The 54,351-nt window shown below is 64.7% G+C and carries 61 protein-coding genes and 1 pseudogene (2 of these 62 only partly in view); 23 read left to right on the top strand and 39 right to left on the bottom strand.

The features are described from left to right. From BI327_RS26385 to BI327_RS26360, 6 genes are all read right to left on the bottom strand, one after another. Positions 1–120, bottom strand: partial view of a feruloyl-CoA synthase gene (locus BI327_RS26385; RefSeq protein WP_076864169.1) — the 5' portion only. 1,764 nt of this gene lie to the left of the window's left edge; only the first 120 of its 1,884 coding nucleotides appear in the window; its start codon is at positions 118–120; the stop codon falls past the left edge of the window. Next, on the bottom strand, positions 117–911 hold the full coding sequence (locus BI327_RS26380; RefSeq protein WP_076864168.1) for a crotonase/enoyl-CoA hydratase family protein: 795 nt from the start codon (positions 909–911) through the stop codon (positions 117–119). Before BI327_RS26380 ends, BI327_RS26385 begins: the two co-directional genes overlap by 4 nt. A gap of 290 nt (positions 912–1,201) precedes the next feature. Beyond that, on the bottom strand, positions 1,202–1,663 hold the full coding sequence (locus BI327_RS26375; protein WP_076864167.1) for a DUF3237 domain-containing protein: 462 nt from the start codon (positions 1,661–1,663) through the stop codon (positions 1,202–1,204). Between the two features lie 3 nt (positions 1,664–1,666). Then, positions 1,667–2,971, bottom strand: coding sequence for a TRAP transporter large permease (locus tag BI327_RS26370; RefSeq protein WP_076864298.1), 1,305 nt, complete (start codon positions 2,969–2,971; stop codon positions 1,667–1,669). Between the two features lie 32 nt (positions 2,972–3,003). Next, entirely contained in the window at positions 3,004–3,513 is a 510-nt protein-coding gene (locus BI327_RS26365; RefSeq protein ID WP_035652977.1) for a TRAP transporter small permease, read from the bottom strand. 189 nt (positions 3,514–3,702) lie between these two features. Beyond that, positions 3,703–4,725: a TRAP transporter substrate-binding protein gene (locus BI327_RS26360; RefSeq protein ID WP_076864166.1), complete on the bottom strand. Its 1,023-nt coding sequence runs from the start codon at positions 4,723–4,725 to the stop codon at positions 3,703–3,705. A gap of 270 nt (positions 4,726–4,995) precedes the next feature. On the opposite strand from BI327_RS26360, the gene pobA reads away from it, so the two are divergent. The 3 genes from pobA (at position 4,996) to BI327_RS26345 (ending at position 7,527) form a co-directional block, all read left to right on the top strand. After that, a complete protein-coding gene (gene pobA / locus BI327_RS26355) occupies positions 4,996–6,165 on the top strand; it encodes a 4-hydroxybenzoate 3-monooxygenase (protein ID WP_076864165.1) in 1,170 nt (389 codons plus the stop codon). Between the two features lie 203 nt (positions 6,166–6,368). Beyond that, positions 6,369–6,947, top strand: a complete 579-nt coding sequence (locus tag BI327_RS26350; protein ID WP_076864164.1) for a glutathione S-transferase family protein — start codon at positions 6,369–6,371, stop codon at positions 6,945–6,947. A gap of 124 nt (positions 6,948–7,071) precedes the next feature. Beyond that, positions 7,072–7,527: a PaaI family thioesterase gene (locus tag BI327_RS26345; RefSeq protein WP_076864163.1), complete on the top strand. Its 456-nt coding sequence runs from the start codon at positions 7,072–7,074 to the stop codon at positions 7,525–7,527. A gap of 9 nt (positions 7,528–7,536) precedes the next feature. Here the strand turns inward: BI327_RS26345 and BI327_RS26340 are convergent, their stop codons facing one another. Beyond that, positions 7,537–8,430, bottom strand: a complete 894-nt coding sequence (locus tag BI327_RS26340) for a LysR family transcriptional regulator (RefSeq protein ID WP_076864162.1) — start codon at positions 8,428–8,430, stop codon at positions 7,537–7,539. A gap of 106 nt (positions 8,431–8,536) precedes the next feature. Between BI327_RS26340 and BI327_RS26335 the strand changes: the two genes are divergently transcribed. Further along, a complete protein-coding gene (locus BI327_RS26335) occupies positions 8,537–9,166 on the top strand; it encodes a pyridoxamine 5'-phosphate oxidase family protein (RefSeq protein WP_076864161.1) in 630 nt (209 codons plus the stop codon). On the opposite strand, the gene BI327_RS26330 is transcribed toward BI327_RS26335, so the two are convergent. Both BI327_RS26330 and BI327_RS26325 read right to left on the bottom strand, forming a co-directional pair. After that, positions 9,163–9,894: a glutathione S-transferase family protein gene (locus BI327_RS26330; protein WP_076864160.1), complete on the bottom strand. Its 732-nt coding sequence runs from the start codon at positions 9,892–9,894 to the stop codon at positions 9,163–9,165. The two genes, BI327_RS26335 and BI327_RS26330, sit on opposite strands and share 4 nt — an antisense overlap. Positions 9,895–9,958: 64 nt before the next feature. Then, positions 9,959–10,192 (bottom strand): hypothetical protein, encoded by a 234-nt coding sequence (locus BI327_RS26325; protein WP_076864159.1) that lies wholly within the window; start codon positions 10,190–10,192, stop codon positions 9,959–9,961. 170 nt (positions 10,193–10,362) lie between these two features. Here BI327_RS26325 and BI327_RS26320 point away from each other — a divergent pair, with 170 nt between their 5' ends. Both BI327_RS26320 and BI327_RS26315 read left to right on the top strand, forming a co-directional pair. Then, on the top strand, positions 10,363–11,061 hold the full coding sequence (locus BI327_RS26320) for a helix-turn-helix transcriptional regulator (protein WP_028336549.1): 699 nt from the start codon (positions 10,363–10,365) through the stop codon (positions 11,059–11,061). Beyond that, a complete protein-coding gene (locus tag BI327_RS26315) occupies positions 11,061–11,396 on the top strand; it encodes a YkgJ family cysteine cluster protein (protein WP_076864158.1) in 336 nt (111 codons plus the stop codon). Before BI327_RS26320 ends, BI327_RS26315 begins: the two co-directional genes overlap by 1 nt. Positions 11,397–11,403: 7 nt before the next feature. Here the strand turns inward: BI327_RS26315 and BI327_RS26310 are convergent, their stop codons facing one another. Both BI327_RS26310 and BI327_RS26305 read right to left on the bottom strand, forming a co-directional pair. Then, entirely contained in the window at positions 11,404–11,805 is a 402-nt protein-coding gene (locus BI327_RS26310) for a hypothetical protein (protein WP_076864157.1), read from the bottom strand. 168 nt (positions 11,806–11,973) lie between these two features. Continuing rightward, positions 11,974–12,327 carry a DUF3307 domain-containing protein gene (locus BI327_RS26305; RefSeq protein WP_083742225.1) on the bottom strand — a complete coding sequence of 118 codons (354 nt, stop codon included), beginning with the start codon at positions 12,325–12,327 and terminating at the stop codon, positions 11,974–11,976. Positions 12,328–12,751: 424 nt separating this feature from the next. Here BI327_RS26305 and BI327_RS26300 point away from each other — a divergent pair, with 424 nt between their 5' ends. Beyond that, complete coding sequence (locus BI327_RS26300; protein ID WP_245334938.1) at positions 12,752–14,149, top strand: TAXI family TRAP transporter solute-binding subunit; 1,398 nt, start codon at positions 12,752–12,754, stop codon at positions 14,147–14,149. A gap of 223 nt (positions 14,150–14,372) precedes the next feature. On the opposite strand, the gene BI327_RS26295 is transcribed toward BI327_RS26300, so the two are convergent. Then, entirely contained in the window at positions 14,373–15,131 is a 759-nt protein-coding gene (locus tag BI327_RS26295; protein ID WP_076864297.1) for a Crp/Fnr family transcriptional regulator, read from the bottom strand. 195 nt (positions 15,132–15,326) lie between these two features. Next, complete coding sequence (locus tag BI327_RS26290) at positions 15,327–15,689, bottom strand: PRC-barrel domain-containing protein (RefSeq protein ID WP_076864154.1); 363 nt, start codon at positions 15,687–15,689, stop codon at positions 15,327–15,329. A gap of 328 nt (positions 15,690–16,017) precedes the next feature. Between BI327_RS26290 and BI327_RS26285 the strand changes: the two genes are divergently transcribed. The 3 genes from BI327_RS26285 to BI327_RS26275 are packed head-to-tail and all read left to right on the top strand — an operon-like array spanning position 16,018 to position 16,719. Further along, complete coding sequence (locus BI327_RS26285; protein ID WP_076864153.1) at positions 16,018–16,209, top strand: hypothetical protein; 192 nt, start codon at positions 16,018–16,020, stop codon at positions 16,207–16,209. A 25-nt stretch (positions 16,210–16,234) separates the two neighbouring features. Continuing rightward, positions 16,235–16,447 (top strand): hypothetical protein, encoded by a 213-nt coding sequence (locus BI327_RS26280; protein ID WP_076864152.1) that lies wholly within the window; start codon positions 16,235–16,237, stop codon positions 16,445–16,447. A 53-nt stretch (positions 16,448–16,500) separates the two neighbouring features. Then, positions 16,501–16,719, top strand: a complete 219-nt coding sequence (locus BI327_RS26275) for a hypothetical protein (RefSeq protein ID WP_076864151.1) — start codon at positions 16,501–16,503, stop codon at positions 16,717–16,719. Positions 16,720–16,991: 272 nt separating this feature from the next. Here the strand turns inward: BI327_RS26275 and BI327_RS26270 are convergent, their stop codons facing one another. Continuing rightward, on the bottom strand, positions 16,992–17,867 hold the full coding sequence (locus BI327_RS26270; protein WP_083742224.1) for a DUF6537 domain-containing protein: 876 nt from the start codon (positions 17,865–17,867) through the stop codon (positions 16,992–16,994). Positions 17,868–17,896: 29 nt separating this feature from the next. Then, on the bottom strand, positions 17,897–18,565 hold the full coding sequence (locus BI327_RS26265; RefSeq protein ID WP_076864149.1) for a Crp/Fnr family transcriptional regulator: 669 nt from the start codon (positions 18,563–18,565) through the stop codon (positions 17,897–17,899). 350 nt (positions 18,566–18,915) lie between these two features. On the opposite strand from BI327_RS26265, the gene BI327_RS26260 reads away from it, so the two are divergent. From BI327_RS26260 to BI327_RS41885, 3 genes are read left to right on the top strand one after another with little or no spacing between them, the layout of a single operon-like run. Continuing rightward, on the top strand, positions 18,916–20,028 hold the full coding sequence (locus BI327_RS26260; protein WP_076864148.1) for a cyclic nucleotide-gated ion channel: 1,113 nt from the start codon (positions 18,916–18,918) through the stop codon (positions 20,026–20,028). An 11-nt stretch (positions 20,029–20,039) separates the two neighbouring features. Next, a complete protein-coding gene (locus BI327_RS26255) occupies positions 20,040–20,825 on the top strand; it encodes an enoyl-CoA hydratase/isomerase family protein (RefSeq protein ID WP_076864296.1) in 786 nt (261 codons plus the stop codon). Positions 20,826–20,835: 10 nt separating this feature from the next. Continuing rightward, the gene (locus BI327_RS41885; protein WP_143271694.1) at positions 20,836–21,108 is read left to right on the top strand and encodes a hypothetical protein; all 273 of its coding nucleotides are present in this window, start codon (positions 20,836–20,838) and stop codon (positions 21,106–21,108) included. Between the two features lie 363 nt (positions 21,109–21,471). Here BI327_RS41885 and BI327_RS26250 read toward each other — a convergent pair whose 3' ends face one another. Then, positions 21,472–21,906 (bottom strand): DUF6157 family protein, encoded by a 435-nt coding sequence (locus BI327_RS26250; RefSeq protein ID WP_076864147.1) that lies wholly within the window; start codon positions 21,904–21,906, stop codon positions 21,472–21,474. A gap of 14 nt (positions 21,907–21,920) precedes the next feature. Continuing rightward, complete coding sequence (locus tag BI327_RS26245; protein ID WP_076864146.1) at positions 21,921–22,568, bottom strand: glutathione S-transferase family protein; 648 nt, start codon at positions 22,566–22,568, stop codon at positions 21,921–21,923. Between the two features lie 83 nt (positions 22,569–22,651). Between BI327_RS26245 and BI327_RS26240 the strand changes: the two genes are divergently transcribed. Beyond that, on the top strand, positions 22,652–23,671 hold the full coding sequence (locus tag BI327_RS26240) for a helix-turn-helix transcriptional regulator (RefSeq protein ID WP_076864145.1): 1,020 nt from the start codon (positions 22,652–22,654) through the stop codon (positions 23,669–23,671). On the opposite strand, the gene BI327_RS26235 is transcribed toward BI327_RS26240, so the two are convergent. The 5 genes and pseudogenes from BI327_RS26235 to BI327_RS26215 all read right to left on the bottom strand — a co-directional run. Next, entirely contained in the window at positions 23,665–24,075 is a 411-nt protein-coding gene (locus tag BI327_RS26235; protein ID WP_076864144.1) for a hypothetical protein, read from the bottom strand. The two genes, BI327_RS26240 and BI327_RS26235, sit on opposite strands and share 7 nt — an antisense overlap. 99 nt (positions 24,076–24,174) lie before the next feature. Beyond that, on the bottom strand, positions 24,175–24,873 hold the full coding sequence (locus tag BI327_RS26230; RefSeq protein WP_076864143.1) for a nitroreductase: 699 nt from the start codon (positions 24,871–24,873) through the stop codon (positions 24,175–24,177). Positions 24,874–25,006: 133 nt separating this feature from the next. Next, positions 25,007–26,251, bottom strand: a complete 1,245-nt coding sequence (locus BI327_RS26225; protein WP_076864142.1) for an acyl-CoA dehydrogenase — start codon at positions 26,249–26,251, stop codon at positions 25,007–25,009. A gap of 28 nt (positions 26,252–26,279) precedes the next feature. Continuing rightward, on the bottom strand, positions 26,280–27,527 hold the full coding sequence (locus BI327_RS26220) for an acyl-CoA dehydrogenase (protein ID WP_076864141.1): 1,248 nt from the start codon (positions 27,525–27,527) through the stop codon (positions 26,280–26,282). Between the two features lie 13 nt (positions 27,528–27,540). Further along, a pseudogene (locus BI327_RS26215) lies at positions 27,541–28,347 on the bottom strand (acyl-CoA dehydrogenase family protein); the annotation flags it as partial. A gap of 227 nt (positions 28,348–28,574) precedes the next feature. Here BI327_RS26215 and BI327_RS26210 point away from each other — a divergent pair. Further along, positions 28,575–29,192: a Crp/Fnr family transcriptional regulator gene (locus BI327_RS26210; protein ID WP_076864140.1), complete on the top strand. Its 618-nt coding sequence runs from the start codon at positions 28,575–28,577 to the stop codon at positions 29,190–29,192. A 383-nt stretch (positions 29,193–29,575) separates the two neighbouring features. Then, entirely contained in the window at positions 29,576–29,848 is a 273-nt protein-coding gene (locus tag BI327_RS26205) for a hypothetical protein (RefSeq protein ID WP_076864139.1), read from the top strand. A 5-nt stretch (positions 29,849–29,853) separates the two neighbouring features. On the opposite strand, the gene BI327_RS26200 is transcribed toward BI327_RS26205, so the two are convergent. From BI327_RS26200 to BI327_RS26150, 11 genes are all read right to left on the bottom strand, one after another. Beyond that, positions 29,854–30,888, bottom strand: a complete 1,035-nt coding sequence (locus BI327_RS26200) for a D-alanine--D-alanine ligase family protein (protein ID WP_076864138.1) — start codon at positions 30,886–30,888, stop codon at positions 29,854–29,856. Beyond that, positions 30,885–31,868 (bottom strand): putative zinc-binding metallopeptidase, encoded by a 984-nt coding sequence (locus BI327_RS26195; protein WP_245334937.1) that lies wholly within the window; start codon positions 31,866–31,868, stop codon positions 30,885–30,887. Before BI327_RS26195 ends, BI327_RS26200 begins: the two co-directional genes overlap by 4 nt. A 339-nt stretch (positions 31,869–32,207) precedes the next feature. Continuing rightward, on the bottom strand, positions 32,208–32,585 hold the full coding sequence (locus BI327_RS26190) for a hypothetical protein (protein ID WP_076864136.1): 378 nt from the start codon (positions 32,583–32,585) through the stop codon (positions 32,208–32,210). A 69-nt stretch (positions 32,586–32,654) separates the two neighbouring features. Then, positions 32,655–33,938: an RNA polymerase sigma factor gene (locus BI327_RS26185; protein WP_076864295.1), complete on the bottom strand. Its 1,284-nt coding sequence runs from the start codon at positions 33,936–33,938 to the stop codon at positions 32,655–32,657. A 31-nt stretch (positions 33,939–33,969) separates the two neighbouring features. Further along, positions 33,970–34,320, bottom strand: a complete 351-nt coding sequence (locus tag BI327_RS26180; RefSeq protein ID WP_076864135.1) for a YciI family protein — start codon at positions 34,318–34,320, stop codon at positions 33,970–33,972. Positions 34,321–34,338: 18 nt separating this feature from the next. Beyond that, positions 34,339–34,710 carry a YciI family protein gene (locus BI327_RS26175; protein WP_076864134.1) on the bottom strand — a complete coding sequence of 124 codons (372 nt, stop codon included), beginning with the start codon at positions 34,708–34,710 and terminating at the stop codon, positions 34,339–34,341. A 286-nt stretch (positions 34,711–34,996) separates the two neighbouring features. Next, positions 34,997–35,692 carry an AprI/Inh family metalloprotease inhibitor gene (locus BI327_RS26170; RefSeq protein ID WP_076864133.1) on the bottom strand — a complete coding sequence of 232 codons (696 nt, stop codon included), beginning with the start codon at positions 35,690–35,692 and terminating at the stop codon, positions 34,997–34,999. Further along, positions 35,692–36,675, bottom strand: a complete 984-nt coding sequence (locus tag BI327_RS26165) for a 2-hydroxyacid dehydrogenase (protein ID WP_076864132.1) — start codon at positions 36,673–36,675, stop codon at positions 35,692–35,694. The genes BI327_RS26170 and BI327_RS26165 overlap by 1 nt, the downstream gene beginning before the upstream one ends. Continuing rightward, positions 36,675–37,463, bottom strand: a complete 789-nt coding sequence (locus tag BI327_RS26160; RefSeq protein ID WP_076864131.1) for an ABC transporter permease — start codon at positions 37,461–37,463, stop codon at positions 36,675–36,677. The genes BI327_RS26165 and BI327_RS26160 overlap by 1 nt, the downstream gene beginning before the upstream one ends. Next, on the bottom strand, positions 37,460–38,266 hold the full coding sequence (locus BI327_RS26155) for an ABC transporter ATP-binding protein (protein WP_076864130.1): 807 nt from the start codon (positions 38,264–38,266) through the stop codon (positions 37,460–37,462). Before BI327_RS26155 ends, BI327_RS26160 begins: the two co-directional genes overlap by 4 nt. A 226-nt stretch (positions 38,267–38,492) precedes the next feature. Then, positions 38,493–39,536 (bottom strand): ABC transporter substrate-binding protein, encoded by a 1,044-nt coding sequence (locus BI327_RS26150; RefSeq protein WP_076864129.1) that lies wholly within the window; start codon positions 39,534–39,536, stop codon positions 38,493–38,495. A gap of 130 nt (positions 39,537–39,666) precedes the next feature. Between BI327_RS26150 and BI327_RS26145 the strand changes: the two genes are divergently transcribed. Together BI327_RS26145 and BI327_RS26140 are read left to right on the top strand one after the other, a co-directional pair. After that, positions 39,667–40,473: a creatininase family protein gene (locus tag BI327_RS26145; RefSeq protein ID WP_076864128.1), complete on the top strand. Its 807-nt coding sequence runs from the start codon at positions 39,667–39,669 to the stop codon at positions 40,471–40,473. A gap of 147 nt (positions 40,474–40,620) precedes the next feature. Beyond that, entirely contained in the window at positions 40,621–40,884 is a 264-nt protein-coding gene (locus tag BI327_RS26140; protein WP_076864294.1) for a hypothetical protein, read from the top strand. Positions 40,885–41,001: 117 nt separating this feature from the next. Here the strand turns inward: BI327_RS26140 and BI327_RS26135 are convergent, their stop codons facing one another. Continuing rightward, a complete protein-coding gene (locus BI327_RS26135) occupies positions 41,002–41,271 on the bottom strand; it encodes a metal-sensing transcriptional repressor (RefSeq protein ID WP_050403822.1) in 270 nt (89 codons plus the stop codon). A 340-nt stretch (positions 41,272–41,611) separates the two neighbouring features. Between BI327_RS26135 and BI327_RS26130 the strand changes: the two genes are divergently transcribed. The 4 genes from BI327_RS26130 to BI327_RS26110 all read left to right on the top strand — a co-directional run bounded on the left by BI327_RS26130 (position 41,612) and on the right by BI327_RS26110 (position 48,256). Next, positions 41,612–41,893 carry a hypothetical protein gene (locus tag BI327_RS26130; protein WP_076864127.1) on the top strand — a complete coding sequence of 94 codons (282 nt, stop codon included), beginning with the start codon at positions 41,612–41,614 and terminating at the stop codon, positions 41,891–41,893. Between the two features lie 313 nt (positions 41,894–42,206). Continuing rightward, positions 42,207–43,955 (top strand): NRAMP family divalent metal transporter, encoded by a 1,749-nt coding sequence (locus BI327_RS26125; protein ID WP_076864126.1) that lies wholly within the window; start codon positions 42,207–42,209, stop codon positions 43,953–43,955. Between the two features lie 543 nt (positions 43,956–44,498). Continuing rightward, on the top strand, positions 44,499–46,493 hold the full coding sequence (locus tag BI327_RS26115; RefSeq protein WP_076864124.1) for a carbohydrate porin: 1,995 nt from the start codon (positions 44,499–44,501) through the stop codon (positions 46,491–46,493). A 293-nt stretch (positions 46,494–46,786) separates the two neighbouring features. Next, positions 46,787–48,256 carry an FAD-dependent monooxygenase gene (locus tag BI327_RS26110; protein WP_076864123.1) on the top strand — a complete coding sequence of 490 codons (1,470 nt, stop codon included), beginning with the start codon at positions 46,787–46,789 and terminating at the stop codon, positions 48,254–48,256. Between the two features lie 202 nt (positions 48,257–48,458). Here BI327_RS26110 and BI327_RS26105 read toward each other — a convergent pair whose 3' ends face one another. The 3 genes from BI327_RS26105 to BI327_RS26095 all read right to left on the bottom strand — a co-directional run bounded on the left by BI327_RS26105 (position 48,459) and on the right by BI327_RS26095 (position 52,324). Further along, positions 48,459–50,084, bottom strand: a complete 1,626-nt coding sequence (locus BI327_RS26105) for an FMN-binding glutamate synthase family protein (RefSeq protein ID WP_076864122.1) — start codon at positions 50,082–50,084, stop codon at positions 48,459–48,461. 364 nt (positions 50,085–50,448) lie between these two features. Further along, positions 50,449–51,318 carry a patatin-like phospholipase family protein gene (locus tag BI327_RS26100; RefSeq protein WP_245334936.1) on the bottom strand — a complete coding sequence of 290 codons (870 nt, stop codon included), beginning with the start codon at positions 51,316–51,318 and terminating at the stop codon, positions 50,449–50,451. A 232-nt stretch (positions 51,319–51,550) separates the two neighbouring features. After that, a complete protein-coding gene (locus BI327_RS26095; RefSeq protein ID WP_024581583.1) occupies positions 51,551–52,324 on the bottom strand; it encodes a ferredoxin--NADP reductase in 774 nt (257 codons plus the stop codon). Between the two features lie 297 nt (positions 52,325–52,621). On the opposite strand from BI327_RS26095, the gene BI327_RS26090 reads away from it, so the two are divergent. After that, positions 52,622–53,557, top strand: coding sequence for an ATP-grasp domain-containing protein (locus BI327_RS26090; protein WP_076864120.1), 936 nt, complete (start codon positions 52,622–52,624; stop codon positions 53,555–53,557). A 17-nt stretch (positions 53,558–53,574) separates the two neighbouring features. Here BI327_RS26090 and BI327_RS26085 read toward each other — a convergent pair whose 3' ends face one another. Then, complete coding sequence (locus BI327_RS26085; protein ID WP_076864119.1) at positions 53,575–53,775, bottom strand: hypothetical protein; 201 nt, start codon at positions 53,773–53,775, stop codon at positions 53,575–53,577. A 24-nt stretch (positions 53,776–53,799) separates the two neighbouring features. Beyond that, positions 53,800–54,351 carry the 3' portion of a response regulator gene (locus BI327_RS43290; RefSeq protein ID WP_245334935.1) on the bottom strand. Its footprint extends 243 nt past the window's final position, so only the last 552 of its 795 coding nucleotides appear in the window; its start codon lies off the right edge, out of view — the gene reads right to left on this strand; it ends in the stop codon at positions 53,800–53,802.

The raw sequence follows: 54,351 nt of genomic DNA, 5'->3' as shown, positions 1-54,351 counted from the left end.
ATAGATCGTGCCGTTGTCGCGGCGCTCGACGGTAACATCGGGATTGCCGAACGAGATCGGGCGCAGCGGATGCGCGCTCGCAGTGGAGGCAGACGTGGATATATCAGCCTTGGCGCTCATGTCGGCTTCACCTTGGCAGTCTTGCGATCCAGGAACGCGCGGATCCGCTTCTTGGCTTCCTTGTCGCTCTGCGCCACCGTCGCCATCAGCGATTCCATCAGGAGGCCGGTCTGCGGATTGGCCTCGGCGATCATCGGCAACGCCTGCAACACAGCGAAGTTGGTCAGCGGCGCGTTGGCGGCGACACGCTCGGCCAGCTCCAGCGCCTTCGGCAGCGCGCCGTCTTGCTCGGTGAGATATTGCGAGAAACCGTAGGCCGCGCCCTCGGTGGCCGAATAGACCCGGCCGGTCAGCATCATGTCCGCCATCCTGGGCACCCCGATCAGGCGCGGCAGCCGCACCGATCCGCCGCCGCCGACGAAGATGCCGCGCTGGCCCTCGGGCAGCGCAAAATATGCGGAAGGCTCGGCGACCCGGATATGCGCGGCGCAAGCGAGCTCCAACCCGCCGCCGATCACCGCGCCCTTCAGTGCGGCGATCACAGGCACGCGGCAATACTGGATGCGGTCGAACACGCGGTGCCACATCTGGGAATGCACCAGCCCCTCGGTGGCGTCGCGTTCGGTCAGTTCGGAGAGATCGAGGCCGGACGAGAAATGATCGCCGACGCCATGGATGACGACGGCGCCGACGTCGTCGGGGATAGCGGAAAAGCAGTCCCGCAGCGCCAGGATGATGCCGTCGTTCAGCGCATTGCGCTTGGCGGGCCGGTTGAGCCCGACCGTCAGCACCGCCCCTCGCGTCTCGATCCTGAGCAGCGAGGCGTCACCCGCGTCGGCAGCGTTTCCCATGGCGTTATTGTTTCCTGTTCAGAATAGTTATGTTTTATAACTATCATCGCAGGAGTCAATATGGGAGATTGGCCGAACGGTCGTCATTGCACGCGGACCCGATTCCATTTTCGGTGTCATCACCCGCTTTCGCGAAAGCGGGTGATCCAGTATTCCAGAGGCAGTTGTGCTTGAGCCGAGAAGCCGCGGCGTACTGGATCGCCCGGTCGAGCCGGGCGATGACAGTGTGGGTGGGGACACGGCATCGCAATCTCGCGACGTGATTCGTCCGAGCTTTGCTTTTCGAAGCCTCACAACACCTGATGCACGTCGATCACGACGCGGTCGGCGTGGCGGGCGGCGGAGCCGATGAAGATATGCTCCATCAGCCAGCGGTATTTTTCGGCGCCGGTTTCGAATTTCGGCACGGTGCGGAAATAGATCAGCTTCGGATCGACAGGCTCACCGCGCTTGAGCTTCTGCAACAGCTCGACCGGCCCGAAGCGGATGCCCTTGTTCTCGACATAGACGACGGCGCCGTCGTCGGTCTCGAAGGCATACTTTGCCTCCAGCTCGATCAGTTCGCTGGGCCGGATGATCTGGAAGTCGGCGCCGAAGGCAAGCACCTTGCCGTTGATCCCCTCGCCCTTCACCTCGCCGCCGATGATCGGAATGATGCGGCGGACGCCGGTGCCGATGTCGCCCGCGGACGTCACCTCGGCGATCCGCGCGGTGATGGTGAAGACATACTTGGTGTGGAGTTCTGGGCTCATGGTCTAGCCTATCATGCGCTGCGGCAACCAGGTCGCGAGCAGCGGAAACAGGATCAGGATCACCAGCCGGATCAGATCGGTGATCACGAACGGCAGCACGCCGACGAAGATCGTCGACATGTTGACGTCCTTGATCACGCTCTTGATCACGAACACGTTCATTCCGACCGGCGGGTGGATCAGGCCGAGCTCCACCGTCATCACGATGATGATGCCGAACCAGATTGGATCGAAGCCGAGCGAGGTCACTACCGGAAACACGATCGGCACGGTGAGGATCACCATCGCCATCGCGTCCATCAGGCAGCCGAGCACCAGATACATCAGGAGGATCAGCGCCAGCACGCCATAGGGGCCGATGCCGAGCCCGGTGAGAAACGCCGTGACGTTCTGCGGCGTCTGGGTGATGGTGAGGAAGTAGCCGAAGCAGAGCGCGCCGATCAGCACGGTGAACACCGCTGCCGCGGTGCGCGTCGCCTGCAGCAGCGATTGCAGGATGCCGTCCTTGGTCAGCTTGCCCCTGAGGATTCCAATGATGAAGGCGCCGACCGCGCCGACCGCACCGGCTTCGGTCGGGACGAAGAAGCCGCCATAGAGGCCGCCGATCACGAACAGGAACAGCAAGAGCGGCGACCAGACGTCGCGCAAGGCCATGACGCGCTCATGCCACGACGCCCTCTTTCCCGCCGGCAGGAAGCCCGGCCGCGTCACGCCGATGATGCCGATCGTGACCATGTGCATCAGGATCGCGAGCAGGCCCGGCACCACGCCTGCGATGAACAGCTTGCCGATGTCCTGCTGCGTGATGATGCCATAGACCGCGAGCACAGTGGATGGCGGCAGCATCGCCCCGAGCGTGCCGCCGACCGCGATCACGCCGGTGGCGAAGGACTGCGGATAGCCGAAGCGGCGCATCTCGGGATAGGCGACCGCCGAAAAGGTCGCGGCGGTCGCGACCGACGAGCCGGAGATCGCGGCGAAGCCGCCGCAGGCCGCGATGGTCGCGATGCCGAGGCCGCCCTTCCAATGGCCGACGAAGGTGTTGGCGGCACGGAACAGCTCGCGGCTGATGCCGGAGACGGACACGAAGGCGCCCATCAACAGGAACATCGGGATCACGCCAAAGGAATAGTCCGTCACCGTGCGCATCGTGGTCTGGCCGACCAGTTTCAGCGCCGGGGCAAAGCCGGTGAGATAGCCAAAGCCGGTGATGCCGACGAGGCCCATCGCCATGCCGACGGGCACGCGAAGTAGCATCAGCACGAACAGGCTGACAAAGCCGATGACGGCGACGGCCTCGGGACTCAAATCGAGACTCATGGTTTCAGACTCATGGCCGTCTACTCCGCGGTCTTGATCTTGGCATCATGGATATCTTCCGGATGGAAGATCAGGCGGTAGGTGCGGATCGCGATCAACAGCACGGCCGAGACGTCGCCGATCCACGACACCAGGAAGAACGGCCAGACCGGCACGCCGAGATCCATGGTGACGATGTGGCTGTTCCTGGTGTCGATCACCTTGTCGACCAGCGTGTAGGTCTGCACGCTCACCACGAACAGCAGCACCAGGGTGGCGAAAATGTCGATCCAGCGCTGGTAGCGCGGCGAAGCGTTGGCCCAGACCAGATCCACGGTGATGTGGGTGCCGCGATAGCTCGTCGCCGCGATGCCCCAGAAGATCAGGATGCCGAGCAGGAACTGGCCGAAATTGTAATAGTCGGGGATCGTCACCGCGAAGAATTTGCGCATGAACACCGCGGTGAAGGTGTTGAGCGCGACGACGCCGACGAAGAAGGCCGCCACCCATTCGATCGAATCGATGAAGCGGTCCATGAAATTCTTGCGCACCGGTTCGGGCGGGCCGGTGATCGCGCCGTCTTGGGTGACTTCGGAATTGGCAGCCATTGTTGAAATCCATCCCGTGTCATGGCCGGGCTTGACCCGGCCATCCACGACTTCACTTCGATCGGATGGGCAAGGGCGTGGATGCCCGGGTCAAGCCCAGGCATGACGACCGCATTTGCCTCGGCAGTTCGCCTAGATCCCCGCCTCGTACTTCTTCAGCGTGGCCTGCAGATCGGCTTCGATCTTCTCCCCATCGCCGCCGGCCTTCTTCACCGCCTCGGCCCAGCTGTCGCGCAGCGGCTTGACCGCCTTCTTCCATTCGGCGAGCTGATCAGGGGTCAGCTGATAGACCTCGTGGCCCTCCAGCGCCTTCATCTTGGTGCGGCCATTGGCTTCGAAGTCGGTCCAGGGATCGGTGACCTTGGAGGCCCATTCCGGCGTGCAGTGATCGTCGATCACCTTCTTCTGGGCAGCCGACATCGAATTGTATTTGGCGAGGTTCATGTTGTAGGTGAAAACAGTCGTATAGAGCGGCACGTCCATGTGGTACTTCACCACCTTGTCGATGCCGAACAGGAAGATCGAGCCCCAGGGGAAGGTGATCTCGTCGGCCACGCCGCGCTCGATCGCGTCGCGCGATTCCGGCGCGGAAGCCTGCACATTGGTGCCGCCGAACATCTTCACCATCTCGCCGATGGTGCTCTGCGCGGGTCGCACCTTGACGCCGGAGAGGTCGCTCGGCAGCACGATCTTCTTCTTGCCGTGCAGCGCGCCCGGATCATGGATGAAGGCGAAGCAGAGCTTGGTGTCCTTCATCTCGGTCGGCGCGTATTTGTGGTACCACTCGTTCAGCGCCAGCGTGCCCTTCTTGCCGTCCGAGAACACGAACGGGAGCTGGCCGGCGGCGGCGATCGGGAAGCGGCCCGGCTGATAGCCGGGATTGACATAGGTGACGTCGGCGATGCCGTCGCGCGCCATGTCGTAGTGGTCGAACGCCTTGCCGAGCTGCTCGGACGGAAACACCGTGACCTTGATGGTGCCGCCCGATGCCTTCTCGATGTCGGCGGCCCAGGCCTGCGTCGCAGGCACCAGCGGATGCGCCGGCGGCACCCAGAGCGACACTTTGAGATTGACGGTCTTGTCCTGCGCCAAAGCAGGTGCTGCGGCCGGCACGATGGCGGCTGCCATCAGCAGCGCCAACAAACTCTTCCTCATCACGTCTCCTCCTCTCCATGACGGCGGGCTTGGTGCCCGGTCTCATTAGTTAACATGTTATCTAATTCGCGCGATTGATCAAGATGGAATATGCGGGGCGGACGCCTCGTCGCACCCGGTCCCTCCAGTTATCTTGCGCTGCGGCGAACGCGTTCCACGGCAAATCGGCCTTGCCAAACCTGTTATATGATATAGTTGCCATGGCAAGTTGACGGTGACCGCCCGGCGCGGGCGCCCGGCTCAAGCCTATCCGATCGGGAGGAGCAGGTATTGCGGACAAAAGTAGCAATCATAGGCGCAGGTCCGGCCGGACTGTTGCTTGGGCAACTACTTCATACTTTCGGCGTAGACAACGTCATTCTCGAGCGGCAAACCCCGGATTACGTGCTGGGGCGGATTCGCGCCGGTCTCCTTGAAGAGGGGACGGTGTCGCTGCTCGACAGCGTCGGCGCGGCCGCCCGCCTGCACCAGGAAGGCCTGGTCCATCACGGCGTCGAACTGGCCTTCGGCGGCGCGCGGCACCGCATCGACATGCATGCGGCGACCGGCAAGACCGTGACCATTTACGGCCAGACCGAAGTCACGCTCGATCTGATGAACGCCCGCAAGGCCGCCGGCCTGACCTCGATCTACTCCGCCGCCGACGTCAAGCCGCATGATTTCGACACCGATCATCCGCGCGTCAGCTACGTCAAGGACGGCGTCACCCACGAAATCGCCTGCGATTTCATCGCCGGCTGCGACGGCTTCCACGGCATCAGCCGCGCCAGCGTGCCGGCGTCGGCAATCACCAGCTACGAGCGGGTGTATCCGTTCGGCTGGCTCGGCATCCTCTCGGAGACGCCGCCGGTCTCGCCGGAATTGATCTACAACAACCACGAGCGCGGCTTTGCGCTGTGCACGATGCGCTCGACCCACCGCAGCCGCTATTACGTGCAGTGCCCGCTCGACGATCATGTCGACCAGTGGTCGGACGAGCGGTTCTGGGATGAATTGAAGCGGCGCCTCGACCAGAAGGCGGCCGACGAAATCGTCACCGGCCCCTCAATCGAGAAGAGCATCGCGCCGCTGCGCAGCTTCGTCGCCGAACCGATGCGGTTCGGCCGGATGTTCCTCGCCGGCGACGCCTCGCACATCGTGCCGCCGACCGGCGCCAAGGGCCTCAACCTTGCGGCCAGCGACGTGCATTATCTGTCGCAGGCGCTGCGCGAATACTACGACGAGAAATCCTCGGCCGGCCTTGACGGCTACTCGGCCAAGGCGCTGGCGCGGGTCTGGAAGGCGGTGCGCTTCTCCTGGTGGATGACCTCGATGCTGCACAAATTCCCAGACGAGGGCGAATTCGCCGCGCGCATCCAGATCGCCGAGCTGGACTACCTCGTCAGCTCCAAGGCGGCGTCGACCTCGCTGTCGGAGAACTATGTGGGGCTGCCATTTTAGGGCAGACGCCAATGCAGAACCCGTCATCCTGAGGTGCGAGCGGAGCGAGCCTCGAAGGATGCACGGCCCGGCTGGTGGTCGTTGACCCTTCGAGACGCCGCTTCGCGGCTCCTCAGGGTGACGGGGTAGGATTTCGCTCGCCGCTAGGCAGCATCTCCTGAAAACCCTAGCATCGCGAATGTCATGGGCCAGGAGCTGCCGTCATGCTCACCCTCTACTTCGCACCGGGCGCGAGCTCGATGGCCGTCCATATCGCCTTGCACGAGATCGGCACGGGCTTCGAGGCCCGCCCGATGTCGTTCAAGCGCAACGACATGCAGGCGCCCGACTATCTCGCGCTCAATCCGGAGGGCAAGGTCCCGACGCTTTTGATCGACGGCCGCCCGCTGACCGAGGTCGCGGCGATCCTGTTCTATCTCGCCAGGCGGTTTCCCGAAGCCAAACTGCTGCCGCGCGACGATCTCGAGGCCGAGGCACGGGTGCTGTCATGGATGTCCTTCATCGCGTCCACGCTGCACCGGGCGCGGGCGCGTGGACTCGATTACGCCAAGGTGGTCTGGGGCATCGCCGACCGGCGCCTGGGCAACGGCTGGGCGATCGGCAGCTACTCGATCGCCGACATCCATCTGTTCCGCCTCTATTGGCGGCTCGCCAATGCGCTCAAGCTGCCGCCGGAGACGTTCCCTCACCTCACCGCGCATTACGAGAGGATGATGGCGCGGCCGGCGGTGCAGAAGACGATCGAGATCGAAAGCGAAGTCGGCTACGAATTGCCGGCGTGAGCAGTCGGCGCGGCTGGGGCTTTCAAACACCTGCGCAAATCCCGTTTAAAACTTTGTAGGCGGTGAAACCGTCATCGACATCGCGTTCAATGGCGTCAACGAAAACGTCATAGGCGAGCTTCAGATGACCAGCGAAACGCAAGTTGCCCCCGACATCCCCCAGGACGTCCCTGAGGACTTCGAGCCGCTATTCCGCAAGAGCCCGCTCACCGAGCCCTGGGAGCCGCTTTACCAGAAGAAGACCGAGCGGTCCGTCATCATCGGGCTGCGGCTCGCCCGGCCGCACACCAACGGCCGCGGCCTGATCCATGGCGGGCTGATCGCAGCACTCTCCGACAACGCGATGGGCTATAGCTGCGGTCAGGCGACCGGCTGGACCACCTCGTATGTGACGATCTCGCTGACGGTCGATTTCGTCGGCTCAGCCAATGTCGGGCAGTGGCTCGCGATCGAGAGCGATGTGATCAAGACCGGCAGCACGATCTGCTTCGCGCAAAGCCTGATCAAGGCCGATGGCGTAACCATCGCGCGCGCCAGCGGCACGTTCCGCGTGGTGCCGAAGAAGCCGCCGGCAAGCTAAGCGGTTTCACTAGCCGAAGTGCCAATCGGTGATCTCGGTGACGAGATCGATGAAGGTCCGCACCTTGGCCGACAGCAGCCGGGATGTCGGGTAGACGACATGGATCGGCACCGCAGGCTGCTCGAACTCGGCGAGCACGATTCTGACGCGGCGGGCCTTGAGCGATTCGGCGGCCTGGTAGGCCATCACCCGCGTCAGTCCGCCGTCCTGTTCGGCGTATTGGATGGCGGCATCCGAGCTGTTGCTGGTGAAGCGCGGCGTCGGCGTGATGCGGATCTCCTGCCCATTCTCCATGAAGCGCCAATCCGGCGTCGCCGTCATCGCGCCGAACTGGATCGTGTCGTGCGCAAGGAGGTCTGCCGGCCGCTTCGGCTCGCCGCGGAGCTTCAGGTAACCGGCGGAGGCCACCACGATCCGGCGCATCTCGCCGACATGCCGCGCCACCAGGGTCGAATCCGGCAGGTGCCCGAGCCTGACCGCGAGGTCGACGCCATCCTCGACGAGGTTGATCCGGCGGTCCGACAGCCGCAAATCGACGCCGACATCGGGATAGCGCTTCAGATAGGCTGTCACGACCGGACTGACATGCAGCCGCCCGAAGCCGAACGGCGCCGAGATCACCAGACGCCCTTCGGGGCGGGTGCGCTCGCTCTCCACCGCGTCCTCGGCCTCCTCGACGTCGGCAAGGATCCGGCGCGCTCGCTCCAGATAGCGCGAGCCGGCGTCGGTCAGCGTCACCTGTCGCGTGGTCCGCTGCAGCAGCCGCGCGCCCAGCCGCTCCTCCAGTGCCGCGATCAGCCGGGTGATGGCGGAGGGCGACAGGCCGAGCTTGCGGGCGGCGGGGGCGAACCCCTCGAGGTCCGCCACCGCGACAAAGGCCTGCATGGCGTCGATCCGGTCCATGGCACTATTGCATAATGAGCAATAGTGAAGTGTCAATCCACCAGATTGCTTACGATCCGGGAACGTCCATTTTACGCGGTGAGGACGGCCGTCACGGGAGGCCCAGATGTCCGACGTTCACCCCTATCCCAGCGACGTTGCCTTCACGCCGGCGGTGAAGGCGATCCAGGCCCGGAAGGGCTCGCGCGAGGCCTACGCCGAGGTCGAGTCGCATGGCGGCTGGCGCACCGAGATCGACGAGAACCTCGCGGGTTTTCTCGGCGAGGTGAACAGCTTCTATTTCGCGACCGCCTCAGCCGACGGCCAGCCCTACATCCAGCATCGCGGCGGACCGAAGGGCTTTATCAAGGTGCTCGACAAGCACACGATCGCGTTCGCCGATTACAGCGGCAACCGGCAGTTCATCACCCAGGGCAATCTGTCGGAGAACGCCAAGGCCTATATCTTCGTGATGGATTATGCGCACCGCCGCCGCGTCAAGCTGTGGGGCGAGGCGCGGGTGGTGGAAGACGATCCGGCGCTGACCCGCGCGCTGATGCCGCAAGGCTATCGCGCGCGGCCCGAGCAGGTGATCCTGTTCAGGGTCGCGGCGTGGGACACCAACTGCCCGCAGCACATTCCGCAGAAGTTCGACGCGGCCGATGTGGCGGCAGCGCTGGCCTCGCGCGACCAGCGCATCGCCGAGCTCGAGGCGGAGCTTGCCGCATTGAAGGGCGAGCCTGTCGCGCCGGCTTAAGCGGCCTGCTGCTGCAGCGGGGCCCAGGCGAATTCCGGATAATACTGCTGCATCATCCGCCCGACATAGGCGGTCAGGTTGGCGAACTTCTCGGTGCGCTCGCGCAGCGGTGAATCGAAGAACGGCGTCAGGATTCCCGCCAGCGCGCCAAACGCGGTGGCGTCGGTGCCGCACGGTGCGTTGCCCATCAAATAGGGCTTGTCGCCGAGCTGCACCGACAGCGCGAACAGCGAGCGGAGCGCGAGATCGACGTCCTCGTCGGGTCCATGACGGCCAAGCCCGCTCAACAGATAGTTCTCGGCGACGCGGAACTGGGCGTCCTCACGCATCTTGTCGCGCATGTGATCCGGCGCGCCGTCGAAGAAATGCGCAGGCCCCTTGGCGAAATTGGTGTCGTCGACCCAGCGCGCGCCGACCAGCGCCCAGTAGACGTGATGCTCGATCATGCGCTCGAAGGCCCAGGCCTGGGCGCGCGCCTGCAGACTCAGCGGCGCGTCGAAATCGAAGCCGTATTTGCCCTCGATATGGGCGCGGATGAAGGTCGAATCGGCGATCGTCTCGCCGTCATCGGCGATAAACGGCAGCTGACCCTTGGGAGAGGCCGGCGGCATCGCCTTTTCCTTGGTGTAGGCAAGCCCGGCCATCTTGAGCTGGACCTCGGTCTTGGTCACGAAGGGGCTGATTTCCGGCAGACCGAAGCCCGTGCCAAAGCCAAAAAGCGTAATCATATGAAGCTCCCGATCGCCTGTGGTCGTGAATTGAAGCTAGCGGCCCCCTGCTGCCAGCATGGTGTCAGCAGTAGTGGCATTCACTGCCGAGCGGGCCTGCGGGTGCGAGGCGGCGAACCGCCTCGCGAACCCGCTTGACCAACCGCGCCCGCCCGTAGGACCAGGCTGCGCCGATCGACTGTGCGACCAGCGCGACCAGGGCCCAGCGCAGGTCGCCGGAGGTGGAGTAGACCGTGATCATTTGTTCCAGCGCGAAGCTCTGCGCTTGCCTGAAACCGAGTTCATCAAGATTCGTCATGGACAAATTCCCTTCACTTGAGGTGTTGTCCTGATATAGCCCCCACCTGCTGCCAACATGCTGTCAGCAGCAGTGACAGGGGGCGCGAAAAGGCAGCGCGTCGAGACGCCGCGAGATCCGTCAAGACACTCGTCAAGACAGCTGCAAAAGGGCCACTGAAGAGAATTGCCATGAGACGCGCCGACCGGCTGTTTCAGATCATCCAGGTGCTCCGCCGCACCCGTAAGCCTTTGACCGCGGATGCGATCGCAGCCGAGCTCGAGACCTCGAAGCGGACGATCTATCGCGACATCGCGAGCCTGATCGAGCAGCGGGTGCCGATCCGCGGCGAGGCCGGCATGGGCTACATCCTCGAGAAGGGTTTTGACCTGCCGCCTTTGATGCTGACACCCGACGAGATCGAGGCCTGCGTGCTCGGCGCGCAATGGGTGGTCGGTCACGCCGATCCGGCATTGGCGCGCGCGGCCGAGGACCTGATGGCCAAGATCGCCGAGACCGTACCGGACCGGCTGCGGCCGTTCGTGCTGGAGCCGGCGAGCCGCGCCCGCTCGGCCTGGAACCGGGAGCCGGACCGCATCGACATGGTCAGGACCCGCAGCCAGATCCACGAGGGCAAGAAGATCACGCTCAACTATCGCGACGAACATGGCCGTGACTCTGAGCGCACGATCTGGCCGATCGCGGTCGGCTATCACGAGGCGGTGCGGCTGCTCGCCGCCTGGTGCGAGCTGCGCAAGGACTTCCGCAGCTTCCGCACCGACCGCGTGGTGACCGCGGTCTATCACGACGAGAAATATCCGGAGCGGCGCGATCTGCTCAGGGCGCGCTGGCGGCGCAGCCTGGTCTGGGAAGCGCCGAGGGACACCTGATGGCCGACGACGCAAGCGACACCGCCGACGCCAGCCCGTGCCAGTCCTGCGGCGCCTGCTGCAGCTATTCGGAGAACTGGCCGCGCTTCACGACGGAGGATGACGCAGAGCTCGATCTGATCCCGTCGCAATTCGTCAATGCGCGGCAGTCGGGGATGCGCTGCGAGGGCGACCGCTGCTCGGCGCTGTCAGGAAAGGTCGGAGAAGCAACGCGCTGCGAGGTCTATGCGGTGCGGCCGGAGGTGTGCCGCATTTGTCTGCCGGGCGACGCCGAATGCGCGATGGCGCGGCGCCGGCACGGGCTGCCGCTCATTCCGAGCACGCAGCCGATCTGAACGCGCCTTAAGCGTTCACGGTCTCGCCGACGTCCTCGTCGTCGAGCTCGTCATCAACGATCGGCGCGAAGGTCGACAGCGGCTTGGTCGACAGCGTAATCGGCTTGCGGCTGCCATGCGACACGGTCGTCGCGCGAGCCGGCTCACGCGACAGCGCGTACAGCGTCGACCCGACACGGCCGCCGGAATTGACCAGCTCCCACTCGCTGCAGCTCGACGCAATCGCCACCGCGAGCGCGTGCAGATGGCTGCGGCGATAGCAGAACAGCGCCAGCCTCGCCCTGATATCGGGCGCGACATTGGCGACCAGCAACGAAAGCCCGTTCGGATTGGCGCGATACATCTGGCCGAGCAGGTCGTCCGCAACCGGGCAGGCATCGTTCTCGAAGGCGTCGCGGCTTGAAAACATTTGCAAATCCCCCTCGATCGGGAAGATGCAGCGCAATCCTCTAACGAAAGGTTAACCACGGCCCCCGGTCGTCTCCGGAGACGCTTGCCCGTTGCACGCGAATCACATCCGCCCGCGGCGGCGGGAGGATGGCGGGTCAGGATGTGGGAAGAGGCGTGCGCCGGCCGCTCAGTTCGCGGCCATGTAGATCGACAGCGCGAAGCCGGTGAGATGGTGCAGTGCCTGGTCGACGCCGATCAGGGTCCAGAACCAGGGATGGCCGGATTCCAGCGTCACGCCGAAATGCGAGGCGCAGATTCCCTTGCAGCGATCGACGATGATGTGGATCACGAAGTCGATGAAGGCGACGTACCAGAACCGCGGCGCCACCACCAGGATCAGCGCCAGCGCGACCGCGAGATGGACGAGGCAATGCGCGAGCAGCGGCAAGGCCCAGCCGGTCTTCTGGTCCTTGCCGATCGCCATCCAGGCGTTCTGCAGCATGAAATCAGCAATGATGTGCTTTGCGGTGAGAAGCAGCATCCATCCCACCAGGGCACCAACCGACACCGACGATGACATGGCAGGAAACAACAAGCTGACGCCCTTTTACTTCGATGAATCTGATTGCAAGAAATCCGGGTCAGGCCGTCAGCACAATTCCGCAAAACCAAGCGTGTCTCATTTATGACATCTCCGGCGGCGGAATGCACCTGCGGCTCCTCGAAAATCACATCTGGGTTCGACCGTCGATAGTGGCGATGGTCATGTGGCATCGCGGCGCAGGTCGACTGAGATTAAGGTTACGGCCGGCGGCCGGTTTGCATTCCCTCCGGGGAGGTATATCGTCGGCAGCACAGGAAATTTTCTTTCTTTTATAGCCATTTACGGATTCACCGGGCAGCGCCGCGCCGGTTGGGTTGCGGCGACGGGCGGCCCCGGACGGGTGATGAGCCAGGTGATCAGCATGAGTGCCGAAGCCCCCTCGCCTTCGCCAATGCCGCCGCGGCCACGCCCGCCGGTCGCCAAGAGCAACCGCGCGCAGATCATCGTCTTCACCCTGCTGACGCTGCTGTTGAGCGCCATCACCGTGGTCGGCGGCCGGCTCTGGCTGCGCAATTCGGAGACGCTGGTGTTCGCGGTCGGCGACAGCAATGGCCCGGAGGCGAAGTTCGCGGCCAAGCTCGCGACCGTCCTGAAGACCAATTCGTCGCGGCTGCGGCTGAAGATCGCGCCGAACCCCGACAACGCCAAGGCGCTGGCGCAGTTCGATCGCCGCGACGCCGCGCTTGCCATCCTGCGCACCGACGCCAAGGTGCCGCCCCGCGCCCGCGCCATCGCGATCCTGGAGCATGACGTGGTGCTGGTCCTGAGCCCCGGCGGCAAGAAGATCAAGTCGCTGACCGAGCTCAAGAAGAAGAAGATCGCCGTGGTCGGCGACGGCGACAACAGCGTCAATTTCGTCCGCAGCGCGCTGGAAATTTCCGACAGCCCGGACGCGGCGCAGCGGGTGCAGCAGGCGCCGGCGAACACACCGTTCGACAAGCTGTTCGCCTCCGGCTTTGCCGCGGTGGTCGCGATCGAGCATGCCTCGAAGATCATGAAGGACAAGACCTACGAGCAATATGCCAAGCGCACCGGCTTCACGTTGAACGCGATCGATTCCGCCAAGGCGCTGGCGCGCAAATATCCGGCGATCTCGGAGGAAACGGTCTCGACCGGCATGCTGTCGTCCTCGCCGGCGATTCCGGATGACGAGGTCGACACCATCGGGCTGGAATGGCTGCTGGTCGCGCAGTCCTCGATTTCCACGACGACCGCCGCCGAGCTGGCGCGGATCATTTATGAGAACAAGTCCGAGCTCGCGCTCGACGACGGCTTCGCCTCCAAGATCGAGCCGGCCGCGACCGACAAGGATGCCTTCATCGTCGCCCATCAGGGCGCCGCCGAATACATCAACGACGACACCAAGTCGTTCATGGATCGCTACAGCGACCTGATGTATCTCGGCGCCGCCGCGCTCAGCATCATCGGCTCGATCTTCGCCGCGATCTATACCAAGATCACCCGCGTCGCGCCCGAGAAGGCCAGCGAGCTGGCGGGCCGGATCCTCGACATCGGCGAGCGCGTCGAGCACACCACCTGCGCCGAAGATCTCGACGAATTGCAGGACGAGCTCGAGGCGATCCTGCGCGGCGCGGTGATCGGGCTGCGCGACGGCACCTTGTCCAGCGACGGGCTCGACACGTTCAAGCTCGGCTACGAGCTGGTCCGCGACGAGATCGCGCTGCGCCGCGATCATCTCAAGCGCCATCCGGCGGCACCGGATGAAAACCTCGTGGTGGTGAAGACCGCGAACGGGTGAAAGGGGCCGTTGTTACGCCGCGTACACACCTGTCGTCCCTGCGAAAGCAGGGACCCATACGCGGCGGCGGAAATTGCGAACGGGACTCGTCGTTAAAGCGTTGCGCAGTGGTCAGCATTGGTGGTTATCGGTCCCTGCTTTCGCAGGGACGACATCGAACGCGTGGCGCGGCCAACGCGTCAACATCGGGCATTCTCGCGACGCGCCTCGCCGCGCGACGCATTCACCCGGCTGCCGCGTCCGGCGGGGCCACGGCATCGAGCTGCCGCCCCTCATGATCCATGTGCAGGTAGTTCGGATTGAACAGGCCTGCGCGCATCAGCCGGTCGAGATTGGGGACGGCGAGGGTCTTGCCCTTGAGCACGATCAGGCCGTCGGCGCGCAGCTCCTGCAAGGTCCGGTTGACGTGGACCTTGGAGAGCCCGGTGGCGTCGGCGAGGTCGCCCTGGGTCAGCGGGAAGTCGCAGCTGTCGCCCTGGGTCAGCCCGGCGAGACGCAGCCGAAGCCAGATCTCGCAGAGCAGATGGGCCATCCGCTCAAGCGCCGTGCGCTGGCCGAGGTTCATGGTCCATTCGCGCTGGATCGCCGCATTGACCAGGGTCTCCCACCAGAACGCAGTGACGATGCGCGGATGTCCGGCGGCAACCTTGTCGAAGAATTCGCGGGAGAGGTCGGCGATCGACACCGCGGTGATGGTGCCGATCGAATGATCCATCTCGCGCAGGATGAAGACGTTCACGTCGCAGATATCGCCGGGCAGGAAGAACGACACCACTTGGCGGCGGCCGTCCTCGAGCTGTTTGTAGCGGCAAGCCCAGCCGGACAGGATCAAATGGACGTCCTTCGGCTTCTCGCCTTCACGGACGATGTCGACGCGGGGCGAAAAATGCCGGACGCGCTCGGTCGACGCGCGATTGAGAATGACGTGATCGACCGGCGAAAGCCGTACGAACTGCTCCAATTTCCGGACTAGCGACGCCAACGACATTGATCTCCCCGCATGCTTAATCGGGTAACTGTCGGGCCGTTTTCAATAACGTATGTTACATTGCACAGCTATTGACGTCTGTTCACTAGTGTACAGACGCCGGAGGAGCACGATGGCAAAGTTCTCCCGCGCCGTACTATCGTCATGCGAACCGGTGTCGTGGAAGCGACCTCCTTCCGGTCGATTTGGCTAGACCAGCGGCACGCCGTAGTAGTCATTCACTGCGCGCGTGGTGCCGATATCGGCCCAATTCCACTCCCGCTCGTTGCCGTATTTTGGCGCGCCGCGCAGCTGGCTTTCGGTCACGCCGGTGACGTAGCCGCCCAGCCTTGTGTCGTATTTGAGCGATTGCCAGGGCAGCGGATAATGGTCGTTGCCAAGTCCGAGGATACCGCCGAAACCAAGCACGGCATAGGACACCCGTCCGCTCTTCTTGTCGATCATCACCCGCTCGATCGAGCCGATCTTGCGCTCGTCGGATCCATAGACTGCGGTACCCTCGACCTTGTCGCTGCCGATCAGGTTTCCAAGCTCCTTGTCGTCCATCGCCATGTCAGTTCTCCGTTGATCTCCCGGGCCAACAGCGGCGCCGCATCATCGTTCCTGCCGCAGTGCCGCAGTTGCAGCACAGCGAAAACGCCATTCAGCCCAATCGATTTCGGATGAGATGCGGGCCTCGGCGAGGCAATTCGCCGAGGCCCGGCACCGGAGTGGTCCACTGCCTTTCGGGGAGCAAGGCAGCGGGCGCAGGGGTGTTACGCCTGGCACCGAAGATCGTTCCTTGCCGTCCCGACAACGATTTCGATTGACCTGATGTCATGGGTTAACGACGGCATTCGGGGAACATGCCTAGTATTGCTGGTTCCAGCGCGGAGGCGGCATGATCAAGAAGAAACGTAACCGGTCGCGGCCTCCCGGATCGTTCGAGGACCGCCTGCAAAAGTTTGCCGAAGACGCACGCATTGCAGCACGCAAACTGCCGCCGGGACGGGAACGCGAAACGCTGATGAAGAAGGCGAGGCAGACCGAAGCCGTGATGGAAGTCAGCGAGTCGCTGATGCCTCGCAAATAGCTACGGGTTTCAAGGGAGAGCTGCGATGATCGAGGAACGGTTTGATTCACGTACGCTCGCTGCCATGAACTTTGCGCTCGACTGCGTCTGCGCCGACGCGCTCCATGGCGAGGAACATGCGACCCGCAAATACGTTGCCAGATACATCATCAAGTGCGCCAAGAGCGGCAGGACGACGCTCCCCGAGCTGACCGAAGCCGGGCAGCAGGCGCTGGCCAAGGCCATCGCCGCGGCGTAATCGCCGGCACAACTTGCTCCGCTGCTCTCGGCCCTCGGCAGAGGCGGATAGCCATGCGCATTGCAATCAGCATCGGCCTGCTGGCCTTTTTGGTCGCCGTCGGCGCCTACGCCTATGAGGGGCTGACTGTGGATGCTCCGGCGCCGGCCTACAGCTTGGTCGTGTTCGCGATCGGAATTACGCTTTTGGCCGCGCTTTGCGCCGGCCTGATGGGCCTGCTGTTCTATTCCAGCCGCCACGGCTACGACGAGCCGCCGCACATCAAGCGGTAGATGGCGAGAACGGAGAATACCGGGATCCCTCGCCGTCATCCCCGCGCAAAGGCTTCGCCTTTGTCGCTGGAGGAGCCGCGAAGCGCGTCTCGAAGGATGAATAGGCCACCAGCCGGGCCGATTCATCCTTCGAGGCTCGCTCCGCTCGCACCTCAGGATGACGGTACACATTCCCTCTCCGCGTCATTGCGAGCGAAGCGAAGCAATCCATCGCGCCGCGAGTTGAGACATGGATTGCTTCGTCGCTTCGCTCCTCGCAATGACGGCGGCGCTTACGATGTAGACGCCGCCGGCACCCGGGCGCGAATCTCGGCGACCTTGCGCTTCAGCGCGGCTTGTCGCGGGTCGGGCATGATGGCGGCGCGGGCTTCGGCAATGGCATCGGCGAGGTCGGGAAGCGCAAGCACGCCGTCGAAGGTCGGCTTGACCAGACCGTCGATGATCACGTGCCAGTCCGCGATGCCCTGGCGATAGGGATCGCCGTAGCCCTGGATCATGGTCGCGGTCTCCACGACCGCAGGCGCAGCGCCCGGCTGCTTGGTCAGGCTGCGGTCGATCATGTGCAGCCAGCGTTCGACCCAGACCCGTTCCTTGGCGTAACGCCCCGAGAACAGCCGCCAGCGCTTCAGGCCCGCCTCGATCCGCAGCCTGCGAATGCTGAAACGATTGTTGGCGCTGAAGCGGATCGAGACCCGGCGGCGGCGCCAGCCGAACTGATCGAGCACCGCAAGGATCGGATCGGCGACCATCGCCGGCAGAGCGTCGATCAACTCGTCGAGCCGCAGCTTCTTGACGTCGTCGGCCGAGCGCGCCGCAAGGCGGCCCGCCGCATTGACCTCGCCGAGCTTGAGCTGCGCGATGCGGATTGCATCCTCATAGGCCATGCGCTCGGCCATCAGCCGCGCGATCTCGGCGAGCAGGGCGTCATCGACGCCGCGGCGGCCGACGAAGCGATTGAGCCGGTCGATATAGAGCTGGGCGTAGCTCGTGCTCTGATAGGCGATCAGCAGGTGAATGGCCTCGCTGACAGCCGGCCCGAGATGGTCCGGGCAGGCCTCAGGCAGCACCGGCGGCCCCTCGTCCTCATCGCCGATGATATCGGCAAACAGGTAGCGGAGCGAAGCCAGCAGACTGTCGTCATCCGGCACTGCGGCGCCTCCAGAACTCGTTGCGGGGCTCATGCAGGTTTGGGCTCCGCGACCGGTGGGGTGGCGTGCTGCGCGAGCCGTTGCTCGAGCGTCGCGATGTTCTCGAACAGGCGGGCACTGGCCAGACGCAGGAAGTAGAAGCCGAACGCCGGGTTCTGGACGTAGAGCTGCTCGACCTGGTCATAGGTCACCGACAGTATCATGCCGGTTTCGACGCATTCCAGCGTCTGGGTTCGCGTATTCGACGGCGACAGCATGCCGAATTCGCCGACCAGCGCGCCGACCGGCAGCTCGATGCCCGATTCGACCAGGCGGAAGCGGCCGCTGACGATGTAGAACATGCTGTCGGCCTTCTCGTCCTTGTAGAACAGGACCTCGCCCGCCGTGTATTTGCGCTCCGTCGTGAATGGCCTGAGCCAATCCATCGACAGATCGCTGTTGACCGATTTCTTCACGTTGCGGACCAGCTGCAGCATCTGGTGCAGACGATAGGTATTCACCGGCAGCAGCACGGCGTGCAGGATCAGCGTCGCGTAGTTGTGGGTCGGGACCGCGGTCGCGATCAGGATGATGTTGGTCAGGATGGCGAACACGCGCAACGGGATCATGGTGCGCATCGACAGCGTGGCGACCACGAAGATCGAAGCAAAGAAACTGCCGGCGGCGCCGGCGTGCTGCGCGAGATGTGAGGTATCCATCGGAAACCAACCAATTCTCAAGAAGTGAATAAGATCGCCTTATTAGTCGCTTCATTCCTGGCCAGGTCGCATGGGACAGGTCGCATGGGAGTCGCGTCGGTGTCTGGCATCCCTGATATACGGCGAAAAAGCGACGATTTGTCTGATTTCTCACATTCGCGGGCGCAAAATCAGGCGAACATGGTTAGGCCATTTAGGCCATTCGTCCAATGAACGGGCTTGGCGCCGAGTTTGCGCCGCCACCGGCTGCGCGTTGACGACCTCAGCCGGGAGAGGCACGTTGTGACACAGGCTCCGCCGCTCGCGGGGCCTCGATTCCAGCAGTTGACCGACAGGCAAGCTCCGTCCCGATGTCCAAGCCGCTCGTCCTTCCGGCCTTGACGCGCTTCGTTTCCGCCACCGCCGGCCGCAACATGACCACGGCAGCCTATGTCGCGGTCACGGCCGGTGTCGCCATGATGACGCTGCTGACGGTCGCGCCGGCCTACGAGGCGGTGCCGCACTGGGTCGATGCGCTGCTGTGGGCCTGCCTTGCCTATTTCGTGTTCGAATGGCTGGTGCGGCTGCGCCACATGCGGCAGCAGGACAAGTTCTGGTTCTATCAGCTGTCCAGCGCCGGCATCGTCGATGCGATCGGCGCGCTGGCGGTGCCGCTGGCCCTGCTCGCCGGCATCGAGCCGAAAACCGCATGGCTGCTCGGCGTGCTCTGGGTGCTCAAGGTGGTGCCGGGCATTCCCGGCCTGCGTCAGCTCCGCCGCGTGCTCGTGGTGGAATCCGGCCCGCTGCTCAGCGTGCTCGTGATCTTCCTGATGGTGGTGTTCCTGGCCTCGGTGGCCGAATATTTCCTGGAGCGGGACGTCCAGCCGCAGACCTTCGGCAGCGTGCCGGCGGCGCTGTGGTGGGCGGTGGTGACGCTGACCACGACCGGCTATGGCGACGTGGTGCCGATCACCCCGCTCGGCCGCATGGTTGCCGCCATGGTGATGATCTCCGGCCTCGGCGTGTTCGGGCTGTGGACCGGTATTCTGGCGACCGGCTTTGCCAACGAAACCCGCCGCGACAATTTCCTGAGAACCTGGGAGACCGTCAGCAAGGTGCCGTTCTTCGCGCATCTCGGCCCGGCCGCGATCGCCGATGTCACCCAGGTGCTGCGCACCATCGACCTGCCGCCGCGCACCATGATCATCCGCAAGGACACCAATGGCGACTGCATGTATTTCGTCGCCGCCGGCGAGGTCGAGGTCGACCTGCCCGGACGCAAGGTGAAGCTCGGCGAAGGCGCGTTCTTCGGCGAGATGGCGCTGCTCGGCAACGCCAAGCGCGGCGCCAGCGTCGCGACCAGCAAGGTGACCCGGCTGTTGGTGCTTGACCTGGTCGATTTCCGCCTGTTGATGGCAAGGCATCCCGACCTCGCCGAGACCATCGACGCCGAGGCGAAGCGGCGGGAACGTGAGAACCAATAATGGAGACCAAGATGGCTGACGCGGCCGACACCGCCAGCGGACCCGTGCTCGAAATTACCGGAGCGCGCGCCACGATCCGCCTCAACCGGCCGAAGCATCTCAACCGCCTGCAGGCCGAGGACCTCGGCGAGCTGGTGCAACTGTTCGACCGGATCGAGGCCGACCCGGCGATCCGTGTGCTGGTGCTGACCGGGACCGGCCGCGCGTTCTCCGCCGGCTACGACCTCAACTCGGTGGCCGAGCGCGCGGTGAGCGCCAACGAGCAGCAGAGCGCGGGCTCGGCGTTCGAGGTCGTGGTCAACCGCCTCGAGGATCTCGGCGTGCCGACGATCTGCCGGCTCAATGGCGGCGTCTATGGCGGCTCGACCGACCTCGCGCTCGCCTGCGATTTCCGGATCGGCGTCGATACTGCCGAGATGTTCATGCCGGCGGCGCGGCTCGGGCTGCATTATTACAGGAGCGGCATCCAGCGCTACGTCACGCGGCTCGGCGTCGACAACGCCAAGATACTGTTCCTGACCGCGCAGAAGATCTCGGCGCCGGAGATGCTGCGGATCGGCTACCTCACCGCGATGGTGCCGCTGGAGCTGTTGGACGAAGAGGTCGACAAGCTCGCCACGATTCTCGGCGGCAATGCGCCGAAGGCGATGGCCGGCATGAAGCGCGCGATCAACGAATTCGCCCGCGGCGAACTCGACGCCGCCGCCGCCGACGCCCGCCACCGCGACAGCATGCGCGGTGACGAGATCAAGGAAGGCATCAAGGCGTTCGCGGAGAAGCGCGCGCCGAGGTTTTAGCTCACCGTCCATGAACGAACAGCTATTGCAAAGCTTCCTTAGCGAAGAGGCGAATGACTATGTTCGTCAGTTACTGCTGCGTCGAATCTCGGAATTTCGTTCAGGAGCTTCAGTTGGCGTGCACAAATTCGAGTTCAATCGTTTCATCGTTACGATCGACTGTGAGCTAGGCGAAGCTACGATAGAGGACGATTTGAATCCCGGCCCCGAAGGTAAGGGATCAGGGCCACTGGAGAGCTTTATATCCGCCCTCTGGCAAAATGATCGCGGTCAGCCTCGTTGACACGCGAGTAAATGTTCTGACGAGTCCTTCTGCTCCTAATACCGTCACCTTGAGGAGCGCGCTCTTGCGCGCGTCTCGAAGGGTCGACGGCCCGGCTGGTGGCCGTGCATCCTTCGAGACGCGCTGCGCGCTCATCAGGACGACGGGACTAACAGGAGCGCGTCAACGCTTCACCCTCCCCTGGAGGGGGAGGGTCGGCTCACATGGAGCGCAGCGGAATGTGAGACGGGGTGGGGTGATCTCTCAATACGGGCAGTGGCCGAGTGGAGAGACCTTCACCCCACCTCGGTTCGCATTGCATGCGAACCGATCCTCCCCCTCCAGGGGAGGATGAGACCCACTGCGAGCGTCCGCATGCGCTCCTCACACCCGCTTGCTCCGCATCGCGCGCGTCTGTGCGATCTCAGGGTCGCGCGCCAGCGCCTGGTAGCGCTTGCTGTCGACGGCGTAGATTGCGATGCGGCCCTCGGCGTCGGCGTGGACGCCCCAGCCGAAGCGCTTGCCGAGCGGCGAGGCGCGCATGCAGGCCTGGCCGCGCGAGAAGAACGTCTCGCGGGCAAGGCTGCGTTCCTTCTTCGCCGTTTTCGCATCGAGCGCGCGGCCCGCCGCCGACGTCGCGAACACCACGTCGTCGGAGGTGTATTTGTAGGGCGCGCCTGCGATCATCCGGAATTGCAGCACGGCCACCGTCGGCTGACCACCGCGCGGCTGCGGCTCCTCGCCGTGCTGCGCCGGGCAATCCTCGGCGACGCGGATCAGGGTGTTGAAGCAGTTGGTGCTGTGCAGGACTTTCGCCATCGGCACGATCCGTATCACACTCCGGCGGCGACGGCATGCTGCGCCGCCATCTCGTCGTCAGTCTCCGTGATCCGCTGGTAGGCTGGGCGCGCGGCGATGCGTTCGGCGTAGCGGACGAAGACGTCCCGTTTCGGCACGATGCCGAACATCATGGTCCAGTTCAGCGCGATGCCCCAGAGAATGTCGGCCGCCGTGATCTCTTCGCCGAACAGATAGGGCCCCTTTGCGAGCTGCGCCTCGAGCGTGCCCAGCATGGTGTCGTAATCGGCATAGGGCGACTGCGTGATCGGCGCCGGCTCGCGCTTCATGAAATGGTCGATCACCGCCGGCTCGAACGAGGCGCCGTAATAAGCCATCCAGCGCAGATAGGGGCCGCGGCGCGCGTCGGTCAGCGCAGGCGTCAGGCCGGCCTGCGGAAACAGATCGGCGAGATAGATGAAGATCGCGACCTGCTCGGTCACCAGCGCGTCGCCATGGCGGATCGCCGGCACCTTGCCGAGCGGATTGATGGCGAGATAGGCGGCCTTGCGCTGCTCGGCGGCCTTCATGTTGAGGATATGCAGGTCGTAGGGCGCGCCGAGTTCCTCCAGCAGCACACGGGTGCCGGTGGCGCGGCTTTGCGGTGAATAATACAGCGTGATCCGGTCGGTGGCGGTGGTCATGGGCGGGGCTCCTTGCGCCGTCGGGGGCATGGCCTCGTTATGGCCACCTATACCTGACATCTTGTGTCAGGTATGATTGCGCCATGCGCGCGAGCCGGCTGTTTTCCATCCTCACCACCCTGCAGGCGCGGGGCCAGGTCACCGCGCCGGAACTGGCCGAGGCCTGCGAGGTCTCGGTGCGCACGATCTATCGCGACATCGATGCGCTCGCCGCTGCCGGCGTCCCCGTCTATGCCGACCGCGGCGCCGAGGGCGGCTACCGGCTGCTCGACGGCTATCGCGTGCGGCTGAACGGGCTGTCGCAGGGCGAGGCCGAGGCGCTGTTCATGGCCGGCCTGCCTGGCCCCGCCGCCGCGCTCGGCCTCGATGCCGCGATGGTGGCGGCGCAGACCAAGCTGATGGCGGCGCTGCCGGAGAACCTGCGGCCCAATGCGCGAGGGATGCAGCAGCGCTTCCATCTCGACGCCCCGGGCTGGTTCGGCGAGACCGAGGAGCCGCAGCATCTGCGCGCGATCGCCGGCGCCGTGCTGCGCGAGGCCATGATCGAGATCCGCTACCAGAGCTGGAAGGCCGAGAAGCGGCGGCGCGTGGCACCGCTCGGCCTCGTGCTGAAGGGCGGCAGCTGGTACCTCGCCGGCCTCGTCGACGGCAATGTGCGGACCTATCGCGTCGCCCGCGTGCTGGATTGCGTGACGCTGGAGACGCCGTTCGCCCGGCCGGCGGAATTCGACCTCGCCGCCTATTGGCGCGCCTCGATCGAGCGGCTCGAGGCCGAGCTGCATCCGAACCTGGCCACGGTGCGGCTGTCGCCGCTCGGGCTGAAACTGTTCGATGCGCTGGCGCATCCTTACGTGAGGGCGCGGATGCAACTTGCGGATGGCACCAACGCCGACGGCTGGCACGTCGCCACCCTACCGGTCGGCAAGACGGTGTGGCATGCGGCGAGCGAGCTGCTGCGGCTCGGCGCCGAGGTTGAGGTGATCGCGCCCGACGAGCTGCGCGAGAAGATGGCCGAGATGACCGGCGCGATGGCCGCGCGCTATCTGGAGACGCCGCCGCGCCGCGCGGTGGCGGGACGCAGGGGTTCAGCCGCTGGTCAGTAGCGGCTGTCGGAACTGATGACGAAGCGGTCGAGAAGATTGACCGGCAGGATCTCGAACTTGTGCAGCGTCAGCGTAATCCCGGTCACGAAGTCGATGCCCTTGATCGTGCCTTCGAGATCGATCCGCCGGCCGCGGCGCAGGCCTCGCGTTTCCGGATGTTGCTCGATGTCGATATAGGCATAGATCGGATTGTCGAGCCGCGAATGGCGGTGCCAGCCGCGCTGCAGGAAGCTGAATTGCAGCACCGAGCCGGCGCCCCAATCGATCGCGTCGAAGAAGCGGGTCTTCCAGGCGACGGGCTGTCCCAGATAATGCGCGGCGATGAACGCATCGCGCTCGAGCGCAGGCAGACGGTGCAGCTGCCAGCTGATCTCAGCCGGCGTCGGGGAGGCGTTATTCGCCATAGTTGTTCTTGAGGTTTTCTTGTCGTTTCTTGTGGGCTTTTCTTGCGGCTTGTCTTGTCCTGGGCGGGAGAGTGAACCGACGATCCCGCCCAGGGGAAATTATACATCCACAAATGTGACAGTATCTTCCACGGTCGCGCGCGACGTGCGGTAGCTGTTCACCTTGTGTGGGTGATCCGCATAGCCGAACGAGATGCCGCAGACAACCCGGCGGTCGTCGGGCAGGTTGAAATGGCGGCGGATCAGCCCCGAATGGCGGGCGAGCGCGGCCTGCGGGATGGTGCCGAGGCCGAGCGCCTGGGCCGCCAGCATGAAGTTCGAGACATAGCCGCCGCAGTCGATCGCGCCATAAATGCCGAGCGGCTCGTTGGTGTGGATCACGGCGACATGCGGCGCGCCGAAGAAATTGTAGTTCTCGAGCGCCTGCTTCGAATAGGCGGCCTTGTCGCCGCGCGCGATACCGAGCGTGTTGTAGAGCTGGAAGCCGCTTTCGCGGCGGCGCTCCAGATAGACCCCGACATATTCGCGCGGCGGCGTGAAGTCGTGGTCGTCCTTGGCGCCGGATGCGGCCTCGGCATAGATCGCCTTGCGGAAGCGCTCCTTGGCCTCGCCTGAGGCGATCAGCACCTGCCAGGGCTGGCTGTTGCACCAGGACGCGGTGCGCTGCGCGGTCGCAAGAATGTGCTCGATGATGTCGCGCGGCACCTCGCGCGGCAGGAATGCGCGCACCGAGTAGCGCTCGTTGAGCAGCTCCTCGAGCGCACCGATGCGATCATGCTGTTCTACGGTGGCGTCCATCTTCGAACTCACTTTCGTGCCCGGACGCGACGCGGCACGACGTGATGCGTCGCAGAGCCGGGGCCTATGGAGGAACAAGTCCCGGTCCTGCGAAGCAGCACTGTGTGCTGCATCGCGTCCGGGACACGAGACATCAGCGCCCCTTGGTCGGGATCTTGTTGTAGGACACGTCCTTGTCGACCCGGATGTCGCCCGGCAGGCCCAGAACGCGCTCGGCGATGATGTTGCGCAGGATCTCGTCGGTGCCGCCGGCGATGCGCATCGAGGGCGACGACAGCAGCATCTGCTGGAACTGGCCGTTGGCCTGTTCCTCGTCGGTGCCGGTGAGGCTGCCCGCCGTGCCCTCGAGGTCCATCGCATAGGTCGCGATGTCCTGCAGCATCAGGCCGGAGACCAGCTTGCCGATCGAGTTTTCCGGACCCGGCCGCTCGCCCTTCGACAGCGCCGAGATCGCCCGGTAGCTGGTGTATTTCAGCCCGCTCGCCTTCACCGCCCAACTCGCGAGCTTCGAGCGCACCGCCGGATCGTCGATCGCCAGGCCATCTTCCAGCATCAGACCGGAGCAGAACTCGAACATCTCGGGTACGCCGGTCGCAAGCCGCGCGCCGATCGACATGCGCTCGTTCATCAGCGTGGTCAGCGACACGCTCCAGCCCTCGCCGACGGCGCCGAGCCGCTGGCTGTCCGGGATCACGACGTCGGTGAAATAGACCTCGTTGAATTCCTGCATGCCGTTGGCCTGCTTGATCGGCCGCACCTCGACGCCGGGGCTCTTCATGTCGAGGAAGAACATCGTGAGGCCCTTGTGCTTGGGCACATTCGGATCGGTGCGCGCGATCAGGAGGCCGTAGTCGGAGTAATGCGCGCCCGAGGTCCAGATCTTCTGGCCGTTGACGACCCAGTTATCGCCCTTCTTCTCGGCGCGGGTGCGAAGCCCTGCGACGTCGGAGCCGGCCGACGGCTCGGAGAACAGCTGGCACCAGATCTCTTCACCGGAGGCAAGTTTCGGCAGAAAGCGCCTCTTGGCGTCTTCACTGCCCCACGCCATCACGGTCGGGCCGCACATGCCCTCACCGATCTGGAACGGCTGCGTCAGCTTGCCGTAAACGCCCTCTTCCTGCTGCCAGATCACGCGCTCGATCGGGGTGGCGCCGCGACCGCCGTATTCCTTCGGCCAATGCAGGCAGGCCCAGCCGCCTTCCGCCTTCTTCTTCTGCCAGGCCTTGCCGACCTCGACCATGTCGTGCCTGGCGAGCCTGATGCGGCCGAGCGACGATTTCGAGAGCTCTTCTTCGAACTCCTTCGGCGCGTTGGCCGCGATCCACTTGCGGGCGATGGACCGGAACTCGGCTTCCTGCGGCGTGTCATCGAAATTCATGGCGAACCTCTTTTGATTTTGCGCGCGCTCAGGCGCGGCCCTTGGTCGGGATCTTGTTGAAGGGAACGTCCTTGTCGACCCTGATGTCGCCGGGCAGGCCCAGCACACGCTCGGCGATGATGTTGCGCATGATCTCGTCGGTGCCGCCCTCGACGCGGGTGCCCGGCGCACGCAGCAGCATCGCCTGGAACTTGCCGGCGACCTCGGCATCCTCGGGCCCGCTCAGTGCGCCGGCGGCGCCCTGCAGATCGAGCGCGTAGGTCGCGACGTCCTGGATCATCGAGCCGGCGACCAGCTTGCCGATCGAATTCTCCGGCCCCGGACGTTCGCCGCGTGACAGCGCGGAGATCGCGCGCATGCTGGTGTATTTCAGCCCGCTCGCCTTCACCGCCCAATTCGCAAGCTTGGAGCGCACCGCGCGGTTCTCGATCGCCGGACCATCCTCCAGCATCAGGCTGTTGCAGAAGTCGAGCAGCTCGGGGAAGCCGGTGGCGACGCCGGCGCCGATCGACATCCGCTCGTTCATCAGCGTGGTCAGCGACACGTTCCAGCCGTCATTGACATTGCCGAGCCGCTGCGAGTCCGGAATGCGCACGTCGGTGAAATAGACCTCGTTGAAGTCGGACGCGCCGCTCGCCTGCTTGATCGGCCGCACTTCGACGCCCGGGCTCTTCATGTCCAGGAAGAACATGGTGAGGCCCTTGTGCTTCGCGACATCAGGATCGGTGCGGGTCAACAGGATGCCGTAGTCGGAATAATGCGCGCCCGAGGTCCAGATCTTCTGGCCGTTGATCACCCATTCGTCGCCATGCTTCTCGGCACGCGTGCGCAGGCCTGCGACGTCGGAGCCGCCGGCCGGCTCCGAGAACAGTTGGCACCAGATCTTCTCGCCGGAGGCGAGCGGCGGCAGGTATTTGCGCTTCTGCTCCTCGCCGGCGAACGCCATCATGGTCGGGCCGCACATGCCGTGGCCGATGATGAACATCGAGCTGAGGCGACCGAACGGGCCTTCCTCCTGCTGCCAGATCACGCGCTCGATCGGCGAGGCGCCGCGGCCGCCATACTCCTTCGGCCAGTGCAGGCAGGCCCAGCCGGCGTCGGCCTTCTTCCTCTGCCAGGCCTTCGCGACCTCGAGAATGTTGGCGCCCTTGAGCGCAACGCGGCCGAGCGAGGCCTTGCGCAGTTCGTCCTCATACTGCTTCGGGGCATTGGCTGCGATCCAGGCTTTCGCCTCGGCGCGGAATGCGGCCTCCTGCGGGGTGTCGTCGAAATTCATGACGATCCCCCGCTTACGCCGCGTTCTTCTTGCGCATGCGATCGATCAGCGCGTCTTCCCAATAGGACAGGCTGCCGAGGCCGAGCGCCACCGCATTGGCGCGGCGATAATACATGTGGCAGTCGAACTCCCAGGTGAAGCCCATGCCGCCATGGACCTGGATGTTGTTCTTGGCGCAGTGCTGGAACGCCTGCGTCGCGCTGATGCGCGCGGCGGCGGCGGCTTCCGGCAATTCGCCGGCGTTGGTCGAGAGCGCCCAGGCGCCGTAGTAGCAGTTCGAGCGCGCCAGCGTCGCCGAGACATACATGTCGGCCAGCATGTGCTTGACCGCCTGGAACGAGCCGATCGGACGGCCGAACGCGATACGGTCGAGCGCGTAGTCGCGGCCCATCTCCAGCGCACGGTCGGCGCCGCCGACCTGCTCGAACGCCATCAGCACGGCCGCGCGATCCAGCACCTGGGTGATCACGCTCCAGCCCTCGCCGGGCGCGCCGAGCGGCTCCGCCTTCGCATCCTTGAAGGCGATCTCGGCCTGACCACGGGTCAGATCGATGTTCGTCAGCGACTTGACCTCGACGCCGCCGGCCTTGAGATCGACGATGAACAGCGAGATATCGGACTCGCGTCCGCTCGAGCCGGTGCGCGCGGCGACCACGGCGAAATCGGCGATCGCGCCATCGGCGACGGGCCTCTTGACGCCGTTGAGCACGCCGCCATTGGCCGTGACCTTGACCGCCTTCGGCGACGGATTGCCCTTGCCCTCGAACAGCGCCAGCGTGCCGATGGCGTCGCCCGACGCGATCTTGGGCAGCCACTTCTGCAAAGATGTCGGAACATCGCGCATCCCAACGAGGCTATCTTCGGTAAAGCTGCGGAAAGCTCCGAAGTTCCAACGCAGACAGTGGCGGAGTTTCGTGGCGGAACCGCAGAGAGCGCCACATCGCCGCAATCGACCCATTTCCGCTCAGGAAAATCATCACCCTGGTGTATGTTGCTCGCCGTTTCAGATCAGTTTTCTTGCAATGCATTTTTCCAGTGAGTGCTGTCATGACATTCATCGATAGCTTGGGTTACCTGGCGTCGGCACTGGTGTTGCTGACGTTCTGCATGAGCACCATGTTGAGCCTGCGCTCGGTCGCGATATGCAGCAATCTGGCGTTCATCAGCCCCGGGTTGGGTGCCCGGATCTACCCGGTGCTCGCCCTGCACGTCATTCTGCTTCCGCTGAACGTGCTGTTGCTGTTCCAGATGGTCCGGCTGCTTCGCAAGGCCAAGCTTGCCGCGTCGACGGATCTTTCACCGAACTGGCTGCAACCGTTCATGCGGCCGAAGCACGTCAAGGCGGGAGAAACGATCTTCAGGAAAGGCGACGATGCCGACCTGCTGTACATGGTCGTGTCGGGCGAGGTCAGGTTTCCCGAGATCGATCGCGGCGTCTCGGCCGGCGAATTGTTCGGAGAGATCGGACTGTTCTCGCTCGAGCGCCGCCGCACGCAAACGGCGCTGGCGGCAAGCGATGTGGATCTGCTGTGGATCAGCGATGGCGCGCTGAGGAAGCTGTGCGAGCGCAATCCAGGACTGTCGCTGTATTTCCTGCGGCTGACGGCGACAAGGATGACGGAGAACGCCGCCCGCGCGATCGGGATTGCCGCGGGCTCGCATTGATGACGCTCAATCGGGCGCGAGATGCGTCGCGCGTGCTACGGCGCGGACGAAACAGCAAGGCTCGGCAGCGGTGCAAACTGCATCTCCGCGACGGCGGAGCCGGCGTATGCACTGGCGATCAGGATCATAACGCGAATGGCGACGAACATGGTGCCTCCTGAGCTTTTTGTCATCTCATCTTGTCTTGCCCCATCATTGCCAGAGACTCCTTGCCCGCCGGTGAGGAAAGCTGGTTGCCGCAACCTTGAAGGCGTTGGTAAGCGAGCCGTTTACGCAAGTCCGTTCACGAGTTGGGAACCGTATCGTCGGAACGGCCACCGCGCTAAACGCCGGGTTCACCGTCGCCGGGCATTGTCCGCCTCAATCAAGAAGGCGCAAGCACAATGCCGATTTTCAGGACGATCCTTGTTGTCGTATCGATTTTTCTTGCCGGTTTGTACGTCTACGACGGCTGCCGCAGCGACGGGCTGTTGATGCCGGCTTCGGTAAACGAAATCCTTGCACGGCGGTGGCCGGAACCGGATGCGTTTCACGCGGCGGCAGCCCCCGTTGCCGCGGCAGTTGCCGGCGCGACGCCGGCCGCGCGCGTTAGGGAAACGTTTGCGATGTTCATCCCCAGGGACGCGCGGCGCCATTCGACGCAACGCAGCCTCTAGCCGCTTCAGCCGAGCGATACGCCGGCCTTGGCGCGGCTCATTCCGAGCGTCACGATGCGATGCAACAGATCCGGGTAATCGAGCCCGTCATGCCCGGCGGCCGTCGCGAACTCCTGGCTCTTGGCGATTTCGGGATTGGGATTGGCCTCGATGAAATACGGCACGCCGTTGGTGGACAGGCGGAAGTCGATACGCGCGTAGCCGTCGAGCCCGAGCGTCCGGTAGATGCGCTTCGCCAGCCGTTGAATATGGGCGGATAGTTCCGGCGTGAGCCCCTCGGCCGGGCCGTCCGCGATGCCGACGCGTTCCTGATAGCTGGTGTCGTGCTTGACTTTCTCGGTTGCGATCTGCCGCGCGGCGGGGCCACCCATGCTGCCGAATTTCAATTCCCACACCGGCAGGACGCGCAGCCGGTTGTTGCCGAGCACGCCGACATAGAGCTCGCGTCCCTCGATGAACTGCTCGGCGATCGCAGCCGTTCCGATCCGCTCGTGGATGAAGGCGACGCGCTCCACGAGCTTTTCGTCGGTATCGACGATCGATGCCTGCGAGATACCGAGCGACCCATCGCTGCTCAGGCTCTTGACGATCAGCGGCAGCGCAAGCCGCGGCGGCCGCTTGACCTTGCGGCGCATCGGGAAGACGGCGAAGGCCGGCACCGGGATGCGGCGATGATGCACCAGCGTCTTGGACAGATCCTTGCCGCGCGCCAGGATCAGGCCGCGCGGGTTGCACCCGGTATAGGCGATCTTCATCAGCTCGAGATAGCTCGCGATGTGCTGATCGTAGACGACGTCGTAGTGAAACTCCTCCAGCAGCGTGAACACCACGTGCGGCTTGAAGCCCTCGATCTCGTCGCGCACCGGCTTGATTTCCTCCTGCACGCCGAGCGGACGAACCTCGTGACCGGCAGCGCGCAGGGTGCTGACGACGTCGTATTCCGTCTTCCATTCGTTGATCTCGCGCGCGGAATATCCGTCGCTGGAGTCGGGCGGCACACAGTCCGGGTGCATCAGCACCAGAATGCGAAGGTGTTTCATAGCGCGATCCATTTCCGGCGCGACGGGCCGAACAGCGCGTGCATGGTCTTGGCGGTCAGCAGGATGGTGAAGTTGGTCACCAGCTTCTGCTCGGGGCCGACGGCACGCAGATTGAGCTCGCGGCAACGCGAGATCATGTTGTCAAGCACGGCATCGAGCGTCAATTGATTCTCGCCGGTCCACCGCGCGACCAGCTGCCTGATCTGGGCGCGGTGGCGCCTGATGAAGGAAGCGGCCGGCGGATGCCGGTGATGCCGCGGATCGGCCGAGAACAGCTTGGATAGATCGCGGTCGTAGGTCTTCGGCGGCGTGAAGGCGTAGAACGCCTGCTTCTTCTTGTAGTGCTCGCCGAGTGTTTGCTTGAGCGTATGCAGCGGATCGACGCGCTCGCGCGTCGTGGGCGGCGGCCGCTTGCCGGCGATCTCGCCCATCAGCTCGTCGACATATTCGAGTTTCCGCAGCGCCGGCCAGCCGGCATAGCGCGTCCGCCAGTTCGAGCGCGGCCGAAGCCACACCGCGAAGGTCTCGGCGAAATCCTCGTCCGGATGGCTCTGCGCATACCAGAGCCGGAGGTGCTGGACGTAATTGCGGCTCGCCGGATTGGGCCGGTAGTAGCGCGGATAATGCTTCGACGACGGACCGAACAGCTGCTGCCAGCGCCGGCGGCGTTGCAGCTGGTAGCCGTGCTGCACGGCATGACCGGCCTCATGACGCAGAATGGCCATGCACTCCGACCAGGTGCCGCCCTCGACGTCGAGCATCATCTTCTTCTCGAGCTTCATCAGCCGGGGATGGGCGAGGTAGAACGGGATTGCGATGCCGGGCACCTGTGAGGGACTGAACCATTCGCTAGAGATCCAGGCGTGCGGCCGCAGCTTGATGCCGCGCTCCTCGAGCTCTTCATTGAGCGTGCTGAGACAATCCGCGAGCCAGGTGCCCTCGACCGAAACCCTCAGACTGCTGAGGCGTTGCTCGAGCAACTCATCATCCGACAACGCTTCCCAGGCAAATTTCCGGCGCGGCATAGGCATCCAAAATCAAAAACAAATCGGAATCGGGATGGTGTCATAGGTTGCCGCCGGCAACAACCGCCGCGCCGGCGCGGGCAGGCCAGCTTGGGTCATGAGCCGACCCGGGCTGCTCCGCGCTCCCGCCATGGGACGGGCTCAGCGTCGAACTCGCGCAGCGCGTAGCCGGGTGAGCGGAGCGACACCCGGGATCCGCAAGACCCCGCATGTCGCTTGCGCTCATGCGGGCTACGCAACTACTGCCCGTGCTTCCCTGGCAGGCGCCGGAAGCCTCGCCGGCGTTCGTGCCGCTTAAGGCTTGACCCAGCGCTGCACGGCCGCGGCGGTGTCGGCCGGGGTGGTGTTGAAGCAGATGGCGGCGCCGGGGGCGAGCCGGTGCACCAGATTGAGGATCTGCTCAAACAGCACGAGCCGCTCCGGCGGCTCACGCAGCCCTGCGCCGATCACGACGCAGTCGTAGCGGCGTGCATTGAGGGCCGCAGCCGTCACCGCTTCCGCGGTAGCGCCCGTATCGATCAGGCAGCTCTCGACGTCGTAGCCGAGCGTGCGCAGGCCCTCGATCTGCGCGTCGATATAGCTGCGCACGAGCTCGGGTGTGAACTGCGGAACGACGGAGAGATCGACGAAGGTTGGGTCGAGGCCGATCGCCAGCACGGATGGCTTGGTCATCGGGGCACCTCCCGATCAATTTGCGGTTCCGCAACCATGTCAGCGCTTTGCGTCGAAATCGCGAAGCGGTCAATGACGACCGTGTTCCTGCGCAGCGCGTGATGCGACCGCGGCGCGCCGCTTGAGGAACTCGCGCTCGCGCGCGTTGCCGGCCAATGCGGCGGCGGCCTCGAACGCGGCATGCGCCTCCGCGAAGCGGCTCAGCCGGTACAAGAGATCACCGCGCACGCTCGGCAGCAGATGATAGGATTTCAGCGCCGGTTCATCCGCAAGACCGTCGACGATCGCAAGCGCTGCCTGCGGGCCCTCGGCCATGCCGATCGCGACCGCGCGGTTGAGCTCGATGACAGGCGAATCCAGCAGCGCGGCGAGATCGCCGTAGAGCGCGGCGATCCGGCTCCAGTCGGTCGCATCAGGCGTATCGGCCTCGGCGTGGCAGGCGGCGATTGCGGCCTGCAACACATAGAAGCCGCCGGCGCCGCCGAGCTCGCGGGCACGCGCCAGTGCGAGCTGCCCGCGGCGGATCTGCAGGCGGTCCCACAGCGCGCGATTCTGCTCCATCAGCAGGATCGGCTCGCCGGCCGCATCGGTGCGCGCCGCCCTCCGCGAGGCGTTGAATTCCATCAGCGCCAGCAGGCCGTGCGCCTCCGGCTCCGATGGCGCGATCGAGCTCAGCACGCGGCCCATCCGCAGCGCCTCGTCGCAGAGCTGCGGCCGCAGCCATTCATCGCCGCTTGCGGCGGTATAGCCTTCGTTGAAAATGAGGTAGACGACCTCGAGCACGGAAGCGAGCCGCTCGGACAGCTCCTCGCCGCGCGGCGTCTCATAGGCGAGACCGGATTCCGACAGCGTGCGCTTGGCGCGCACGATGCGCTGGGCGATGGTGGCCTCCGCCTGCAGGAAGGCGCGCGCGATCTCTTCGGTGGTGAGGCCGCAGATCATGCGAAGCGCCAGCGCGGCGCGGGCCTCCCGCGACAGGCGCGGGTGGCAGGCGGTGAAGATCAGCCGCAGCAATTCGTCGCCGATGTCGTCGTCGAGCGCGGCATCGAAATCGGGCATGGTCTCCTGCTCCCGCGCCAGATCATGCGCAAGCATGCCGTGCCGCTGATTGAGCATGCGGTTGCGCCTGATATGATCGAGCGCCCGGCGCTTGGCAGTCGCCATCAGCCAGGCGCCCGGCTTTTCCGGCACGCCGCTGAGCGGCCAGTGCTCGAGCGCGGCGACCAGCGCCTCCTGGGTCAGATCCTCGGCGAGCGGCACGTCGCGCAGCATCCGCGACAGGCTGGTGATCAGCCGCGGTTGCTCGATGCGCCACACGCCGAGGATGGTGCGCTTGATGTCGTCCTCGGTCATGCCGGCCACCGGCGTGCGCGCGAGGCGATCGTCAGCACGCCATGAAGGGGCGAACCTCGCATGACAGTTCCCAATCCGGCATGTGGTCGAGATGAAGCTGCATGAACTCGACGGCGCGCGCCACGGCCTCCTCCTTGTCCTTCAACTCGAACACGGCGTAGCCGCCGACCACCTCCTTGGCCTCCATGAAGGGACCGTCGGTGACGGTGAGCTTGCCGTCCTTGATTTTCACCTCCGCGCCCGCCGTGCGCGGCAGCAGCGCGCCGGTGTCGAGCATGCGGCCGGCCGCGATTTCGCGTTCGGCAAGCTTGCTGATCGCCTCCCGCAAGGGCGGATTCGGCAGCATCGGCTTCTCGGCCACGAGGACATACATGAAGCGCATCGCTTGTTCTCCCTTTGCTCACTCGGGACACTGGCCGGCAAAACCGGCAAAGGCGCGCACCTCGCAGGTGCCTTCCCAGCCCGGCATGTGGTCCTTGTGCAGCTGCATGAACTCGACCGCGAGCGCGATGGCTTCTTCCTTGCTGCGCAACTCGAAGATCGCGTAACCGCCGATCACTTCCTTGGCCTCGACAAAGGGACCGTCGACGACGCTGAGATTGCCGTCGACGATCCGGACCTGCGCGCCGGTCGCGAGCGGCATCAGCCCGCCGGTATCGACCATGCGGCCGGCCTTGATCTCGCGGTCGGCGAGCGTGTGCATCGCCTCCATCAGCGCCGGGGTCGGCTTTGCCGCCGGCTGGGGTGAGGTGACGATCGACATAAAACGCATGAAATTGCTCCTGTTTGGCGCGACTAGGGACGAAATCGGCCCGCTATGGGAGACGACGAACAGGCAGCCGCCGGATCGACAGGGGTAACCGAATTATTTTCTTCGGGCGATTGCTGCGTCAGAGGACGCCCCCTCCCCGTCATCCTGAGGTGCGAGCCTCTTCGGCGAGCCTCGAAGGATGAATCGGCCAGAGTGGGGCCGCGCATCCTTCGAGGCTCGCTCCGCTCGCACCTCAGGATGACGGGGATACTAAGCGGAGGAGGTGAAACGCGCCGTGCGGAAAGCCCTACTGCTCCCGCAGCATGATCAGCGGGTCGGCGCTGTCGGGGACGCGGCGCCACTGGGCGTTGTCGTCGGCCTCGAACTGCCAGGTCTCGCCCTTGGGCGACATCAGGATCATCTGGCCATGGTCGAGCCGCCACAGCGTCGGGTTGAAGGCCGCGACCGCGGGATCGCATTTGCCTTTCAGGAACACCTGGAAATTGTCGTTGCCGGCGTCGGTGTTGGTCAGCACCAGGGCGCAGATCGCCTGGCCGTTGCCGCGCACCATCGACCAGTCGCCGATCATCTGGTCCATCGACTTGGCGAGCGAGCGGGCGGCGGCGAGGTTTTGCAGGATGTAGACGCCCTCGTTGGTGCGCATCCCCTCGAAGATGCCGGTCTCGACCTCGGTGAAATCGATCACCGCTTCGCCGGCCGCATTGTGCAGCCGCACGATGTCGCCGAGGCCCTTGATGCTCCAGCCGGTGATGTCCTTGGTGAAGGGGAGCGCGGCGGCGCAGGCCGGCTCGAGCTCGAGCCGGAAGCCTTGCGGCGCCGCATCGCCCTTCAGCGTCACGACGCAGGTCTTGCTGCGCTCGGTGGTGGCGAGCTCCCACTGCCCGATCATGTCCTTCTTCAGCGTCGTGACATCCTGCGCGACTGCCGGACCGCACGCGCCCAGCAGCACCAGCAGCACGACGCTGAAGCGGGACAATGACATCAGCGATCCTTCACCGGCGTCTCGGCAACCGGCGTCAGCGGCGGCTTGCCCGCGAACCAGTTCTTGATGTTGTCGACCACGAGCTGGTCCATCGCATTGCGCGTGACCACTGAGGCCGAACCGATATGCGGCAGCAGCACGACGTTCTGCATCGCCTTCAACTCGTCCGGCACGTTCGGTTCAGCCGCGAACACGTCGAGACCGGCGGCCAGGATGGTGCCGGATTTCAGCGCCGCGACCAGCGCCGGCTCGTCGACGACGGAGCCGCGCGCAACATTGATCAGCACGCCGCGCGGGCCGAGTGCCTTCAGCACGTCGGCATTGATCATCTTCGCGGTCGAGGCGCCGCCCGGCACGATGACGATCAAGGTGTCGACCGCCTTCGCCATCTCGATCAGATCGGGATAGTGCTTGTAGGAGACGTCCTTGGACGGATTGCGCGAGTAATAGGACACCGGCACCCGCGAGGCCTCGAGGCGACGGCCGATCGCCTGGCCGATCCGGCCCATGCCGACGATGCCGATCTTGCGGTCGCGCAACGAGCCGACGCTGAGCGGATAGTTCTGGGTCTGCCACAGGCCGGAGCGCACATAGCGGTCGGCCTTGACGAATTCGCGCAGGGTCGCGATCAACAGCCCCATCGCAACGTCGGCGACCTCCTCAGTCAGCACGTCGGGCGTGTTGGTGACCACGATATTGTGATCGCGCGCATAGGCGGAATCGACGTGGTCGTAGCCGACGCCGAAGCTGCCGACGATTTCCAGCTTGGGAAACAGCGCCATCGCGGTCTTGTCGGTCGCCATGGTGTGATAGGTGACGGCGATGCCGCGGATCTTGGCCATCGTGTCGGGCGTCAGGCGCTCGAGGTCGCCGCGGCTCTCGGCCTTGTGCAGCACGTATTGGTCGGAAAAGCCGTTTTCGAGGATTGGCCGGATCGGTCCATAAATCAGCAGATCGATCTTTTCGGAAGAAATCGGGGCCATCAACTTTCCTTTCCTAACGCGCTTTCATGCCAACGGCGCAACAAGAGGTGCGAAACTAACGCCAGCACCCCATAGATGACAATCCCGGCCAGCGATAGCAGCAGAAGTGCTGCAAACATGCGGGGAATATTCAGCCGGTAGCCTGATTCAGCGATCCGGAACGCGAGCCCCGAACCGGCGCCGGCGCTGCCCGCCGCGATCTCCGCGACCACGGCACCGATCAGCGACAGCCCGCCGGCGATGCGCAGGCCGCCGAGGATATAGGGCAGCGCCGCGGGCAGCTTCAGGAACAGCAGCGTCTGCAGCTTCGATGCCCCATAAAGTTGAAACAATCCGGCGAGGTTGCGATCAACGGAGTTGAGGCCGAGCGTGGTGTTCGACAGCACCGGGAAGAACGCCACGATCCAGGCGCAGACAATCACCGCGGTCTGCTGCTGCAGATAGATCAAGAGCAGCGGCGCGATCGCGATGACAGGCGTGACCTGCAGCACCACGGCATAGGGAAACAGCGAATATTCCAGCCATTTCGACTGGTTGAACAACAGTGCCAGCACGACGCCGCCGATCGCGGCGGCAACGAAGCCTTCGAGCGTGGTCAGGAGCGTGACGCCGAGCGATTGCGAAAGCACCGGCCAGTCCGCAACCAGCGTCTTGAGCACCAATAGCGGACTCGGCAGCACATAGGGCTGGATGCCGTAGGCGCGGACGATCGCTTCCCAGAGCACGAGGCCCGCGGCAAACACCGCAACCGGAAGCAGAAAACGAACAAGGTCCTGCGGAGATTTCATGCGCCCGCCTGCCCTGCATAAGACGGCGCCAGCGCATTGGAGACCTCGCGGCAGAAGGCGGCATATTCGGCCGAGGTGCGGAACTCCTCGCCGCGCGGTTCCGGCGAGGTGATGCGAAACTCGGCGCCGATCCGGCCCGGGCGCGCCGTCATCACGATCACGCGCTCGGAGAGGTAGACCGACTCGAACACTGAGTGCGTCACGAAGATGACGGTCTTGTGCAGGCTGCGCCACAGCGCCAGCAGGTCGTTGTTGAGGCGAAAGCGCGTGATCTCATCGAGCGCCGCGAACGGCTCGTCCATCAAGAGGATATCCGGATCGGTGACCAGCGCGCGCGCCAGCGACACCCGCATCTTCATGCCGCCGGACAATTCGCGCGGATAGGCGCCCGCGAACTCCGCAAGCCCGACCTGGTCGAGCGCGGCGTCGATGCGCGTATCGGCGCCAGTCGCCGGCGCGCGGGCGAGCTTCAGCGGCAGGCGGACATTGTCGCGCACCGTGGCCCACGGCATCAGCGTCGGTTCCTGAAACACGAAGCCGATCGGATGTCTGCCGCGCTGCTCCGCGCCGTGATGCGAGACCTCGACCGTGCCGGCGCTCGGTGAGGCGAGGCCTGCGATAATTCGCAGCGCGGTGGATTTGCCGCAACCGGACGGCCCGAGCAGCGAGACGAACTCACCGCGCCGCACATCGAGGTCGAGCGGGCCGAGCGCCGTCACGCCGCTGTCATAGGTCTTGCTGACGCCGCGCAGGCGCACGGCTGGGCCACTGGCGGCGGTTTCCGGCACGATGCTCTCTACCATCTGCGGCTGGATATCGGTGGGCGCGATCGTGCCGCGAAGGACACCTCTCCCCACCGGGGAGAGGTCGCGCTGAAAGCGCGGGTGAGGGGGCGCAGGTCCCATGAGAGAGCGTCACCCCTCACCCGGATCGCATCTGACGATGCGATCCGACCTCTCCCACAAGGCGAGAGGTGGATCACCGATGCCGCACTATCAGGGGCAGACTTCATCACGCAGATTCCGGCCGTCAGTTCTTCGGCCTGAGCTCGGCGCCGACCGCCTTGTTGACGAAGCGCAGCGTGTAGCCCTGGCGATAATCGATGGTGCTCTTGACCACGCCGGCGCGCACCATCTTGTCGAAGAAGCTCGCCATCCGCTCATCGGTCATGGCACCGATGCCGTTCTTGATGGAATCGCCGGAATCGACGATGCCGTGCTCGCGCATCTTGGCGACGCAATAGGCGAGCAGCTCGTCGTTCATGTCGGGATTGAGCTTCTTGATCATCGCATTGCCGGCGGAGTTGTCGCCGTAGACGTAATGGTACCAGCCGACGATCGAGGCATCGACGAAGCGCTGCACCAGGTCGGGCTTCTTGTCGACCAGGTCGCGGCGGGTCTCGATCAGCGTCGAATAGGAGTTGAAGCCGTAATCGGCGAGCAGCAGCACGTTCGGCTTGAAGCCGGCGGCTTTCTCGACCGCATAGGGCTCCGACGTGACATAGCCCTGCATCGCGGTCTGCTTGTTCACGATGAAGGGCTGCGGGTTGAAGGTGTAGGGCTTCACCTTGTTCTCGTCGAAGCCGTATTCGGATTTCAGCCACTGGAAGTAGCTGGTGATGCCCTCCTTCGAGATCAGCAGCGTCAGCGGCTTCAAATCCTCGATCTTGGCGACCTTGACCTCGGGATGGGTCAGGAAGACCTGCGGGTCCTTCTGGAACATGGCAGCGACCGCGACCAGCGGCACGTTGTTGGTGACGGCATCGAAGGTCTGCAGCGAGTTCGCGCTCATGAAGAAGTCGAGCTTGCCCGCGATCAGGAGCATGCGGTTGTTCTCGTTGGGACCGCCGGGCACGATGGTGACGTCGAGGCCGTATTTCTTGTAGGTGCCGTCGGCCAGCGCCTGGAAGAACCCGCCATGCTCGCCCTCGGCGACCCAATTGGTGCCGAACGAGACCTTGTCCAAGGTCTTGTCCGAGCTCTGCGCGCGTGCCGGGACGAGGCCTGCGGAAACGCTGAGGGTGGCGGACAGGAGGGCTGTGGTTAACGCTCGCGACAAAAAGGCCGGGATCATGGTTGGACTCCGTCGATCATTATGGCCCATGATGGAAGGCGGGAAGACGTGGACCGCGCCCGGAGGCGCGAACACCTCGCTGATGTTAAACAAACTAGCCTGCAAATCCATCCAATGAAACGCTTGCGTGATGACTTCTCAGCTTCCGCCCCGTGACTGGACCGCCATCCACTGGCCCGACCTCGCCAAGGGCGCGGCCGCGCGCTGGATCGCGGTGCTGCCGCTGGCCGCGACCGAGCAGCACGGGCCGCATCTGCCGCTCGGAACCGACATCATGATCGGCGAAGCGTATCTGGCACGGGTGCGCGAGCTGCTGCCGGCGACCATCCCGGCCACCTTCCTGCCCGTGCAACCGGTCGGCATCTCAACCGAGCACATCGATTTCCCGGGCACCTTGACCCTGCCGACCAATGTGGCGCTGAAGAGCTGGATGGCGCTCGGCGAGAGCGTGGCGCGTGCCGGGATGAGGAAGCTCGTGATCGTGACCAGCCACGGCGGCAATTCCGCCGCGATGTCGCTGGTGGCGCAGGATCTGCGCGCGCACTATCAGATGCTGGTGGTGACCACGAGCTGGTCGCGCTTCGGCGCGCCGGACGGGCTGTTCGATGCCGATGAACTGCGCCACGGCATCCATGGCGGCGCGGTCGAGACCTCGATCATGCTGGCGAAATATCCGCAAGCCGTGCGCAAGGATGCGATCGCGAACTTCAAGCCGGCGAGCGTGCAGATCGAGAAGGATCATCGCTTGCTGTCGACGCAGCGGCCGGCGCCGTTCGCCTGGCAGGCGCAGGACCTCAATCCGAGCGGGGCGATCGGCGATGCGACCAAGGCCTCGGCCGACAAGGGAGAGAAGCTGATCGAGCACGGTGCCCGCGCGTTCTGCGAGCTGCTCGCCGACGTCGACAGGTTCGATCCGAGCGTATTTCGCGGCAACTGACCGGCGATTCCTTCGTACCGGGTGAGGCGACGAAACAATTCACGAAACCATATTTCCGCCCTGGTCTTCGAACCGGAACCGAGAAGCCTCCGTCCAACGGGCATGCGGACCACACCGGCGCCGCGCTCACACAGGATGGAGTATTCCATGTCGATCAAGACCAAGTTTGCCGCCCTCGCCCTCACCGCGCTCGCCGTGACCGGCACCATCGCATCCACCACCTCGCAGGCCGAAGCCAAGCCGTATGGCTGGGGCTGGGGCGTTGGCGCGGGCCTCGTCGGCGCCGCCGTTGTCGGCAGCGCGATCGCGGCCAGCGACGGCTACTACTACAACGGCTATCGCCGCTGCGGCTGGGTGCGCCAGTTCGACGCCTACGGCAACTACATCGGCCGCGTGCGCTCCTGCTACTGATCGACGGGTTTCTCTAAAGGCTGCGGATCCTGCGTTCGGCACGGGTCCTCATCCACCCCGTGTCGCACACGACCCGTCCGGTGATCCCCCGGGCGGGTCAATTCATGAGCGCGGCGGTCACAGATACTTGGCGATCAGCCGGAAGTCGCGCAGCACATTGCGGCCCTTTGGCCCCGAGGCTTTCAGCGTCTCCTCGAGGCTGTGGCCGATGTGATCGTGGATCAGCGCCTTCTTGGCGCTCTCGATCGCGCTCTCCACCGCCTGCAATTGCTGAGCGATCTGCGCGCAGGGCCGGCCCTGCTCGATCATCTCGACGATGGTCTCGAGATGGCCGTTGGCGCGCTTCAGGCGCCGGGCGATCGCGGCGTGCGGGTGGTCGTCGGACATAAGGTTCTCCTATCCTCCCAGGAGGATAATCAGGATCCTCCCCGGAGGATAGTGGTTTCAGCTTGACAGGCGTTTGTGCCGGGCGTAGTGCCCGATCGTCGGAACATTCGTTCCGTTGCGGGGTTTGATCCCCGGAGACCAATCGTTCCACGAGCCAGCACAGAAGGCACATGGGCAGTAGCAACTCAGGCGACAGTAGACCGGCGATGCCGGGACACTCGACGCCGCAACACAGCAAGACTGATCGCGCAGATCTCGGCTGCGTGGATAGGTGGTCGCGCCCAAGCTGACCGCCGCTCCTCACCGGCCTGCCGCGCGATAGCGGAAGTGGAGGTGAGCGATGTTCGAAAAGCTCGCAAAATTCCGATCGTTCGAGCCGCGGCGCATGATGCCGCCGGCCGTTCATTCCAATGACAATTCGCCGGGCTTTCGCCGCCTGGCGGAGCGCCGGCGTCCAACCCTGGCCTGTCATTGGGTCCTGATCGACGGCCGGCTGGAATGCCGGTGGATCGTCGATGACACTAGCAACGATCTCGATCGTCAGCGGCGCGCGGGCCGGCAATTTGGCCCGCGCGCAACAGCCATGCGTGGCAACGCGGCGAAGCCGCGGCTCTGCGCTTAGAGTTTTGCCGCCGATGAAAGCGGGCATGTTCAACCAGCGTCATGCCCGGGCTTGTCCCGGGCATCCAGGTCTTCGCTTCAATCGAGTGAGAAAGGACGTGGATGGCCGGGACAAGCCCGGCCATGACGGAATTTGAGGAGGCCGACATGGACGAAGGACCTAGTCGTCCCGTTGCGCGCCGTCGCGGCGCGGCAGCGGGACTTTTGAACTGCATCACATCTGGAAGTGCCGCTGCTCACGGTAGCGGAGACGCACGCGCCTGACGGCTCCGCGTCCCTCCCGCCGTGCCCGAAGGGCGGCGAGGAGACGCGAAATGACCGAAAGCAACACCACCCCAACCGCCATTCTCGATCCCGCGCATGCCGGCGACATCCACGGCGCGCTCGGCAGCATTGCCCGCGACGACACCGCGCCGCGCGCGACATGGCTGGCCCGGCTGAAGACCCTGATGGCGATCGTCGGCCCCGGCCTGATCGTGATGGTCGGCGACAACGATGCCGGCGCGTTCGGCACTTATACCCAGGCCGGACAGAATTACGGCACCACGCTGCTGTGGACGCTGCTGCTGCTGATCCCCGTGCTCTACGTCAACCAGGAGATGGTGGTGCGGCTCGGCGCCGTCACCGGCGTCGGCCATGCCCGGCTGATCTTCGAGCGCTTCGGCAAATTCTGGGGCGCCTTCAGCGTCATCGACCTGCTGGTGCTGAACGCGCTGACCATCGTCACCGAATTCATCGGCATCACGTTCGCGCTTCATTTTCTCGGCGTCTCGCAGTTCTGGGGCGTGCTGGCTTCGGCTGCGATCGTGATGCTCGCGGTCTCGACCGGCGACTTCCGCCGCTTCGAACGCTTCGGCATCGTGCTGGTGGCCGGCAGCCTGCTGCTGGTGCCCGTGATCCTGATGGTGCATCCGCCGATCGGGCAGATCGCCTCCGACTTCTTCGTACCGAAGATGCCCGAGGGGGCCAAGCTCAGCGAGGTGATGCTCCTGATCGTCGCCATCGTCGGCACCACGGTGGCGCCGTGGCAATTGTTCTTCCAGCAGAGCTACATCGTCGACAAGCGGATCACGCCGCGCTTCATCCGCTATGAGCGGCTGGATCTGTGCATCGGCATCGTGCTGGTCGTGGTCGGCGCGGTGGCGATGATCTCGTTCTGCGCGGAGGTGTTCGCTGGCAAGCCCGAATTCGGCAATTATTCCGACGCGCTGGGGACTGCCGTGGGCCTCGAGAGATATGCCGGCCAGCTGCCGGCTATCCTGTTCGCCCTCGCCCTGCTGGATGCCTGCATCATCGGCGCGGCCGCGGTTTCGCTCTCAACAGCCTACGCGATCGGCGACGTGTTCGCGGTCAAGCACTCGCTGCACCGCAAGCCGTGGGATGCGAAGGGCTTCTATGCCGTCTATTGCGGGTTGATCGTACTCGCCGCGGTGCTGGTGCTGACGCCGGGCACGCCGCTCGGGCTGCTCACCAACGCGGTGCAGACGCTCGCCGGCGTGCTGCTGCCGAGCGCGACCGTGTTCCTGCTGTTGCTGTGCAACGACCGCCACATCCTCGGACCCTGGGTCAATTCGACGAGGCTGAACCTGTTCACCGGCGCGGTGGTGGCGGGACTGGTGATGCTGTCGGTGATCCTGACCGCGGCCGTGCTGTTCCCCGACATCAGTGAGGCCTGGATCATCGGCATCCTGATCGGCGGCAGCCTGCTGGCACTCGCAGTCACCGCCTTCGTGAAGCTGGACGAGATGTCGTCGCGCCGTCACGCCTCGTTCCGCTTCAAGCGGCACCGGCCGCCGCTGGAGCCTTTTCCGTTCCGATGGAATCGGAACGGGGCTCCAGATTCTCGTTTTGACGCGTTTTCTTCACGCGAACCGGTGCCCACTTCGCTCGAAAACGCTCTGGTCGACCGCGATACCTGGCGGATGCCGCCGCTCGACCGGCTGCCGCCGGCGCGGCTGAGCCCGCTCAGCCGGATCTGGATGATCGTGCTGCGCGGCTATCTGGTCGTCGCCGCCGGGCTCGTGCTGCTGCGGATCGTGCAACTCGCGACGGTGGGGGCGTGACCCCATCTGGCCGCTTCCGGCGATGGGGCGCGATCGTGTTGTTCAGGCTGGCCGGCGCCATCCTGCGCGGCGCAACCGCGCTCCATCGGCAACGCACAATTTCGAACGCCGGGCTGCGCGCGGCGCTCTCAGCGGCGCGATGCGTCGAACGGGCCGCTGCGCTGATCGTGCTGGGACCACGACCGCGGCCGGAATTCAGCTCGACAAGGAAAGTTGACGACGATGACAGCGAATGATCGGCGGACGCTCGGCCCGACTGCCACACCAGCGCGGCTAATCGCAGCGAACGGCACAGGTGGCCTCGCCCTGTTACACAACTGTCATGGCGGCCGTGCACACCGGGAGGTATCCGGGGCACCTCAGTTGCTATTGCGAATTATTTGCAATAAGCGGCAGGGGATGCTAGGTGCTGATCTGGCTTTGGATGGGACGATACGGATCGGACCGGGGACGGCGGGCAATGACTTCAAATCTCGGGTGGCACGCGGCCGCCAAATCTGTGATGACGGGCGAAACCGCCAACCGTTCGCGGAAAGCCGCGTCATGACCTGCGTCCGCCTGTTCCGGGTTCAGATCGCCGCCGGCGCCGCGCTGGGCGCGGCCGCCTTCGGCACGCCTGCGGCCGCGGCCGATCTGCCGCTCAAGTCGCCCGCCGCCAAGGCGGTCTACAGTTGGACCGGCTTCTACGTCGGCGCCCATGTCGGCTATGGCGACGGCTCGCTGGGCCCCGGCACCAATCCGATCCTGGAACAGGGCGTGTTCTTTCCGCCCACCATCACCGGCGGCATCGGCGGCTTCCAGGCCGGATACAACAAGGAATTCGCCAACCGCTTCGTGCTCGGCGTCGAGGCGGACGCGACCTTCACCGGACCGACCGACACGGTGCGCCGCCCGCCGGGTCCCTTCAACGCATCGATCGATTATGTCGGCACGGTGCGCGGCCGCGCCGGCTACAGCTTCGGCACCTGGATGCCCTACGTGACCGGCGGCTTCGCCTGGGGGCACACCGAAGTCAGGATCAACGATGCCGCGGACAGCGTGATTTCGCAGCCCGGCCAGTATCAGACCGGCTGGACCGTCGGCGCCGGCGCCGAATTCGCGGTGAGCGGCAATTGGACCGCGAAGCTCGAATACGAATATGTCGACCTGTCGCGCCGTACGCTCGGCCTCAACGATTTCGGCATGCCCGGCCTCAGCATCGACCCGCGCATTCATCTGCTGAAGTTCGGCCTGAACTACCAGCTCGGCGATTCGCCATGGTCGGCGACGCCGACGCGCGCCGCGCTGCCGGACTTCGCCGACTGGAGCGTGCACGGACAAACGACGCTGCTGCCGCAGACCTATGCGTCGTTCCGCTCGCCCTATGCCGGCACCAACAGCCTGCCCGGCGCGGGACAGGTGCAGCAGACCTGGACCACCACGGCGTTTCTCGGCGTGCGGCTCTGGGAGGGCGGCGAGCTCTACTTCAATCCGGAAACGGCGCAGGGCTTTGGCCTCAACGGCACGCTCGGCCTTGCCGGCTTCTCGAACGGCGAGGCGCAGAAGGCCGGCGCGCCGTATCCGAAGATCCGGCCGCAGCGCTACTACCTCAAGCAGACCTTCGGCTTCGGCGGCGAGCAGGAAGACGTTCCCGACGGTCCCAACCAGATCGCGGGCAAGCGCGACATCGATCGCCTGACGATCGTGGTCGGCCGCTTCGCAGTCGGCGATTTCTTCGACGGCAATTCCTACGCCAAGGACCCGCGCGCCGATTTCATGAACTGGGCGATGTGGGCCTCCGCGGCCTACGACTTCCCGGCCGACCTGCCCGGCTACACCCGCGGCGCCGTGGTCGAGCTCAACCGCAAGGATTGGGCGGTGCGTGCCGGCGTGTTCCAGGTGCCCAATGCGCCGAACAGCGACGTGCTGGTCTCCAACGCCAACACCGGCGGCGCCGTGGTGGAATTCGAGGGACGCTATTCGATCTTCGATCAGCCCGGCAAGCTGCGCGTCGGCATGTTCGGCAATCGCGGCAACACCGGCAATTATCGCCAGGCGCTCGCGATCGAGGATACCAACCCGGATCTCGACATCAACGATGTGATGGCCAGTATCCGCAAGGACAACACCAAATACGGCTTCTACCTGAACGGCGAGCAGCAGATCGCAACCGATATCGGCCTGTTCGGCCGCCTCAGCTGGAACGACGGCCGGACCGAGATCCTGTCGTTCACCGATGTCGACCGCAGCGTGTCCGGCGGCCTGTCGATCAAGGGCAGCTCCTGGGGACGGGTCAACGACACGATCGGCATCGGCGGCGCGATCAACGGGCTGTCGTCAGCGCATCGCGACTTCCTCGCTGCCGGCGGCCTCGGCCTCCTGATCGGCGACGGCGCGCTGAACTACAGCCCGGAGCGGATCTTCGAGACCTACTATGCCTATCAGGTCAACAGGAACCTGACGCTGACGGCGGACTATCAGTTCATCACCAACCCCGCCTACAACGCCGACCGTGGCCCGGTGCACATCTTCTCCGGCCGCATCCACGGCGAGTTCTGAGGCACGGCATCTCCCGCCGTCGGGCGAAAGCCGGGACCCATAACCACGAATACCAATTGGTTTGCGAAGCTGGAGCCACAGCGCGTTTCAACAACGCAACCCTGTGGTTATGGGTCCCTGCTTTCGCAGGGACGACAGCGCGTGTGCCGCGCCGTGCTTCGCAATGATATCGTGGAATTGGCTCGAGCAGCAAACGCCCTCTCCCCACTTAGATATATGTAGACCCCCCGGGCTTGCCGCAAGCCCGGGGTCATCCCGTAGAACGCGCGCCCAATCGAACGGAGGAGTGCGGGATGCGGGAACATGCCGTGGTGATTGCCGGCGGTGGTCCGACCGGGCTGATGCTGGCGGCGGAACTGGCGTTGGCAGATATCGACGTGGCGGTGGTCGAGCGGCGCGCCGACGACGACGTGGTCAGCTCCCGCGCCAGCGGGCTGCACGCGCGCACCATCGAGGTGCTCGATCAGCGCGGCATCGGCGACCGGTTCGTCGCGCTGGGGACGCGCCATCCGGCGGTGCTGTTCCACTCCCATCTGGTTCCGCTTGATATCACCGACTTTCCGGCCCGGCGCAATTTCACGCTTGGGCTGTTCCAGAACCATATCGAGCGCCTGCTCGGCGAATGGGTCGGCGAGCTCGCGGTGCCGGTCTATCGCGCGCGCGAAGTGACCGGCTTCGCGCAGGACGACACCGGCGTCGACGTCGCGCTGTCGGACGGCCAGATGCTGCGGGCGCAGTATCTCGTCGGCTGCGACGGCGGCCGCAGCATCGTTCGCAAGGCGGCCGGCATCGAATTCGCCGGATGGGATCCGACCCGGAGCTGGCTGAACGCGGAGGCCGAGATGTCAGGCGAACCGGAATGGGGCCTGCGCCAGGACGACAAAGGCACTTACGCGATCGGCAAGGTCGAGGACAGCGGGCGGGTGCGCGTGGTGCTGACCGAGCAGCAACTCGGCACCGGCGGCGAGCCGACCTTGCGCGACGTCAGCGAGGCGCTGATCGCCGCATACGGCGCTGATTTCGGCATCCACAGTCCGGTCTGGATCTCGCGCTTCACCGACATGACCCGGCAGGCCGTGACCTACCGCAAGCAGCGCGTGCTGCTGGCCGGCGATGCCGCCCATGTGCATCCGCCGATGGGCGGACAGGGCCTCAATATCGGCGTGCAGGACGCGGTGAATTTGGGCTGGAAGCTCGCCCAGGTGGTCAAGCTGACAGTGCCGGACAGCCTGCTCGACAGCTATCAGGCCGAACGGCATCCGGTCGCGGCCCGCGTGCTGCGCAACACCATGGCGCAGGTCGCGCTCGGCCGCACCGATGCGCGCAGCAAGGCGCTGAACGAGATCGTGTCCGACTTGCTGCGGATGGACGAGCCGCGCAGACGAATGGCCGCGATGATGTCCGGCCTGGACCTCCACTACGATCTCGGCGACGGCCACCCGCTGCTCGGACGCCGCATGCCTGATCTCGATCTGGTGACCGCCGCCGGACCGATCCGGATCTTCACTCTGCTGCACCAGGCGCGGCCGGTGCTGCTCAATCTTGGCGAGTCCGGCAGCATCGACATCGCGGGATGGGACGACCGGGTTCAACTGGTCGACGCCGATTACGCCGGCGCGTGGGAGCTTCCCGCGCTCGGGACGGTTTCGGCTCCGGCCGCGGTGCTGGTCCGGCCCGACGGCTACGTGGCGTGGGCCGGTGACGGCACCCGGACCGCCCTCACGGAAGCGCTGACCAAATGGTTCGGCGCGCCCGCTGCCTAGCGTAGATCCGAACAACGCCGGCGCTGCACTCCCTCTCCCCGTTCTTACGGGGAGACGGTTGGGGTGACGGGCTGTCTCCGTGCAAACGGTGATAGTTGCATTCGCGGAGAGTCCCCCTCACCCGGAGCGCATCTGACGATGCACGCCGACCTCTCCCCGCAAGCGGGGCGAGGTGAAGCGGAGCAACCGCCCCTCCAGCGCCCTACCCCGCCGGCTGGAACGAATCCGCGCGCGCCATTGCCCAGGCGTCGCGGAAGCGGCGGTCTTGCGTGCCGTCGAGCAACTCGCCGGGACGCAGCGTCGGGTAGAGCTCGGCGAAGGAAGAGACCTCGGTGGTCGAGCTGCGCTGCGAGAAGTGGATCGGGCGCAGCTCCTTGGTGTGCTCGAGGCCGGCGGCGGCGAGCAGCTCGGTCAGCGCGTGCAGGGTCGAGTGGTGGTAGTTGAACACGCGCTCGATCTTGTCCGGCACGTAGAGCGCGCGGTTGCGGATCGGATCCTGCGAGGTGACGCCGGTCGGGCAGCGGTCGGTGTGGCAGCTCAGCGACTGGATGCAGCCGAGCGCGAACATGAAGCCGCGCGCCGAATTGCACCAGTCGGCCCCGATCGCCATCGCGCGCGCCATGTCGAACGCGGTCGCGATCTTGCCGGAGGCGCCGATCTTGATGCGGTCGCGCGCGCCGATGCCGATCAGCGCGTTGTGGACGAAATTGACGCCCTCGCGCATCGGCATGCCGAGATGATCCATGAACTCGAGCGGCGCGGCACCGGTGCCGCCCTCATTGCCGTCGACCACGATGAAGTCGGGATAGAGCCCGCTCTCGTGCATCGCCTTGCAGATCGCCAGGAATTCCCAGGGATGGCCGATGCACATCTTGAAGCCGGCCGGCTTGCCGCCGGACAGTTTGCGCATCTGGGCTATGAATTCCATCATCTGGATCGGCGTCGAGAACGCCTTGTGATAGGCCGGCGAGATGCAATCCTCGCCCATCGGCACGCCCCGGATCTTGGAAATCTCCTCGGAAACCTTCGCCGCCGGCAGCACGCCGCCATGGCCGGGCTTGGCGCCCTGGCTGATCTTGAGCTCGACCATCTTGATCTGGTCGTCACCCGAGACGCGCGCGAACTCGTCCGGATTGAAGGTACCGTCGCGGTTGCGGCAGCCGAAATAGCCGGAGCCGATCTCCCAGATGATGTCGCCGCCCATCTCGCGATGATAGGGGCTGACGCCGCCCTCGCCGGTGTCGTGGGCAAAGCCGCCCTTCTTGGCGCCGGCATTGAGCGCCCGCACCGCGTTCGGGCTGAGCGCGCCGAAACTCATCGCCGAGATGTTGAAGACCGAGGCCGAATACGGCTTGGTGCAGTCCGGACCGCCGATGGTGATGCGGAACTTCTCCTCGGCACGCGGCTTCGGCGCCACCGAGTGGTGCATCCACTCATAGCCCTCGCGATAGACGTCCTCCTGGGTACCGAACGGCCGCTTGTCGAGCACCATCTTGGCGCGCTGATAGACCAACGCGCGGGTATCGCGGGAGAACGGCATGCCGTCCTTCTCGCTCTCGAAGAAATACTGCCGCATCTCCGGGCGGATTTCCTCGAGCAGGAAGCGCATATGCGCCGAGATCGGGTAGTTGCGCAGCACCGCGTGATTCTTCTGCGTGAAGTCGCGGATGCCGAGCAGCGTCAGCGCGCCAAAGATGACCAACGGGATCAGGATGATCTTGAAGACCTTGTGATCAAAAATTCCGACCAGCAGCAGCAGCACGGTGACGACGGCGCAGATCGTCAGCACGATGAAGCGTGGCGAGAACGGAAGCAGAAGCGTGTCCATGGAATCCTCCGGTCTGCCTGGAATACCCTGTCGACGGTGAGCCTAATCCAACTCACGGAGCAAGTGCACTACGGTTATACGGCCGAGCAGTCACAGATGTGACAACCGCCCGATCGGGCGGGTGCGGGCGCCGCGGTCTCACTGCTGCAGTGCAACGAAGGGCCCGCGCAAGGACCGCGCTCCCTCGCCCCGCTCTTGCGGGGACGAGACGAGCGAAGCTCGCTCTTGGAGGGTAGGGGTGAGGGCAAACACGGTGGCATTTGCGTTCGCGGAGAATCCCCCTCACCCGGATCGCATTCCGCTACGCTACATGCGCTCCGACCTCTCCCCGCAAGCGGGGCGAGGTAAGAGGCCGCCCGCCCCCTCAATGGTCGTGGGGCTGCAATTCGTGCGGGATGTGGCCCGGCTTCAGGCCGTCGCCGTCGAGCCAGGCGTTGGTGGTATCGAGCGCCCGCGTGATATGATCCGACGTCCGGGAGAAATCGTAGGGCGAGCCGACCAGCGGGCAGAGCGGCGGCACCACGAAATACTCGACGCCGGGGCCGATGTTCTCGAGCTCGTTGACGAGCTGCCGCGCGATCAGCAGCGTCAGCGCATGCAGCGCGTTGGCGAGCGCGCCGACCGGCGGCGCCTGGTTGGCACAGGCATGCCCGGTCGGCAGCACGATCAGGCGTTTTGCCCCATGCTTGACGGCGACCCGGACCGGCGTGTTGCTGGAGATCGCGCCGTCGGCGAGGTAGCGATCGCGATAGTGCACCGGGGTGAACGCGCCGGGGATCGCGGTCGAGGCGACGATCGCGTCCGCCGTCGAGCCTTCCGACAGCACCACGCTGTCGCCGCTGATGATGTCGGTCGTGACGATGTAGAGCGGCATCCGCGCGTCCTCGAGATTGCGGAACGGGATGTAGTCGTCGATCAGCTTGCGGACGCCGTCATGCGGGATCAGGAAGTCGCGCCGCCACAGGATGCTCACCAGCGTCCGCCAGGTCACCGGAAACACGTCCTGCCGGTTCAGGCCGCGCCAGATCTCGGCGAGCCGCGCCACGCCCGAGACCGAGGGGTCGCCGGCATAGAAGGCGCCGTTCAAGGCGCCGACACTGGACCCGACCACCATGTCGGCGACCACGCCGTGCGCGGCCAGCGCCTGCAGCATGCCGACCTGGACCGCACCAAAGCTGCCGCCGCCGGCAAACACAAAGGCGGTCTTCGGTGCATCCGGATCGGTGATGGACAAGGCGCGGCTCCCTCCTCGCCGCATTCGAGACAGGCACGCGGCGTTGCAGGCGTTATAGCAGCGAGGGAATGGACGACGCCACAAACACCGCTGTCGTCCCTGCGAAAGCAGGGACCCATAACCACAAATGCAAAAGGCTGGAGCCCGATGGGGCCCCAGCCTTCGCAAAACACAGAGCGGTGGTAATGGGTCCTGGCTTTCGCCAGGACGACAGCCTCAACATTTGGCCGTCTTAACGCTCGACGAACGCCTTCTCGATCACGAAGTGACCGGGGGTGTTGCCTGAGCCTTCCTTGAAGCCGCGGGTCTCGAACAGCTGCTTCAGCTCCTCCAGCATCGCCGGGCTGCCGCACATCATGATGCGGTCGGTCTCGATGTCGAGCGGACCCTGATGCAGGTCGGTGAACAGCTGGTTGGAGGTGATCAGGTCGGTGATGCGGCCGCGATTGCGGAACGGCTCACGGGTCACGGTCGGATAGTAGGAGAGCTTCTCCGACAGCAGCGGCCCGAACAGTTCGTCGTCGCGCAGCTTGGCAACCAGCTCCTCGCCATAGGCGAGCTCGGAGACCTGGCGGCAGCCATGGACCAGCAGGATCTGGTCGTAGCGATCATAGACCTCGGGGTCCTTGATCAGGCTCGCGAACGGCGCGAGGCCGGTGCCGGTCGACAGCAGCATCAGCCGCTTGCCGGGGATCAGATTGTCGGTGATCAGCGTGCCGGTTGCCTTGCGGCCGACCAGGATGGTGTCGCCCTCGCGGATCTTCTGCAGCTTGGAGGTGAGCGGGCCGTCCTGCACCTTGATCGAGAAGAACTCGAGCTCTTCCTCGTGATTGGCGCTCGCCATCGAATAGGCGCGCAGCAGCGGCCGGCCGTCGACCTCGAGGCCGATCATGGCAAACTGCCCATTCTGGAAGCGGAAACCGGAATCGCGGGTCGCCCGGAAGCTGAAAAGCGTATCGGTCCAGTGCTGAACGGAAAGAACTTTCTCTCGATAGAACGCGCTCATGGGTTTTCGTTTTCTCGACTGACCAGATTTAGAATGGTTTGATTTCTAGACTGCTCGCGACGGCGCAGAAGTGGCCGAAATCACTGAAGATCTCGCGTTTCCATTGCGCCAATGCAGGAGATAGTCAAGATCAACTGGCGTGCAATTGCGATCTCCGAATGGCAGTCGTTCGATTTCGCGCGGAGGTTCAACCACGACATCGTTAACACGTGCTGCTGCACGTAATTTACTTGCTGAGATCGGCGCCGATCTGGCAATTAATTGCTACGAAAACCGCGGTGAAGGGAAAATGATCTCGTGGTCCTGATCAGCCAGCGAATCTTCCTGGAAACCATCAAAAAATATTGTTTGGCGCACTCGATTGCCGTCGAGGTGCGGTCCGGCGGCTGGCTGGTCATCATGACCAAGGGCAACGTACGGCGGCTGGTGATCGGTTACGACATTGGGCTGAACAGCGCCGTCGCGCATCAGGTCGCCAACGACAAATCGGCCTGCGCGGACGTGCTGGCATTGGCCGGCGTATCAGCCATTCCGCACACGCTTTATCTCGGCGCAAAATTCAGCAAGCACATCCCGGGATCGGACTCGCTCGACGCGATGCAGCTTCTGCTCGAGCAGCATCCACAAGGGCTCGTCGTCAAACCCAATGAGGGGACATCCGGCGAGTTGGTCGTCCGCGTGACGACGCGGGCGCAGTTGGAGACTGCCGTCGCGCGCATCCTTGCCGCCCATCCAAGCCTCGCGATCTCGCCCTATGTCGAGATCAAGGACGAGGTGCGCGTGGTGCTGCTCGATGCGCGTGCGCTGATCGTCTACGGCAAGACGCGCCCAATGGTGATTGGCGACGGCATCCATTCGCTCCGCGCGCTGGCGCAGGCGACCGCCACAGCCGATCAGCTCAAGACCATCGCCGAGGATTTCGATGACGCCACGCTCGATGCCGTTCCAGCCGCCGGCGAACGGCTTCTGCTGAACTGGCGCCACAACCTCGATGCCGGCGCGGAGCCTGTGCTGCTCACCGATGGCGCCACACGCGACGCCTGCATCGCGCTCGCGATCAATGCCGCGCAGGCCGTCGGCATCCGCTTCGCTTCCATCGACGTCGTGCGCACCGATGGCGCATGGAAGGTCCTCGAGGTGAATTCAGGGGTGAAGATGGAGGCACTGGGCCGGGCGCATCCGGCGCTGGTCGAGGCGGCCTATGACGCGGCGCTCGACGCCGTGTTCGCGTAGGCAACGCCTCACATGCATCATTCTCGCCGACGCTCCTTTTCATAGGCAGCGACGATCAATTCCGATTGCTCGATCTGTGCCGTGAGACGGTCGATCTCGGCTTGCGTCTCCGGGAACACGTCAGCCCCCGCGGTATTTCCGGACTCCAATTCCGCGATCAGTTCACGATTCTTTGTGATCTGCTCCCGGTGCCAATCGATTTCGGGATCATCCTGCATGGGCCAACATCCGATCGGCGAGACTTACGGCGCCAGCCCTCGCAGCAGCGCGGGTGGATAAACCGGCTTCTCAAAAAACTTGACGCCGTCAGGCAGAGCACTGGCGAGTGGCAGGCCTGAGATCACCATCACGCGCACCCTCGGGTCGCAATCGAGGGCCAAACGAGCAAGCTCGATGCCGTCCATCTTGCCCGTGAGCTTGATGTCGGTGACCACCAGCGACGGGTGGCGCATCTTGATGGCCAGCGCCGCTGTTTCTGCGTCCTCGCATTGGATGACGTCGAAATGACCTGCTTCCAGCAGCAGCGCAATCATGTCGCGCTGGATCGTGTCGTCTTCAACGACAACAGCGATTTGGCGAATCGGCCTCACGTAACCCATGGCGACCTCCAAACGATCAACTGAAGTCAACGATTGAGGACCGCTTATGGTTCTGGTTCCAAACTCAATGTGACCGTTCCAACAGACGATCGCAGGTTCCATCCGGAACAACTTTCGAGGTGTCGGAGTCATTGATGGGCGGCGAGCCGGACGGCTCGGGCCTGGGAAAGGAAATCGTGCCAGGAGGCAAAGCTC

This window comes from Bradyrhizobium mercantei (assembly GCF_001982635.1).
Taxonomy (GTDB): Bacteria; Pseudomonadota; Alphaproteobacteria; order Rhizobiales; family Xanthobacteraceae; genus Bradyrhizobium; species Bradyrhizobium mercantei.
This window is presented reverse-complemented; position numbering and strand designations above follow the sequence as displayed.

What these genes read in the sequence shown, in the direction of transcription:
- BI327_RS26380 (WP_076864168.1), bottom strand. Translation starts at nt 911, where the DNA reads ATGGGAAACGCTGCCGACGCGGGTGACGCCTCGCTGCTCAGGATCGAG.
- BI327_RS26375 (WP_076864167.1), bottom strand. Translation starts at nt 1,663, where the DNA reads ATGAGCCCAGAACTCCACACCAAGTATGTCTTCACCATCACCGCGCGG.
- BI327_RS26360 (WP_076864166.1), bottom strand. Translation starts at nt 4,725, where the DNA reads ATGAGGAAGAGTTTGTTGGCGCTGCTGATGGCAGCCGCCATCGTGCCG.
- BI327_RS26350 (WP_076864164.1), top strand. Translation starts at nt 6,369, where the DNA reads ATGCTCACCCTCTACTTCGCACCGGGCGCGAGCTCGATGGCCGTCCAT.
- BI327_RS26345 (WP_076864163.1), top strand. Translation starts at nt 7,072, where the DNA reads ATGACCAGCGAAACGCAAGTTGCCCCCGACATCCCCCAGGACGTCCCT.
- BI327_RS26340 (WP_076864162.1), bottom strand. Translation starts at nt 8,430, where the DNA reads ATGGACCGGATCGACGCCATGCAGGCCTTTGTCGCGGTGGCGGACCTC.
- BI327_RS26335 (WP_076864161.1), top strand. Translation starts at nt 8,537, where the DNA reads ATGTCCGACGTTCACCCCTATCCCAGCGACGTTGCCTTCACGCCGGCG.
- BI327_RS26330 (WP_076864160.1), bottom strand. Translation starts at nt 9,894, where the DNA reads ATGATTACGCTTTTTGGCTTTGGCACGGGCTTCGGTCTGCCGGAAATC.
- BI327_RS26325 (WP_076864159.1), bottom strand. Translation starts at nt 10,192, where the DNA reads ATGACGAATCTTGATGAACTCGGTTTCAGGCAAGCGCAGAGCTTCGCG.
- BI327_RS26320 (WP_028336549.1), top strand. Translation starts at nt 10,363, where the DNA reads ATGAGACGCGCCGACCGGCTGTTTCAGATCATCCAGGTGCTCCGCCGC.
- BI327_RS26315 (WP_076864158.1), top strand. Translation starts at nt 11,061, where the DNA reads ATGGCCGACGACGCAAGCGACACCGCCGACGCCAGCCCGTGCCAGTCC.
- BI327_RS26310 (WP_076864157.1), bottom strand. Translation starts at nt 11,805, where the DNA reads ATGTTTTCAAGCCGCGACGCCTTCGAGAACGATGCCTGCCCGGTTGCG.
- BI327_RS26305 (WP_083742225.1), bottom strand. Translation starts at nt 12,327, where the DNA reads ATGCTGCTTCTCACCGCAAAGCACATCATTGCTGATTTCATGCTGCAG.
- BI327_RS26300 (WP_245334938.1), top strand. Translation starts at nt 12,752, where the DNA reads ATGAGTGCCGAAGCCCCCTCGCCTTCGCCAATGCCGCCGCGGCCACGC.
- BI327_RS26290 (WP_076864154.1), bottom strand. Translation starts at nt 15,689, where the DNA reads ATGGCGATGGACGACAAGGAGCTTGGAAACCTGATCGGCAGCGACAAG.
- BI327_RS26285 (WP_076864153.1), top strand. Translation starts at nt 16,018, where the DNA reads ATGATCAAGAAGAAACGTAACCGGTCGCGGCCTCCCGGATCGTTCGAG.
- BI327_RS26280 (WP_076864152.1), top strand. Translation starts at nt 16,235, where the DNA reads ATGATCGAGGAACGGTTTGATTCACGTACGCTCGCTGCCATGAACTTT.
- BI327_RS26275 (WP_076864151.1), top strand. Translation starts at nt 16,501, where the DNA reads ATGCGCATTGCAATCAGCATCGGCCTGCTGGCCTTTTTGGTCGCCGTC.
- BI327_RS26265 (WP_076864149.1), bottom strand. Translation starts at nt 18,565, where the DNA reads ATGGATACCTCACATCTCGCGCAGCACGCCGGCGCCGCCGGCAGTTTC.
- BI327_RS26260 (WP_076864148.1), top strand. Translation starts at nt 18,916, where the DNA reads ATGTCCAAGCCGCTCGTCCTTCCGGCCTTGACGCGCTTCGTTTCCGCC.
- BI327_RS26255 (WP_076864296.1), top strand. Translation starts at nt 20,040, where the DNA reads ATGGCTGACGCGGCCGACACCGCCAGCGGACCCGTGCTCGAAATTACC.
- BI327_RS41885 (WP_143271694.1), top strand. Translation starts at nt 20,836, where the DNA reads ATGAACGAACAGCTATTGCAAAGCTTCCTTAGCGAAGAGGCGAATGAC.
- BI327_RS26250 (WP_076864147.1), bottom strand. Translation starts at nt 21,906, where the DNA reads ATGGCGAAAGTCCTGCACAGCACCAACTGCTTCAACACCCTGATCCGC.
- BI327_RS26245 (WP_076864146.1), bottom strand. Translation starts at nt 22,568, where the DNA reads ATGACCACCGCCACCGACCGGATCACGCTGTATTATTCACCGCAAAGC.
- BI327_RS26240 (WP_076864145.1), top strand. Translation starts at nt 22,652, where the DNA reads ATGCGCGCGAGCCGGCTGTTTTCCATCCTCACCACCCTGCAGGCGCGG.
- BI327_RS26235 (WP_076864144.1), bottom strand. Translation starts at nt 24,075, where the DNA reads ATGGCGAATAACGCCTCCCCGACGCCGGCTGAGATCAGCTGGCAGCTG.
- BI327_RS26230 (WP_076864143.1), bottom strand. Translation starts at nt 24,873, where the DNA reads ATGGACGCCACCGTAGAACAGCATGATCGCATCGGTGCGCTCGAGGAG.
- BI327_RS26225 (WP_076864142.1), bottom strand. Translation starts at nt 26,251, where the DNA reads ATGAATTTCGATGACACGCCGCAGGAAGCCGAGTTCCGGTCCATCGCC.
- BI327_RS26220 (WP_076864141.1), bottom strand. Translation starts at nt 27,527, where the DNA reads ATGAATTTCGACGACACCCCGCAGGAGGCCGCATTCCGCGCCGAGGCG.
- BI327_RS26210 (WP_076864140.1), top strand. Translation starts at nt 28,575, where the DNA reads ATGACATTCATCGATAGCTTGGGTTACCTGGCGTCGGCACTGGTGTTG.
- BI327_RS26205 (WP_076864139.1), top strand. Translation starts at nt 29,576, where the DNA reads ATGCCGATTTTCAGGACGATCCTTGTTGTCGTATCGATTTTTCTTGCC.
- BI327_RS26200 (WP_076864138.1), bottom strand. Translation starts at nt 30,888, where the DNA reads ATGAAACACCTTCGCATTCTGGTGCTGATGCACCCGGACTGTGTGCCG.
- BI327_RS26190 (WP_076864136.1), bottom strand. Translation starts at nt 32,585, where the DNA reads ATGACCAAGCCATCCGTGCTGGCGATCGGCCTCGACCCAACCTTCGTC.
- BI327_RS26185 (WP_076864295.1), bottom strand. Translation starts at nt 33,938, where the DNA reads ATGACCGAGGACGACATCAAGCGCACCATCCTCGGCGTGTGGCGCATC.
- BI327_RS26180 (WP_076864135.1), bottom strand. Translation starts at nt 34,320, where the DNA reads ATGCGCTTCATGTATGTCCTCGTGGCCGAGAAGCCGATGCTGCCGAAT.
- BI327_RS26175 (WP_076864134.1), bottom strand. Translation starts at nt 34,710, where the DNA reads ATGCGTTTTATGTCGATCGTCACCTCACCCCAGCCGGCGGCAAAGCCG.
- BI327_RS26170 (WP_076864133.1), bottom strand. Translation starts at nt 35,692, where the DNA reads ATGTCATTGTCCCGCTTCAGCGTCGTGCTGCTGGTGCTGCTGGGCGCG.
- BI327_RS26165 (WP_076864132.1), bottom strand. Translation starts at nt 36,675, where the DNA reads ATGGCCCCGATTTCTTCCGAAAAGATCGATCTGCTGATTTATGGACCG.
- BI327_RS26160 (WP_076864131.1), bottom strand. Translation starts at nt 37,463, where the DNA reads ATGAAATCTCCGCAGGACCTTGTTCGTTTTCTGCTTCCGGTTGCGGTG.
- BI327_RS26155 (WP_076864130.1), bottom strand. Translation starts at nt 38,266, where the DNA reads ATGGTAGAGAGCATCGTGCCGGAAACCGCCGCCAGTGGCCCAGCCGTG.
- BI327_RS26150 (WP_076864129.1), bottom strand. Translation starts at nt 39,536, where the DNA reads ATGATCCCGGCCTTTTTGTCGCGAGCGTTAACCACAGCCCTCCTGTCC.
- BI327_RS26145 (WP_076864128.1), top strand. Translation starts at nt 39,667, where the DNA reads ATGACTTCTCAGCTTCCGCCCCGTGACTGGACCGCCATCCACTGGCCC.
- BI327_RS26140 (WP_076864294.1), top strand. Translation starts at nt 40,621, where the DNA reads ATGTCGATCAAGACCAAGTTTGCCGCCCTCGCCCTCACCGCGCTCGCC.
- BI327_RS26135 (WP_050403822.1), bottom strand. Translation starts at nt 41,271, where the DNA reads ATGTCCGACGACCACCCGCACGCCGCGATCGCCCGGCGCCTGAAGCGC.
- BI327_RS26130 (WP_076864127.1), top strand. Translation starts at nt 41,612, where the DNA reads ATGTTCGAAAAGCTCGCAAAATTCCGATCGTTCGAGCCGCGGCGCATG.
- BI327_RS26125 (WP_076864126.1), top strand. Translation starts at nt 42,207, where the DNA reads ATGACCGAAAGCAACACCACCCCAACCGCCATTCTCGATCCCGCGCAT.
- BI327_RS26115 (WP_076864124.1), top strand. Translation starts at nt 44,499, where the DNA reads ATGACCTGCGTCCGCCTGTTCCGGGTTCAGATCGCCGCCGGCGCCGCG.
- BI327_RS26110 (WP_076864123.1), top strand. Translation starts at nt 46,787, where the DNA reads ATGCGGGAACATGCCGTGGTGATTGCCGGCGGTGGTCCGACCGGGCTG.
- BI327_RS26105 (WP_076864122.1), bottom strand. Translation starts at nt 50,084, where the DNA reads ATGGACACGCTTCTGCTTCCGTTCTCGCCACGCTTCATCGTGCTGACG.
- BI327_RS26095 (WP_024581583.1), bottom strand. Translation starts at nt 52,324, where the DNA reads ATGAGCGCGTTCTATCGAGAGAAAGTTCTTTCCGTTCAGCACTGGACC.
- BI327_RS26085 (WP_076864119.1), bottom strand. Translation starts at nt 53,775, where the DNA reads ATGCAGGATGATCCCGAAATCGATTGGCACCGGGAGCAGATCACAAAG.